Origin of the sequence: Pseudomonas sp. B21-012, from assembly GCF_024749305.1 — a bacterium.
GTDB lineage: Bacteria > Pseudomonadota > Gammaproteobacteria > Pseudomonadales > Pseudomonadaceae > Aquipseudomonas.
The window spans coordinates 5,756,020-5,811,174 of sequence record NZ_CP087197.1 but is presented as its reverse complement, the minus strand read 5'-3'; the positions used below and the strand labels follow the sequence as shown (position 1 = coordinate 5,811,174).

The 55,155-nt window shown below is 63.3% G+C and carries 54 protein-coding genes and 1 pseudogene (1 of these 55 only partly in view); 30 read left to right on the top strand and 25 right to left on the bottom strand.

The window, feature by feature from the left end:
• On the top strand, positions 1-92 hold the 3' portion of the coding sequence (gene rpmG, locus LOY37_RS26765; RefSeq protein ID WP_010225867.1) for a 50S ribosomal protein L33. Its footprint begins 64 nt before the window's first position; 92 of the gene's 156 nt are visible here — the last part of the coding sequence; the start codon falls outside the window, past its left edge; it ends in the stop codon at positions 90-92.
• A 68-nt stretch (positions 93-160) separates the two neighbouring features.
• On the opposite strand, the gene LOY37_RS26760 is transcribed toward rpmG, so the two are convergent.
• Both LOY37_RS26760 and LOY37_RS26755 read right to left on the bottom strand, forming a co-directional pair.
• The gene (locus LOY37_RS26760) at positions 161-364 is read right to left on the bottom strand and encodes an I78 family peptidase inhibitor (RefSeq protein ID WP_258716065.1); all 204 of its coding nucleotides are present in this window, start codon (positions 362-364) and stop codon (positions 161-163) included.
• Between the two features lie 83 nt (positions 365-447).
• Positions 448-807 carry a cupin domain-containing protein gene (locus tag LOY37_RS26755; RefSeq protein WP_045199603.1) on the bottom strand — a complete coding sequence of 120 codons (360 nt, stop codon included), beginning with the start codon at positions 805-807 and terminating at the stop codon, positions 448-450.
• Between the two features lie 199 nt (positions 808-1,006).
• On the opposite strand from LOY37_RS26755, the gene LOY37_RS26750 reads away from it, so the two are divergent.
• Positions 1,007-2,500: an aldehyde dehydrogenase gene (locus LOY37_RS26750; protein ID WP_045199605.1), complete on the top strand. Its 1,494-nt coding sequence runs from the start codon at positions 1,007-1,009 to the stop codon at positions 2,498-2,500.
• A gap of 86 nt (positions 2,501-2,586) precedes the next feature.
• Positions 2,587-3,726, top strand: coding sequence for an MFS transporter (locus LOY37_RS26745; protein ID WP_045199607.1), 1,140 nt, complete (start codon positions 2,587-2,589; stop codon positions 3,724-3,726).
• On the opposite strand, the gene LOY37_RS26740 is transcribed toward LOY37_RS26745, so the two are convergent.
• Both LOY37_RS26740 and LOY37_RS26735 read right to left on the bottom strand, forming a co-directional pair.
• Positions 3,723-5,279, bottom strand: coding sequence for a phospholipase D family protein (locus tag LOY37_RS26740; protein ID WP_258716064.1), 1,557 nt, complete (start codon positions 5,277-5,279; stop codon positions 3,723-3,725). The two genes, LOY37_RS26745 and LOY37_RS26740, sit on opposite strands and share 4 nt — an antisense overlap.
• 59 nt (positions 5,280-5,338) lie before the next feature.
• Positions 5,339-6,769, bottom strand: a complete 1,431-nt coding sequence (locus LOY37_RS26735; protein ID WP_093378042.1) for a PLP-dependent aminotransferase family protein — start codon at positions 6,767-6,769, stop codon at positions 5,339-5,341.
• A 178-nt stretch (positions 6,770-6,947) separates the two neighbouring features.
• Here LOY37_RS26735 and LOY37_RS26730 point away from each other — a divergent pair, with 178 nt between their 5' ends.
• Positions 6,948-7,178: a DUF1127 domain-containing protein gene (locus LOY37_RS26730; RefSeq protein WP_258716063.1), complete on the top strand. Its 231-nt coding sequence runs from the start codon at positions 6,948-6,950 to the stop codon at positions 7,176-7,178.
• On the opposite strand, the gene LOY37_RS26725 is transcribed toward LOY37_RS26730, so the two are convergent.
• Positions 7,175-8,479: an FAD-binding oxidoreductase gene (locus LOY37_RS26725; RefSeq protein ID WP_213602890.1), complete on the bottom strand. Its 1,305-nt coding sequence runs from the start codon at positions 8,477-8,479 to the stop codon at positions 7,175-7,177. The genes LOY37_RS26730 and LOY37_RS26725 overlap by 4 nt on opposite strands.
• 114 nt (positions 8,480-8,593) lie before the next feature.
• On the opposite strand from LOY37_RS26725, the gene LOY37_RS26720 reads away from it, so the two are divergent.
• Complete coding sequence (locus LOY37_RS26720) at positions 8,594-8,947, top strand: YkgJ family cysteine cluster protein (RefSeq protein ID WP_038998046.1); 354 nt, start codon at positions 8,594-8,596, stop codon at positions 8,945-8,947.
• Between the two features lie 3 nt (positions 8,948-8,950).
• Here the strand turns inward: LOY37_RS26720 and dadR are convergent, their stop codons facing one another.
• The gene (gene dadR / locus LOY37_RS26715) at positions 8,951-9,439 is read right to left on the bottom strand and encodes a transcriptional regulator DadR (RefSeq protein ID WP_008366790.1); all 489 of its coding nucleotides are present in this window, start codon (positions 9,437-9,439) and stop codon (positions 8,951-8,953) included.
• A gap of 156 nt (positions 9,440-9,595) precedes the next feature.
• Between dadR and dadA the strand changes: the two genes are divergently transcribed.
• The 6 genes from dadA to LOY37_RS26685 all read left to right on the top strand — a co-directional run bounded on the left by dadA (position 9,596) and on the right by LOY37_RS26685 (position 15,647).
• Positions 9,596-10,897: a D-amino acid dehydrogenase gene (gene dadA, locus LOY37_RS26710; RefSeq protein WP_045199621.1), complete on the top strand. Its 1,302-nt coding sequence runs from the start codon at positions 9,596-9,598 to the stop codon at positions 10,895-10,897.
• On the top strand, positions 10,869-11,222 hold the full coding sequence (locus tag LOY37_RS26705; RefSeq protein ID WP_010225843.1) for a RidA family protein: 354 nt from the start codon (positions 10,869-10,871) through the stop codon (positions 11,220-11,222). Before dadA ends, LOY37_RS26705 begins: the two co-directional genes overlap by 29 nt.
• Positions 11,223-11,318: 96 nt before the next feature.
• The gene (gene alr, locus LOY37_RS26700; protein WP_093378051.1) at positions 11,319-12,392 is read left to right on the top strand and encodes an alanine racemase; all 1,074 of its coding nucleotides are present in this window, start codon (positions 11,319-11,321) and stop codon (positions 12,390-12,392) included.
• Between the two features lie 108 nt (positions 12,393-12,500).
• Positions 12,501-13,049, top strand: a complete 549-nt coding sequence (locus LOY37_RS26695; RefSeq protein ID WP_010225839.1) for a cupin domain-containing protein — start codon at positions 12,501-12,503, stop codon at positions 13,047-13,049.
• A 139-nt stretch (positions 13,050-13,188) separates the two neighbouring features.
• A complete protein-coding gene (locus LOY37_RS26690; protein ID WP_176794204.1) occupies positions 13,189-13,611 on the top strand; it encodes a cytochrome c5 family protein in 423 nt (140 codons plus the stop codon).
• 122 nt (positions 13,612-13,733) lie between these two features.
• A complete protein-coding gene (locus LOY37_RS26685) occupies positions 13,734-15,647 on the top strand; it encodes an acetyl-CoA hydrolase/transferase C-terminal domain-containing protein (RefSeq protein WP_258716062.1) in 1,914 nt (637 codons plus the stop codon).
• Positions 15,648-15,714: 67 nt separating this feature from the next.
• Here the strand turns inward: LOY37_RS26685 and LOY37_RS26680 are convergent, their stop codons facing one another.
• Positions 15,715-16,287 (bottom strand): xanthine phosphoribosyltransferase, encoded by a 573-nt coding sequence (locus LOY37_RS26680; RefSeq protein WP_045199628.1) that lies wholly within the window; start codon positions 16,285-16,287, stop codon positions 15,715-15,717.
• A gap of 63 nt (positions 16,288-16,350) precedes the next feature.
• On the bottom strand, positions 16,351-18,360 hold the full coding sequence (gene rep, locus LOY37_RS26675; RefSeq protein ID WP_038998055.1) for a DNA helicase Rep: 2,010 nt from the start codon (positions 18,358-18,360) through the stop codon (positions 16,351-16,353).
• 265 nt (positions 18,361-18,625) lie between these two features.
• Between rep and LOY37_RS26670 the strand changes: the two genes are divergently transcribed.
• Entirely contained in the window at positions 18,626-20,296 is a 1,671-nt protein-coding gene (locus LOY37_RS26670; RefSeq protein WP_258716061.1) for a bifunctional diguanylate cyclase/phosphodiesterase, read from the top strand.
• Between the two features lie 28 nt (positions 20,297-20,324).
• Here LOY37_RS26670 and LOY37_RS26665 read toward each other — a convergent pair whose 3' ends face one another.
• Entirely contained in the window at positions 20,325-21,716 is a 1,392-nt protein-coding gene (locus tag LOY37_RS26665; RefSeq protein WP_093378066.1) for a NorM family multidrug efflux MATE transporter, read from the bottom strand.
• Positions 21,717-21,871: 155 nt separating this feature from the next.
• Here LOY37_RS26665 and LOY37_RS26660 point away from each other — a divergent pair, with 155 nt between their 5' ends.
• Together LOY37_RS26660 and LOY37_RS26655 are read left to right on the top strand one after the other, a co-directional pair.
• Positions 21,872-22,816: a LysR substrate-binding domain-containing protein gene (locus LOY37_RS26660; protein ID WP_045199635.1), complete on the top strand. Its 945-nt coding sequence runs from the start codon at positions 21,872-21,874 to the stop codon at positions 22,814-22,816.
• Between the two features lie 155 nt (positions 22,817-22,971).
• Positions 22,972-24,951 carry a methyl-accepting chemotaxis protein gene (locus LOY37_RS26655; protein WP_258716060.1) on the top strand — a complete coding sequence of 660 codons (1,980 nt, stop codon included), beginning with the start codon at positions 22,972-22,974 and terminating at the stop codon, positions 24,949-24,951.
• A gap of 96 nt (positions 24,952-25,047) precedes the next feature.
• Here LOY37_RS26655 and LOY37_RS26650 read toward each other — a convergent pair whose 3' ends face one another.
• Together LOY37_RS26650 and LOY37_RS26645 are read right to left on the bottom strand one after the other, a co-directional pair.
• Positions 25,048-26,445, bottom strand: a complete 1,398-nt coding sequence (locus LOY37_RS26650; RefSeq protein ID WP_258716059.1) for a VOC family protein — start codon at positions 26,443-26,445, stop codon at positions 25,048-25,050.
• Positions 26,446-26,540: 95 nt separating this feature from the next.
• A complete protein-coding gene (locus LOY37_RS26645; RefSeq protein ID WP_038998061.1) occupies positions 26,541-27,437 on the bottom strand; it encodes a LysR family transcriptional regulator in 897 nt (298 codons plus the stop codon).
• A 135-nt stretch (positions 27,438-27,572) separates the two neighbouring features.
• Between LOY37_RS26645 and LOY37_RS26640 the strand changes: the two genes are divergently transcribed.
• Both LOY37_RS26640 and LOY37_RS26635 read left to right on the top strand, forming a co-directional pair.
• On the top strand, positions 27,573-29,063 hold the full coding sequence (locus tag LOY37_RS26640) for an aldehyde dehydrogenase family protein (protein ID WP_258716058.1): 1,491 nt from the start codon (positions 27,573-27,575) through the stop codon (positions 29,061-29,063).
• Positions 29,064-29,175: 112 nt separating this feature from the next.
• Positions 29,176-30,462 (top strand): FAD-binding oxidoreductase, encoded by a 1,287-nt coding sequence (locus LOY37_RS26635; protein WP_045200959.1) that lies wholly within the window; start codon positions 29,176-29,178, stop codon positions 30,460-30,462.
• Positions 30,463-30,465: 3 nt separating this feature from the next.
• On the opposite strand, the gene LOY37_RS26630 is transcribed toward LOY37_RS26635, so the two are convergent.
• From LOY37_RS26630 to LOY37_RS26615, 4 genes are all read right to left on the bottom strand, one after another.
• Entirely contained in the window at positions 30,466-31,896 is a 1,431-nt protein-coding gene (locus tag LOY37_RS26630; protein ID WP_093378095.1) for a mechanosensitive ion channel family protein, read from the bottom strand.
• A gap of 55 nt (positions 31,897-31,951) precedes the next feature.
• Entirely contained in the window at positions 31,952-33,445 is a 1,494-nt protein-coding gene (locus LOY37_RS26625) for a YifB family Mg chelatase-like AAA ATPase (protein WP_258716057.1), read from the bottom strand.
• Positions 33,446-33,705: 260 nt separating this feature from the next.
• The gene (locus LOY37_RS26620) at positions 33,706-34,059 is read right to left on the bottom strand and encodes a gamma-glutamylcyclotransferase family protein (RefSeq protein WP_258716056.1); all 354 of its coding nucleotides are present in this window, start codon (positions 34,057-34,059) and stop codon (positions 33,706-33,708) included.
• A 7-nt stretch (positions 34,060-34,066) separates the two neighbouring features.
• On the bottom strand, positions 34,067-34,330 hold the full coding sequence (locus LOY37_RS26615; protein WP_258716055.1) for an accessory factor UbiK family protein: 264 nt from the start codon (positions 34,328-34,330) through the stop codon (positions 34,067-34,069).
• Between the two features lie 329 nt (positions 34,331-34,659).
• Between LOY37_RS26615 and glnK the strand changes: the two genes are divergently transcribed.
• The 3 genes from glnK to sutA all read left to right on the top strand — a co-directional run bounded on the left by glnK (position 34,660) and on the right by sutA (position 37,165).
• Complete coding sequence (gene glnK / locus LOY37_RS26610; protein ID WP_002555808.1) at positions 34,660-34,998, top strand: P-II family nitrogen regulator; 339 nt, start codon at positions 34,660-34,662, stop codon at positions 34,996-34,998.
• 41 nt (positions 34,999-35,039) lie between these two features.
• A complete protein-coding gene (locus LOY37_RS26605; RefSeq protein ID WP_045200968.1) occupies positions 35,040-36,374 on the top strand; it encodes an ammonium transporter in 1,335 nt (444 codons plus the stop codon).
• 464 nt (positions 36,375-36,838) lie between these two features.
• A complete protein-coding gene (gene sutA / locus LOY37_RS26600) occupies positions 36,839-37,165 on the top strand; it encodes a transcriptional regulator SutA (RefSeq protein ID WP_045200970.1) in 327 nt (108 codons plus the stop codon).
• Positions 37,166-37,221: 56 nt separating this feature from the next.
• Here sutA and LOY37_RS26595 read toward each other — a convergent pair whose 3' ends face one another.
• From LOY37_RS26595 to lptM, 6 genes are read right to left on the bottom strand one after another with little or no spacing between them, the layout of a single operon-like run.
• Positions 37,222-37,917 carry an HAD family hydrolase gene (locus LOY37_RS26595; protein ID WP_045200972.1) on the bottom strand — a complete coding sequence of 232 codons (696 nt, stop codon included), beginning with the start codon at positions 37,915-37,917 and terminating at the stop codon, positions 37,222-37,224.
• Positions 37,914-38,813 (bottom strand): tyrosine recombinase XerC, encoded by a 900-nt coding sequence (gene xerC, locus LOY37_RS26590; protein WP_258716054.1) that lies wholly within the window; start codon positions 38,811-38,813, stop codon positions 37,914-37,916. The genes LOY37_RS26595 and xerC overlap by 4 nt, the downstream gene beginning before the upstream one ends.
• The gene (locus LOY37_RS26585) at positions 38,813-39,550 is read right to left on the bottom strand and encodes a DUF484 family protein (protein WP_045200976.1); all 738 of its coding nucleotides are present in this window, start codon (positions 39,548-39,550) and stop codon (positions 38,813-38,815) included. The genes xerC and LOY37_RS26585 overlap by 1 nt, the downstream gene beginning before the upstream one ends.
• 13 nt (positions 39,551-39,563) lie before the next feature.
• Positions 39,564-40,394 carry a diaminopimelate epimerase gene (gene dapF, locus LOY37_RS26580; RefSeq protein ID WP_045200978.1) on the bottom strand — a complete coding sequence of 277 codons (831 nt, stop codon included), beginning with the start codon at positions 40,392-40,394 and terminating at the stop codon, positions 39,564-39,566.
• 4 nt (positions 40,395-40,398) lie between these two features.
• Positions 40,399-41,646, bottom strand: a complete 1,248-nt coding sequence (gene lysA / locus LOY37_RS26575; RefSeq protein WP_093378127.1) for a diaminopimelate decarboxylase — start codon at positions 41,644-41,646, stop codon at positions 40,399-40,401.
• A gap of 9 nt (positions 41,647-41,655) precedes the next feature.
• Positions 41,656-41,793 carry an LPS translocon maturation chaperone LptM gene (gene lptM, locus LOY37_RS26570; protein WP_045200983.1) on the bottom strand — a complete coding sequence of 46 codons (138 nt, stop codon included), beginning with the start codon at positions 41,791-41,793 and terminating at the stop codon, positions 41,656-41,658.
• 195 nt (positions 41,794-41,988) lie between these two features.
• Here lptM and cyaY point away from each other — a divergent pair, with 195 nt between their 5' ends.
• From cyaY to rnk, 3 genes are all read left to right on the top strand, one after another.
• Positions 41,989-42,321, top strand: a complete 333-nt coding sequence (gene cyaY, locus LOY37_RS26565) for an iron donor protein CyaY (RefSeq protein WP_045200985.1) — start codon at positions 41,989-41,991, stop codon at positions 42,319-42,321.
• Positions 42,321-42,542, top strand: coding sequence for a DUF1289 domain-containing protein (locus LOY37_RS26560; protein WP_045200987.1), 222 nt, complete (start codon positions 42,321-42,323; stop codon positions 42,540-42,542). Before cyaY ends, LOY37_RS26560 begins: the two co-directional genes overlap by 1 nt.
• 133 nt (positions 42,543-42,675) lie before the next feature.
• Entirely contained in the window at positions 42,676-43,095 is a 420-nt protein-coding gene (gene rnk / locus LOY37_RS26555) for a nucleoside diphosphate kinase regulator (protein WP_045200989.1), read from the top strand.
• Between the two features lie 3 nt (positions 43,096-43,098).
• Here rnk and LOY37_RS26550 read toward each other — a convergent pair whose 3' ends face one another.
• From LOY37_RS26550 to LOY37_RS26540, 3 genes are all read right to left on the bottom strand, one after another.
• On the bottom strand, positions 43,099-45,945 hold the full coding sequence (locus LOY37_RS26550) for a class I adenylate cyclase (protein ID WP_258716053.1): 2,847 nt from the start codon (positions 45,943-45,945) through the stop codon (positions 43,099-43,101).
• 178 nt (positions 45,946-46,123) lie between these two features.
• Positions 46,124-46,369 carry a TIGR02647 family protein gene (locus LOY37_RS26545; protein WP_258716052.1) on the bottom strand — a complete coding sequence of 82 codons (246 nt, stop codon included), beginning with the start codon at positions 46,367-46,369 and terminating at the stop codon, positions 46,124-46,126.
• Between the two features lie 84 nt (positions 46,370-46,453).
• Positions 46,454-46,738 (bottom strand): hypothetical protein, encoded by a 285-nt coding sequence (locus LOY37_RS26540; protein WP_093378138.1) that lies wholly within the window; start codon positions 46,736-46,738, stop codon positions 46,454-46,456.
• 146 nt (positions 46,739-46,884) lie between these two features.
• Here LOY37_RS26540 and LOY37_RS26535 point away from each other — a divergent pair, with 146 nt between their 5' ends.
• Both LOY37_RS26535 and LOY37_RS26530 read left to right on the top strand, forming a co-directional pair.
• Entirely contained in the window at positions 46,885-47,547 is a 663-nt protein-coding gene (locus LOY37_RS26535; RefSeq protein ID WP_045200996.1) for a glutathione S-transferase, read from the top strand.
• Positions 47,548-47,666: 119 nt separating this feature from the next.
• Positions 47,667-48,368, top strand: a complete 702-nt coding sequence (locus tag LOY37_RS26530) for a glutathione S-transferase family protein (RefSeq protein ID WP_258716051.1) — start codon at positions 47,667-47,669, stop codon at positions 48,366-48,368.
• On the opposite strand, the gene argH is transcribed toward LOY37_RS26530, so the two are convergent.
• Positions 48,365-49,759 (bottom strand): argininosuccinate lyase, encoded by a 1,395-nt coding sequence (gene argH, locus LOY37_RS26525; protein ID WP_093378152.1) that lies wholly within the window; start codon positions 49,757-49,759, stop codon positions 48,365-48,367. The genes LOY37_RS26530 and argH overlap by 4 nt on opposite strands.
• Positions 49,760-49,978: 219 nt before the next feature.
• On the opposite strand from argH, the pseudogene LOY37_RS26520 reads away from it, so the two are divergent.
• The 6 genes and pseudogenes from LOY37_RS26520 to LOY37_RS26495 all read left to right on the top strand — a co-directional run.
• Positions 49,979-50,086: pseudogene (locus LOY37_RS26520) on the top strand (sensor histidine kinase); the annotation flags it as partial.
• A complete protein-coding gene (locus tag LOY37_RS26515) occupies positions 50,083-50,829 on the top strand; it encodes a LytTR family DNA-binding domain-containing protein (protein WP_045201002.1) in 747 nt (248 codons plus the stop codon). The pseudogene LOY37_RS26520 and the gene LOY37_RS26515, both read left to right, overlap by 4 nt.
• Before the next feature lie 121 nt (positions 50,830-50,950).
• Positions 50,951-51,892: a hydroxymethylbilane synthase gene (gene hemC / locus LOY37_RS26510; RefSeq protein WP_258716050.1), complete on the top strand. Its 942-nt coding sequence runs from the start codon at positions 50,951-50,953 to the stop codon at positions 51,890-51,892.
• Positions 51,889-52,656 (top strand): uroporphyrinogen-III synthase, encoded by a 768-nt coding sequence (locus tag LOY37_RS26505; RefSeq protein WP_258716049.1) that lies wholly within the window; start codon positions 51,889-51,891, stop codon positions 52,654-52,656. Before hemC ends, LOY37_RS26505 begins: the two co-directional genes overlap by 4 nt.
• Positions 52,657-52,702: 46 nt before the next feature.
• The gene (locus tag LOY37_RS26500; RefSeq protein WP_045201008.1) at positions 52,703-53,794 is read left to right on the top strand and encodes a uroporphyrinogen-III C-methyltransferase; all 1,092 of its coding nucleotides are present in this window, start codon (positions 52,703-52,705) and stop codon (positions 53,792-53,794) included.
• Positions 53,791-55,029, top strand: coding sequence for a heme biosynthesis protein HemY (locus tag LOY37_RS26495; protein ID WP_045201010.1), 1,239 nt, complete (start codon positions 53,791-53,793; stop codon positions 55,027-55,029). The genes LOY37_RS26500 and LOY37_RS26495 overlap by 4 nt, the downstream gene beginning before the upstream one ends.
• Positions 55,030-55,155 lie beyond the last annotated feature (126 nt).

Here is a 55,155-nt window from a genome sequence, read left to right as displayed (position 1 = left end):
ACAAGCGCACCACTCCGGACAAAATCGAAATCAAAAAATTCGATCCGGTTGTTCGCAAGCACGTGATCTACAAGGAAGCCAAGATCAAGTAATTGATCCGGCTGACGAAAAAAGGGCCCGTATCTCAGGATACGGGCCCTTTTTTTATGCCGCTTTGGAATTAGCTGAAATGAAACGACTGGATGATGCCTTCGTCGTTAGCAATCACCTGGATACGGCTCGGGTCGTACTCGCGGGTGGAGAACTCACCCGCACCGACCACGCGAGCGCGGCCGGTCAGTTCGCTGATGTAGGCCTTGGTACTGGATACATAGCGGGTGCCGACAAGGTGATTGATGTGTTGCAGGACTTCTTCATTGGTCATGGCGTTGCTTCCTTTCATTGAGTAAATACCCGGTTGGGCAGCGCCATGCTCCGTCGGTCAGGTCCGGCCCGAGTGGTAGTTATTTACTTCTGCTCGAACATCACATAGATCTTGCGGCACGGCTCCAGCACTTCCCAGGTGCCCTTGAAGCCCGCCGGGATCACGAAGCGGTCGCCCGCGCGCAGGGTTTTTGCCCCGCCTGCCTCGTCGCGAAGCACCGAGACGCCTTGAACGATCTCGCAATACTCGTGTTCAGTGTAATTGACGGTCCATTGACCGACTTCGCCTTCCCAGACGCCGGCGGCGAATTGTCCGCAAGGGCTGGCATAGTGGTTATAGACGGCTTGATCCGGTTCACCCTTGAGTATCTTTTCCGCGGCAGGACGGTAGCGTTCAGCCTCGGTCAGCACTTGGGCGAAGTCGATGATCTGGTCAATGCGCATGATCGGGTCCCCTTTTTGTTGTTTAATAAAATGAACATCAGTAGGTGTTTGGTGTGATTATGTCAAATATATTGAAAATTAGGGCGCCGGTGGTTTAGGGTGGCAGGTGCCTGTGCGCCTGTGTCGCCCAGCCAGAATTTTCGACAGTGCCCCCAAGCCCTCGCGCGGCACTGCACCTTAACAAGAGGAGGAGTTTCGTATGACCACCCTGACTCGTGCGGACTGGGAGCAGCGTGCCCAGCAACTGAAGATCGAAGGCCGTGCTTTCATCAATGGTGAATACACCGCTGCCGTTTCCGGCGCCACGTTCGAGTGCCTCAGCCCGGTCGACGGACGCCTCCTGGCGCAGATCGCCAGTTGTGACGAGGCCGACGCCAACCGCGCCGTTGAAAACGCCCGTGCCACCTTCGCCTCCGGCGTCTGGTCGCGCCTGGCCCCGGCCAAGCGTAAGGCCACCATGATTCGTTTCGCCGCCCTGCTCAAGCAGAACGTCGAAGAGCTGGCCCTGCTGGAAACCCTGGACATGGGCAAGCCGATCAGCGACTCGCTGAACATCGACGTGCCAGGCGCCGCCCAGGCCCTGAGCTGGAACGGTGAAGCGATCGACAAGATTTACGACGAAGTTGCCGCTACCCCGCACGACCAGCTCGGCCTGGTGACCCGCGAGCCGGTGGGCGTGGTTGCCGCCATCGTGCCGTGGAACTTCCCGCTGCTGATGGCCAGCTGGAAACTCGGCCCGGCCCTGGCCACCGGTAACTCGGTGGTGCTCAAGCCTTCGGAAAAATCACCGCTGACTGCCATCCGTATCGCCCAACTGGCGATCGAGGCCGGCATCCCGGCGGGCGTACTCAACGTGCTGCCAGGCTATGGCCACACCGTTGGCAAGGCCCTGGCCCTGCACATGGACGTCGATACCCTGGTGTTCACCGGTTCGACCAAGATCGCCAAGCAGCTGATGATTTACGCGGGTGAGTCGAACATGAAGCGCGTCTGGCTGGAAGCCGGCGGCAAGAGCCCGAACATCGTCTTCGCTGACGCCCCCGACCTCAACGCCGCCGCCGAAGCTGCCGCCAGCGCCATCGCCTTCAACCAGGGCGAAGTCTGCACCGCAGGTTCGCGCCTGCTGGTCGAGCGCTCGATCAAGGACAAGTTCCTGCCGCTGGTGCTCGAAGCACTCAAGGCCTGGAAGCCGGGCAACCCGCTGGACCCAGCCACCACCGTCGGTGCCCTGGTCGATACCCAGCAGATGAACACCGTGCTGTCCTACATTGACGCTGGCCACAGCGATGGTGCCAAGCTGCTGGTGGGCGGCAAGCGCATTCTCGAAGAAACCGGCGGCACCTATGTCGAACCGACCATCTTCGACGGCGTGACCAACGCCATGAAGATCGCCCAGGAAGAGATCTTCGGCCCGGTGCTGTCGGTGATCACCTTCGACACCACCATCGAGGCGATCAACATCGCCAACGACACCCCGTACGGCCTGGCTGCCGGCGTGTGGACCGCCGATATCTCCAAGGCGCACCTGACCGCCAAGGCTCTGCGTGCCGGTAGCGTGTGGGTCAACCAGTACGATGGCGGCGACATGACCGCACCGTTCGGCGGCTTCAAGCAGTCGGGCAACGGCCGTGACAAGTCGCTGCACGCGCTGGACAAGTACACCGAGCTGAAGGCGACCTGGATCAAGCTGTAAATCCAGACGGACCTGTCGCGGGGCAAGCCCTCTTCCACAGTGTGGGAGCGGGCTTGCCCCGCGATTTTTTTGCGAGGAAGACGCCGATGCGTTGGGGAACCTATTTCGCCGTGCTGGCGGCCGTGCTCAGTGTCGGCCTGGCCCTGGGCGTCAGTATGCCGTTGGTGTCGTTACGCCTGGAGGGTTGGGGCTACGGCAGCTTTGCCATTGGTGTGATGGCGGCGATGCCGGCCATTGGCGTGCTGGTCGGTGCCAGCCTGTCCAGCCGTCTGGCCGCGCGTTTTGGTACGCCGGGGCTGATGCGCCTGTGCCTGTGGGCCGGGGCGTTGTCTATCGGCTTGCTGGCGTTGCTGCCGAGCTATCCGTTGTGGCTGGCCTTGCGCCTGTTGATCGGGATCATCCTGACTATCGTGTTCATCCTCGGCGAAAGCTGGATCAACCAGCTGGTGGTCGAGCAATGGCGCGGGCGTCTGGTGGCGCTGTATGGCAGCAGTTATGCCTTGAGCCAGTTGGCCGGGCCATTGTTGCTTGGCGTGGTGGGTTCGGAGGATGACCTGGGCTTCTGGATCGGTGCCGGTCTGCTGATTGCCGCGCCATTGGTGCTGCTCGGGCGCGACGGTGCACCGAGTGCCGAAGCCTGCAGCGTGACCTTCACCGACCTGTTCGGTTTCTGCCGGCGATTGCCGGTGATCGCCTGGGCTATTGCGCTGTTTGCTGCCTTCGAGGCGATGATCCTGACCTTGCTGCCGGTTTATTGCCTGCAGCAGGGGTTCACTACCGAAATCGCCCTGTTCATGGTCAGTACCGTAGTGGTCGGTGATGCGCTGCTGCAACTGCCGATCGGCGCACTGGCCGACCGCATGTCGCGGCGCACGCTGTTCAGTGGCTGTGCCTTGACGCTGCTGGCTTCGAGCCTGGCAATCCCGCTGGCGCTGCAAACGCCGCTGATCTGGCCTTTGTGGGTGTTGTTCGGCGCCAGTGCCGGCGGCCTGTTCACCTTGTCGCTGGTGCTGATTGGCGAACGCTACCGCGACGACGCACTGGTGCGCGCCAATGCTCATGTTGCGCAGCTGTGGGGCATCGGTTGCCTGATCGGACCGCTGGCGGCAGGGGCGGGCAGCCAATGGGTCAGCGGGCATGCACTGCCGCTGTTCATGGCCGTCGGGGCCTTTGGCCTGGTGCTGCTCGCGCGGCGGCCCAATGCTTTTGAGCCGGCGCCGGTCTAGAGCATCTTCTCCAGGCCCACAGCCTTGCTGATCCAGGCGTTGAAGCGCCGCCACAGACCGCCGGGCTCGGTGGTCAGGGTGTGCAGGCGGTGGTTGTCCTCGGTCACCCAGACCAGCTGGCCATCGACCAATTGTGGCTGGTAGCTGACCGCCGGGGCCATACCCTGGGCGGCTAGCTCGCGGGTGTATTCGGCCAGTTCCGGGCTGTCGACCAACACCCCGACCTCGGTGTTCCACAGCACCGAGCGTGGGTCGAAGTTGAACGAGCCAATGAAGGTCTTCTTGCGGTCGAAGACGATCGCCTTGCTGTGCAGGCTCGAGTCCGAGCTGCCATGAAAGCGCAAGCCGTGGCGCGAGCCCGGATCGCCTGGCTGGCGGCGTAGTTCATACAGGTGCACGCCGTGCTCGAGCAGTGCCTTGCGATAGGGTGCATAGCCGCCATGCACCGCCGGCACATCGGTGGCTTCCAGTGAATTGGTCAGTAATTTTACCGATACGCCTTTGTCGGCATGGCTGGTCAGGTAGAGCAGGCCGGACTCGCGGGGCACGAAATAGGCCGAGATCAGGATCAGCTCGTGCTGGACGTTGTTCAGGTCCGGTGCCAGCTGTTGGGTCATCAGCAGTTGCGGGTCGGGCTCGTCACGGGCCAGTACCTTGCTCGGCGCGTCCCAGAGCGCCTGGTTATGGGCCCAGATCAGCTCGTTGCGCCACACGTCGAGGCGCGGCCGGGCTTGATAGGCCATCAGCCGCTCATACAGAGCCTTGCGCTTGACCCGCGCATCGGCCAGTGACGCCTCAAGGCGCTGGCGGCTGTTGCGCAGGTCGTCGGCATCGGGTTGGGTGAACAGAAAATCGCCAATCGGCCTGCTCAGCGCGCTGTTCCAGTACTGGTCGAAACTGTGCCCCAGCTGTTCGGCCACCGGGCCGACGCCGAGCAGGTCGATGTCAGTAAAGTTGAGGTTGGGTTCGGCATCGAAATACTCATCGCCCAGGTTGCGCCCCCCGACAATGGCCATGCTGTTGTCCACCAGCCACAGCTTGTTGTGCATTCGCCGGTGCTGCAACGACAGGTTGAACAGCCGGCCCATGGCCCGGGTTACGCCAGTGCTGCGGCCCAGGTGCAAGGGGTTGAACACGCGGATGTGAATGTTCGGATGCGCGGCCAGGGTGCCGATCATTTCGTCGAGGCCATCGCTGGTGGTGTCGTCGAGCAGGATGCGCACGCGCACCCCGCGGTCGGCGGCCTGCAGCAGCTCGTGCACCAGTGCGCGGGTGCTGAGGCCGTCGTGGACGATGTAGTACTGCAGGTCGATGCTCGACTGGGCGTTGCGAATCAGCTCGGCGCGGGCGCGGAAGGCTTCGTTGCTGTTGGGCAGCAGGCGAAAGCCGGAACGCCCGTCATAGGCAGAGGCCTGGCGCTGCACTGAACGGCCAAAGGCCGAGTCACTGGCCGGCAGCGCCTGGCTGACTTCCCGTGGCTGGCTGACGCTGGCACAGCCGCCCAGGCCGAGCAGTAGCGACAGCAGTAGTGGCAGCACCCGCTGGCTTTTCAAAAAGATCGTCCTGTTACAACTGAGGCGTAAGAATATGGACCGCGAGCGGCGGCGCAAAGTTACCCGGCGCCGTGCTCCTGGGCCAGTAGACGAATGGCGGTTTCGCCAACCTTGCGCACTGCCGCTTCGATTTCGGCACTGGGGCGTGCGGCGAAGTTCATCCGCAGGCAGTTACGGTACTTGCCCGAGGCCGAGAAAATACTGCCGACGGCAATCTGCACGCCCTGCCCAAGTAAAGCCCGGTTCAGGCGCAGTGTGTCGAAACTTTCCGGCAATTCCACCCACAGCATGAAACCACCCTGGGGCCGGCTGGCGCGGGTGCCCGGTGGAAAGTAGCGGGTAACCCAGTCGCTCATCTGGTCGCGCCCGCGCTGGTACTGGCTGCGCATGCGCCGCAGGTGCGGCTGGTAGTGGCCGCCTTCGATGAAGTCGGCAATTGCCAGTTGCGGCTGGGTGGCGGTGCAGCCGGTGCTGATGTACTTCATGTGCAGCACCCGCTCCAGATACCGCCCCGGGGCCGCCCAGCCAATGCGCAGGCCTGGCGCCAGGGTCTTGGAGAACGAGCTGCAGAGCAGCACTCGACCGTCTTCGTCGAACGACTTGATGGTCCGCGGTCTGGGATAGGTGTAGGCAAGGTCGCCATACACATCGTCTTCCAGGATCGCTACGTCGAAGCGTTGCGCCAGGGTCAGCAAGGCCTTCTTGCGCGCCTCGGGCATGATGTAGCCGAGCGGGTTGTTGCAGTTCGGGGTGATCTGGATGAGCTTGATCGGCCACTGCTCCAGGGCCAGTTCCAGGGCTTCGAGGCTGATCCCGGTGAGCGGGTCGGTGGGGATCTCCAGGGCCTTCATGCCCAGGCCCTTGAGGGTTTGCATGGCGCCATGAAAGCTGGGCGAATCCACCGCGACGATATCGCCCGGCTGGCACACCGCGCGGATGCTGCTCGACAGCGCTTCGTGGCAACCGGTAGTCACCACCAGGTCGGCCGGGCTCACAGTGCAGCCGGAGTCGAGCATCAGCCGGGCGATCTGCTCGCGCAGGGCGCGGGTGCCAGAGATGGTGTCGTAATACAGGCCGGGCATGTCCTGGCGCCGGCTGAGCTGGGCCAGGCTGCGCAGCAGCGGCTTGAGAGTCGGGCTGTCGATATCGGGCATGCCGCGGCCCAGTTGCACCACGTTTTTATTCGGCTCGCTGCGGATCAGCTCGATGACCTGCTCCCATTGGGAAATATCCACCGGCCGTTGTGCCGGGCGGCTGACATCGGGGAGGGCGGGCAGGCTGCGGTTGTTGGGCACGAAGTAGCCGGATTTTGGCCGTGGTGCAGCCAGGCCGTTGTCTTCCAGCAGGCGATAGGCCTGCTGCACCGTGCTCAGGCTGACACCATGTTCGATGCTCAGGGCGCGTACCGAAGGCAAGCGGTCGCCGGGACGGTACAGGCCTTGTTCGATGCGGGCACCGAGCAGCTCGGCGAGGTTGATGTACAACGTCATGGCATACTCCGGAAAACGACTACAGCAACAGACCAATACAGATGAGGAAAAAATACAGCATTCAGTAGGAAATCTGCCAATTCTGTATGGAAATAATAGTCGGTCTTTGGATCTGTAATGGTTTTGCCTTGACGCGCATGCTTTCTCCACGGTTCACACACCCTGGAGGTAACAAGCAATGAGCGGCATGAGCGATGTGCGCCTGAAACTGTATGCCGAAGAACTGAGCCGCGAGCAGCGTACCCAGCTGTTCAGTGCGCCCACCGGTCTCAGTCGCTGGGGCCTGATGGCGCATCGTTGGCATACCCGCAGGGCGCTGCTGGCGCTGGACGCAGTGCAACTGCGCGACGTCGGCCTGACTCCTGAGCAGGCCCGCGAGGAAGGCCTGAAGCCGTTCTGGCGGTCTTAGACCAGCTCTTTCATCCGATGCCAGAGCATGCCCAGGGCCAGCAGCGGCGAGCGCAGGTGTTTGCCGCCCGGGAAGGTGATGTGCGGCACCCGCGCGAACAAGTCGAAACGCCCGCTGTGCTGGCCACTGATGGCTTCACCGAGCAGCCTGCCGGCCAGGTGCGTGGCATTCAGGCCATGGCCGGAATACGCTTGGGCGAAGTACACGTTGGGCTGGTTGGGTAGGCGGCCGATCTGCGGCAGGCGATTGGCACCGATGCCGATCATTCCACCCCATTGATAGTCGATGCGCACATCGGCGAGCTGCGGGAACACCTTGAGCATTTTCGGCCGCATGTAGGCGGCGATGTCTTGCGGATCGCGTCCGGAGTAATGACAGGCACCGCCAAACAGCAGCCGGCGATCGGCCGACAGACGGTAGTAATCGAGGGCCACGCGCTGGTCGCAGACGGCCATGTTTTGCGGCAGCAACTGGCTGGCCTGGGCTTCGCTCAGAGGCTCGGTGGCGATGATGTAGCTGCCGGCGGGCAGCACCTTGCCACCGAGTTCGGGGTTCAGGTCGTTAAGGTAGGCGTTGCAACCGAGCACCAGGGTGCTGGCCAATACCGAACCTTGCGCGGTGTGCACGCGCACCTGCTGGCCATAGTCGATGCGCGTCACCGCAGACTGCTCGAACAGGCGCACGCCCAGCTTGCCAGCCACCACGGCCTCGCCCAGGGCCAGGTTGAGCGGGTGCAAATGCCCGGAGCCCATGTCGATCAAGCCGCCAACGTAGCGGTCCGAGCCGACCACGCTGTGCATCTGCTCCGGCGCTACCAGGCGTAGCTCGTGGCGGTAACCGAGGTTGCGCAGTTCTTCGGCATCCTCGGCGAAACCTTGCAGGTCGCGCGGTTTGTTGGCCAGGTCGCAGTAACCCCAGGTCAGGTCGCACTCTATGCTGTGCCGCTCGATACGCTCGCGGACGATGTCTACCGCTTCCAGGCCCATCAGCTTGAGCTCGCGCACGCCGTCGCAACCAAGGATCGACGTGAACTGCTCAAGGCCGTGGCCGACGCCACGAATAAGCTGCCCGCCGTTACGCCCACTGGCGCCCCAGCCGATTTTGCGCGCTTCCAGCAGGATCACATTGAGGCCGCGCTCGGCCAGTTCGATCGCCGTGTTCAGCCCGGAAAAACCACCGCCGACAATACAGACGTCGCAACTCAGTTCGCCCTGCAGCTGTGGATAATCCGCTTGTGGGGCGCTGCTGGCAGCGTAGTAGGAAGCGGTGTGCGAGGCGGGCTGCTGAACGCCGGCGTTCATGGCGATGTCCTGGTTCTGAGTGTTTGGAAAATTTTACGCAGGATAAGCTGCGCTTTCAGGGGTGGGCAACCGTAGGGCAAAATAGAGCGCCAGACTTCTTTGCCGCAGGCCGCCATGAGTTGCAACAGCCACAAGATCCGCTTCCTGCGCGAGCAGATCCCGTCGTTTGAATGTGTGCCGGGCTGTCACGACTGTTGCGGGCCGGTCACCACTTCGTCAGAAGAAATGGCCCGCCTGCCGCGCAAGAGTGCCGCCGAGCAGGAAGCCGCGCTGGCGGAACTGAACTGCGTGCACCTGGGCCCCAACGGTTGCACCGTGTACGAAGAGCGGCCGCTGATCTGCCGCCTGTTCGGTACCACGCCGAAGCTGCCATGCCCCAATGGCCGCGGCCCGGCCGAGATGATCGATCCGCAGGCCGAGAAGCTGGTCCACCAGTACATCGCCAGCACCCGCCAGGTGCTGGTCTGAACCTCAGTCCGGAATCGGCAGGTTGAGGCTTTCCTTCACCTCTTCCATGACGATGTAGCTCTTCGACTCGCGCACATGCGGCAGCTTGAGCAGGATGTCGCCAAGCAGCTTGCGGTACGAGGCCATCTCGGAAATCCGCGCCTTGACCAGATAATCGAAGTCGCCCGAGACCAGATGGCACTCGAGCACGTGCGGCAACTTCAGCACGGCACGTCGGAACTCTTCGAAAGTGTCGCCCGACTTGTAGTCGAGGCTGATCTCGACGAACACCAGCAGGCTGCCCTTCAAATGCTGCGGATTGAGCCGGGCGTTGTAGCCCATGATGATCCCTTCGCGCTCCAGGCGCCGGACCCGCTCGGTGCAGGGGGTGGTCGACAGGCCGACCTTTTCGCCCAGTTCAGTAAACGAGATGCGTCCATCGGCCTGCAGGATGCGCAGGATATTGCGGTCGATCTTGTCCAGTTCACGCTTGCTTTGGTGCTGGGTTCTCATAGTGGATGCCCCTCCGTAAAAGCCAACCTTGCCGAGAATTCTCGCCAAATATAGGCTTTTATATAGTGAAAAGCACTGGTCATACCTTCCTATACTGCGCGCATCTACGCCATTAACAACAAATGTCAGCGGTACGCTGCGTCGAGGGTAATCAACATGCGAGTTCTGGTACTTGGTAGCGGTGTGATCGGAACCGCCAGTGCCTACTATCTGGCACGGCAAGGGTTCGAAGTCGTCGTGGTCGACCGTCAACCGGCAGTCGCCATGGAAACCAGCTTTGCCAACGCCGGCCAGGTCTCGCCTGGTTACGCATCGCCCTGGGCTGCCCCGGGCGTGCCGCTCAAGGCCATCAAGTGGCTGCTGGAGCGCCACGCGCCCCTGGCCATCAAGGCCACCGCCGACATCGACCAGTACCTGTGGATGGCGCAAATGCTGCGCAACTGCACCGCCAACCGTTACGCGGTGAACAAGGAGCGCATGGTGCGCCTGTCCGAGTACAGCCGTGACTGCCTCGACGAGCTGCGCGCCGAAACCGGCATTGCCTACGAAGGCCGTACCCTGGGTACTACCCAGCTGTTCCGCACCCAGGCGCAACTGGACAACGCCGCCAAGGACATCGCCGTCCTCGAGCAGTCCGGCGTGCCGTACGAAGTCCTCGACCGCGAAGGCATTGCCCGCGTCGAGCCGGCCCTGGCCAACGTGACCGATATCCTTGCCGGCGCCCTGCGCCTGCCCAACGACCAGACTGGCGACTGCCAGCTGTTCACTACCCGCCTGGCGGAAATGGCGATCAAGCTTGGTGTCGAGTTCCGCTTTGGCCAGGACATTCAGCGCCTGGACTACGCCGGTGATCGCATCAACGGTGTATGGATCGACGGCAAGCTGGAAACCGCCGACCGCTACGTGCTGGCCCTGGGCAGCTACTCGCCGCAGTTGCTCAAGCCGTTGGGCATCAAGGCCCCGGTCTACCCGCTCAAAGGCTACTCGCTGACCGTGCCGATCACCGATCCGGCCATGGCCCCGACCTCGACCATTCTCGACGAAACCTACAAGGTCGCGATCACCCGTTTCGACAACCGCATCCGCGTCGGCGGCATGGCTGAAATCGCCGGTTTCGACCTGTCGCTGAACCCGCGTCGGCGCGAAACCCTGGAGATGATCGTCAACGACCTTTATCCTCGTGGCGGCGACCTGAGCCAGGCCAGTTTCTGGACCGGCCTGCGCCCGACCACTCCGGATGGTACGCCGATCGTCGGTGCTACCCCGTTCCGTAACCTGTTCCTCAACACCGGTCACGGTACCCTGGGTTGGACCATGGCCTGCGGTTCCGGTCGCCTGCTGGCCGACCTGATTGCGCGCAAGAAGCCGCAAATCAGCGCTGAAGGCCTCGATATCTCTCGCTACGGAAAACACCAGGAGCCTGCCAAGCATGTCAGTCCAGCGCCAGCTCACCAATGAGCGCATGAGCCAGATCGTTACCCACAACGGCACCGTGTACCTCGCGGGCCAGGTCGGTGACGACATGAACGCCGGGATCGAGCAGCAAACCCGCGAGACCCTGGCCAACATCGAGCGCCTGCTGGACCTGGCCGGCACCGACAAGAGCCGCCTGCTTTCGGTGACCATCTATCTCAAGGACATCGACGCGCATTTTCAGGGCATGAACGCGGTGTGGGACAAGTGGCTGCCAAAAGGCGTCGCCCCGGCCCGTGCCACCGTTGAAGCCAAGCTGTGCGAGCCGGAAATCCTTATCGAGCTGTCGGTGGTCGCCGCACTGCCGTAATACCCGATCCCTCACCCGGTGCCGCCGGCGGCCGACCAGTTGCCTTCGAGCACCGGGCTTTTTACTTCTAACCAGACTGCCCAGAAGGCTGCCGTCATGCGTCCCGCCCGTGCCCTGATCGATCTTCAAGCCCTGCGTCACAACTATCAACTTGCCCGCGAACTGACCGGAGCCAAAGCCCTGGCTGTGATCAAGGCCGATGCCTATGGTCACGGTGCCGTGCGTTGCGCCCTGGCCCTGGAGCAGCACGCCGATGGTTTTGCCGTGGCCTGCATCGAAGAGGCGCTGGAGCTGCGCGCAGCCGGGATCAAGCCGCCGGTGCTGTTGCTCGAAGGCTTCTTTGAAGCCAGCGAACTGCAACTGATCGCCGAGCATGACCTGTGGTGCGTGGTGCATTCGCTGTGGCAACTGGAGGCGATCGAACAGGCGCACCTGAGCAAGCCGATTACAGTCTGGCTCAAGCTCGACTCGGGCATGCACCGAGTTGGCCTGCATGCCAAGGACTACCAGGCCGCGTACCAGCGCCTGCTGGCCAGCGGCAAGGTTGCACGTATCGTGCTGATGAGCCACTTCGCCCGTGCCGATGAGCTCGACAGCGAGGCCAGCAACGAACAACTGGCGGTATTCCAGGCCGCACGCCAGGGCTTGAGCGCCGAGGTCAGCCTGCGCAACTCGCCGGCCGTGCTCGGTTGGCCGAACATGCCCAGCGACTGGGTGCGCCCGGGCCTGATGCTGTACGGCGCTACGCCGTTCGAAGTGCCCCAGGCTCAAGCTGCGCGCCTGCAGCCGGTGATGACCGTGCAATCACGGGTGATCAGCGTGCGTGAGCTGCCAGCCGGCGAGCCGGTAGGCTACGGTGCCAAGTTTGTCAGCCCGCGGCCGACCCGGGTTGGTGTGGTGGCCATGGGTTACGCCGATGGCTACCCGCGCCAGGCGCCAAACGGTACGCCGGTGCTGGTGGCCGGCAAACGTACCCAGCTGATTGGCCGGGTATCGATGGACATGCTCTGCATTGACCTCACCGACGTGCCTGAAGCGGGCCTCGGCAGCCCGGTGGAACTGTGGGGCAAAAACGTGCTGGCCAGCGAAGTGGCCATGCACGCTGGCAACATCCCTTACCAGATTTTCTGCAACCTCAAGCGCGTACCGCTGGACTACAGCGGCGATTAAGGCGCCAAAGCGGACAGGCTGCGGGTCGAAGTGTTGTAAATACTGAACGCTGTTGCGATGATAACGTTCAATTTCGACCCCACTCGTTCGTTTAGGAGGGCTCCAGCTTTGGACGTCGGTGAACGACTGCAAGCCATACGCAAGCTCAAGGGCCTGTCACAGCGTGAACTCGCCAAACGTGCGGGCGTCACCAACAGCACCATCTCGATGATCGAGAAGAACAGCGTCAGCCCTTCCATCAGCTCGTTGCGCAAGGTGTTGAGCGGTATTCCGATGTCCATGGTCGAGTTCTTTTCCGAAGAGCTGCAACCGGAAAACCCCACCCAGATCGTCTACAAGGCTCACGAGCTGATCGACATTTCGGACGGCGCGGTGACCATGAAACTGGTCGGCAAGGCGCACCCGAGCCGGGCCATTGCCTTTCTCAACGAGGTTTACCCACCGGGTGCCGACACCGGCGAAGAAATGCTCACCCACGACGGCGAAGAGACCGGCATCCTTCTTGAAGGTCGTCTCGAACTGGTAGTAGGCCTGGAAACTTTCATCCTCGAAGCGGGCGACAGCTACTATTTTGAAAGTACCAAGCCGCACCGTTTCCGCAATCCTTACGATGAGCCGGCCCGGCTGATCAGCGCGGCGACTCCGGCCAACTTCTAGCGGGTATTGCGCGGCGGATTGTCGCGGCTAAGACCCTTTGGACACTAGGGTTGTTTCGGTGAGGCAGGGTTCCCGTTATACTTGCGCCGCCTGCGAAACCGTGGCCGCGGGCGTGACTAGCCACCATGAGGGTGTACGCGTGAATCTAATCAAGAAAATGCTGGCCGTACCAGCTGCCGTATTGGCCCTTTGGGCAGTCAGCGCTCAAGCTGCGACCAACGACGACATCGCCAAGCGACTGGAACCGGTCGGCCAGGTGTGTGTTCAGGGGCAGGAATGCAAGGGAATGGAAGTCGCAGCCTCTGCTGCTGGCGGCGGTGCCAAGACCCCGGATGAAATCATCGCCAAGCACTGCAATGCTTGCCATGGCAGTGGCCTGCTCGGCGCGCCGAAAATCGGCGATACCGCCGCCTGGAAAGAGCGCTCCGACCACCAGGGTGGTCTGGACGGCATCCTCGCCAAGGCCATTACCGGCATCAACGCCATGCCGCCGAAAGGCACCTGCGCCGACTGCTCGGATGACGACCTGATGGGCGCCATCAAGAAGATGTCCGGCCTGTAAGCCCAGCGCTTGCCCAACAAAGCCCGCCGCGTGCGGGCTTTGTGCTTTTTAGCGCTGGCCAGCGCAGCAATCTGGCGGCATGCTCGGTCCAACCTGTTCAAGGAATGCCACAGGAGGCCGCGATGGCGTACAGCTGTTCGATCGATGATGCCGTAGACCAGGTGCTGGCGCGCCTGCCTGCGCATATCCACATGGGCCTGCCGCTGGGGCTGGGCAAGCCCAACCGCTTCGTCAACGCCCTGTATGCGCGAATCCGCCAGTTGCCCGAGCGGCAACTGACCATTTACACCGCTTTGAGCCTGGGCCGCCCGGACCTGGGCGACGGCTTGCAGCGGCGCTTTCTTGAGCCCTTCATCGAGCGGGTGTTCGCCGACTACCTTGAGCTGGACTACCTGCACGACCTGCGCCGCGACCAGTTGCCGGCCAACATCCGTGTCGAGCAGTTCTTCATGCAACCCGGCAGCCTGTTGCACAGCACCATGGCCCAGCAGGACTACGTCAGCAGCAACTACAGCCATGCCGCCCGCGATATCAACGCCAAGGGCTTGAACCTGGTGGCGCAGCTGGTAGCCGAAGATCCGGCACATCCCGGCCAGTTGAGCCTGAGCTGCAACCCGGACATAACCCTCGACCTGCTGCCAATGATTGCCCGCCGCCGGGCAGCCGGCGAAACCATCCTCATGCTCGGCCAGGTGCATGCCGAACTGCCGTACATGCCGGGCGCGTCCGAGCTGCCCCGCAATGACTTCGACCTGCTGATCGACCGCCCGGAAAACACCCGGTTGTTCTCCACGCCGAACATGCCGGTGACCACCCAGGACCATTTCATCGGCCTGCATGCCAGCACCCTGGTGCGCGATGGCGGCACCCTGCAGATCGGCATTGGTGCCATGGGCGATGCGCTGACTGCAGGGGTGCTGGCGCGACAGGCTGACAGCGAGGCGTACCAGGCATTGCTGGCAGATATCAACCTGACGCCCTGGCATAGCCTGATCGAACGCGAAGGCGGCCTCCAGCCCTTTGCCCGCGGCCTGTACGGCTGCAGCGAAATGTTCGTCAACGGCCTGCTGGCACTGGTCGAAGCCGGAATTATCCGCCGCCCGGTGTACCCGGACGAGTCGCGCCAGCAGGCGGCCAACAACGGCGAGCTGGATGACCAGGGTGTGCTGGTGCATGGCGGCTTCTTTCTTGGCCCTCAGGCGTTTTACCAGCGCCTGCGGGAAATGCCGCCAAGCCAGCGCAAACGCTTTGCCATGAGCGCCATCAGCTACATCAACGAGCTGTATGGCCAGGAGTCGCTCAAGCGCCTGCAGCGCCGGGATGCGCGCTTTATCAATACGGTGTTCACCATGACCTTGATGGGCGCCGGGGTCGCCGACCAGCTAGAAGACGGCCGGGTGCTCAGCGGGGTTGGCGGGCAGTACAACTTCGTCGCCCAGGGCCATGCCCTGGAAGGCGCGCGCTCGATCCTGCTGCTGCGCAGCTGGCGTGAGTCAGGCGGGGAGGTCAGTTCCAACCTGGTCTGGGAATACGGTCATTGCACCATTCCCCGCCACCTGCGCGATATCGTCGTCACCGAATACGGAATCGCCGACCTGCGCGGGCAGACCGATGCCGAGGTGATTGCCCGTTTGCTGGCGATCACGGACTCACGCTTTCAGCCCGAACTGATCGAGCGGGCGCAGAAGGCCGGCAAGTTGCCGAAGGATTTTTGCCTGGATCAGCGCTTCAGCGACAACACCCCCCAGCGTTTGCAGGCGCTGCGTGACCGCCACGCACGGTTGTTCCCCGAGTATCCGCTGGGCAGTGATTTCACCGCCGAGGAGCGCGATTTGCTGCGGGCGCTGAACTGGCTCAAGAGCAAGTTCAAGTTGAGTGAGGTGCTGGAACTGGGCAAGGCGGCGCTGGATGCACCGGCGCCCGAGGCGTTTCCTGCGCAGTTGGCGCGGATGAACCTGGCGCAGCCGCAGGGGCTGAAGGAAGATCTGTATCAGCGCTTGTTGCTGGCGGGGTTGCAGGCGACAGCTTTTAACTGATCGCGGGGCAAGCCCGCTCCTACAGGCTGGTAGGAGCGGGCTTGCCCCGCGAAAAAGTCGGCGTTGATTACTCGATGAAAGTAACCACGCCATCTTTCAGCGACTTGACCCGGGCCAGCGATTCAACGCGGTAGCCCTGGCTGTCCAGTTCGGCGCGGCCGCCCTGGAACGATTTCTCGATGACGATACCCAGGCCGGCAACGGTGGCACCGGCTTGCTTGATGATCGAGATCAGCGCCTGGGAGGCTTTGCCGTTGGCCAGGAAGTCGTCGATCACCAGCACGCGGTCGCTGCTGTTGAGGTGGCGCGGGGAGATCGCCACGGTGTTCTCAGTCTGCTTGGTGAAGGAATACACCGAAGCCACCAGCAGGTTTTCGGTCAGGGTCAGCGACTGGTGCTTGCGCGCGAAAATCACCGGGACGCCCAGTTTCAGGCCGGTCATCACCGCCGGGGCAATGCCCGAGGCTTCGATGGTGACGATCTTGGTGATGCCCGAATCGGCAAACCGGCGGGCGAACTCGTCGCCAATCAGTTGCATCAGCGCAGGGTCGATCTGATGGTTGAGAAACGCATCGACTTTGAGAACCTGATCGGAAAGCACGATGCCTTCTTCGCGAATCTTCTGGTGCAGTGCTTCCACTGTGGTATTTCCTCGATGTAGCAAGAGTGGCCACGGCAATACGCCGCAGCAAAGGTTGATTATCTAACGTTTGAGCATGGCACGGATATCGGCCAGTGCGTTGTTGCCGCGAGCGGCCTTCACTTCGGTTGGCGCGTCGTCCAGGCCCTCCCAGGCCAGGTCGTCGTCGGGCAACTCGTCCAGGAAGCGGCTCGGTGAACAATCGATGATCTCGCCGTACTGCTTGCGCTTGGCAGCAAAGGTGAAGGCCAGGGTCTGACGTGCGCGGGTAATCCCGACGTAGGCCAGGCGCCGTTCTTCTTCGATGGTGTCGGCTTCGATGCTGGAACGGTGCGGGAGGATTTCCTCCTCCATGCCCATGATGAACACGTAGGGGAACTCCAGGCCCTTGGAGGCGTGCAGGGTCATCATCTGCACACCTTCGGCGCCGTCTTCCTCTTCCTGCTGGCGCTCGAGCATGTCGCGCAAAACCAGCTTGCCGATGGCCTCTTCGATGGTCATGCCGCCGTCTTCGTCTTTCTCGAGGGTGTTCTTCAGCGCCTCGATCAGGAACCAGACGTTGCTCATGCGAAAATCCGCAGCCTTGTCGCTGGAGCTGTTGGTGCGAATCCAGTTTTCGTAGTCGATGTCCATGATCATGCTGCGCAGGGCTGCGATCGGGTCTTCCAGGGCAACCTGTTCGCGGACCTTGTCCATCCAGCGCTTGAAGCGCTGCAGGCGGTCGGTATAACGGCTGTCCAGGTGCTCGCCAAGGCCCAGCTCCTCGCTGGCGGCATACATCGAAACCTTGCGCTCGGTGGCGTAGTTACCGAGTTTTTCCAGGGTGGTCGAGCCGATTTCCCGGCGCGGTACGTTGATCACCCGCAGGTAGGCGTTGTCATCGTCCGGATTTACCAGCAGGCGGAAGTAGGCCATCAGGTCTTTAACTTCCTGGCGTCCGAAGAAGCTGTTGCCGCCGGACAGGCGATACGGCACCTGGTGGTGCTGCAGCTTCAGCTCGATCAGCTTGGCCTGGTAGTTGCCCCGGTAAAGAATGGCGAAGTCGCTGTAGGGCCGGTCGGTGCGCAGGTGCAGGCTGAGGATTTCCATGGCTACCCGTTCGGCCTCGGCTTCCTCGTTCTTGCAGCGGATCACGCGGATCTCGTCGCCGTGGCCCATCTCGCTCCACAGCTGCTTTTCGAAGGCATGCGGGTTGTTCGAGATGAGCACGTTGGCGCAGCGCAAAATGCGGCTGGTGGAGCGGTAGTTCTGCTCGAGCATCACCACTTTCAGCGACGGGTAGTCGTCCTTGAGCAGCATCAGGTTCTCGGGCCGCGCGCCGCGCCAGGCGTAGATCGACTGGTCGTCGTCGCCAACCACGGTGAACTGGTTGCGCGTGCCGATCAGCATCTTCACCAGCAGGTACTGGCTGGCGTTGGTGTCCTGGTATTCGTCGACCAGCAGGTAACGCACCTTGTTCTGCCACTTTTCGAGGACATCGGGGTTGTCCTGGAACAGCTTGACCGGCAGCAGGATCAGGTCGTCGAAGTCCACCGCGTTGAACGCCCGCAGGGTGCGCTGGTAGTGCGCATAGACCACCGCGGCGGTCTGCTCCTTGGGGTTGCGGGCGTTTTCCAGGGCTTCGGGCGGCAGGATCAGGTCGTTCTTCCAGGCGCCGATCATGTTCTTGATCTCGTCGACACCGTCGTCGCCCGAGTATTCCTTCTGCATGATGTCGGTCATCAGGGCTTTGACATCGGTCTCGTCGAAAATCGAGAAGCCCGGTTTGAAGCCCAGCCGTTCATGCTCCTTGCGGATGATGTTCAGGCCCAGGTTGTGGAAGGTCGACACGGTCAGGCCGCGGCCTTCGCCCTTGCGCAGCAGGGTGCCGACCCGCTCTTTCATCTCCCGCGCGGCCTTGTTGGTGAAGGTCATGGCCACGATGTACTGGGCACGGATGCCGCAGTTCTGGATCAAGTGCGCGATCTTGCGGGTGATCACGCTGGTTTTGCCGGAGCCTGCACCGGCGAGCACCAAAAGAGGGCCGCCGACGTAGTTCACGGCTTCTTGTTGCCGGGGGTTGAGTCGGGACATGACGAAAACCGGGGACGCTAGAAAAATAGCCGGGCATTTTAGCAGGGGTAGAAAGTTTCTGCCGCGACCGTCTGACAGTGTGACGTACCACGCGATCTAAATTTGCCGCATTTGATACTTTCCCGCAGGATGCGTGGCGAAACCTGCGGGATGTCGGCAATGGAATGGCATGACTTTAAGTGAAAATCATTTTCATTAATGGTTTAGGATACGCATTCTCGCTGCCCATCGTCATTTGACTGTGTCTACGTCCTAAGGAGCCAGCTTGTCTACGCCCGTCGAACCCTTGCGTTTGCTCCTGCTGGCCGATGAGCCGGAATGGGCCATTGTGTTGCGCGAGTGTCTGCTGCCGATGGCGGGCCAGGCGGTATTGCTGACCGCTCCGAACTGGGAGGCGGTCGACAGCCTGTTTGCCAATGACCGCAATGCGCTGGTGCTGGCGACCCCGCAACTGCAGCCGGCGCCCGGGCGCTGCGTGCTGCCGATGGTGCTGCTGCTCGAGCACGAACCGCAGGTGCCGCCGCCGGGTGTCAGCGACTGGCTGATTCGCGACCAGCTGACCAGCAATATCCTGCGCCGCAGCCTGCGCCATGTCCGCGAGCGCGGCGTCCTCGAAGCGACCCTGCAACGCCTGGCCGAACAGGACCCGCTGACCGGCATCGCCAACCGCCAGGGTTTCCAGACCCTGCTGGCTGCGCGCCTGGCCGACAACGAAGGGCGCGGCGTCGCCCTCGGGCACCTGGACCTGGACAACTTTCGCCATGCCAACGACGCCCTCGGCCACCAGGCCGGCGACCGGTTGATCCTGCAGGTGGTGGGCCGGCTGAAGAGCCAGCTTGAAGCCGGCGACCAGGTTGCACGTCTGGGCAGCGACGAATTCGCCCTGTTGATCGATACCCGCCGTGAGCCGCAGCGCGCCGAATGGATGGCCGAACGCATCACCGAAGCCCTGGCCGAACCTTACTGGATCGACGGCGAAAGCCTGTTGCTCGGCTGCAGCCTGGGGGTTGCCCACGCCCGCGCCCAGGGTGGCGCCGACCCGCTGATGTGGCATGCGCACATCGCCATGCAGCAGGCCAAGAGCACCCAGGGTTGTACCTTTCACGTCTTCAACGAACGCATCAACCGCAACGCCCGCAGCCTTGCCGACCTGGAAAGCGAGCTGCGCCGGGCGCTGCGCCGCGACGAGCTGGAGCTGCATTACCAGCCGCGACTGAACCTGGCCGACGGGCGCATTGTCGGCCTCGAAGCCCTGGTGCGCTGGCGCCATGCCGAACGCGGGCTGCTGCCGCCCAGCGAGTTCGTACCGCTGGCCGAGCAGAGCGGGCTGATCGTGCCTTTGGGCTACTGGGTCATTTCCCGGGCCCTGCGCGACATGCAGGCGCTGCGCGAGCAGGGCCTGGCGCCGTTGCACATGGCGGTGAACCTGTCGTTTCGCCAGTTCCAGGACAGCCAGCTGTTGGCGACCCTGAGCCGGCTGATCATCGAACACGGCGTCGATGCCCGCTGGCTGGAATTCGAACTGACCGAAACCGCCGTGATGCGCCGCAACGACCTGGTCAAACAGACCATGGACGCCCTTGGGCGCCTGGGCGTGCGCTTCTCGCTGGACGATTTCGGCACCGGCTTTTCGTCGTTCGTGCACCTCAACAGCCTGCCGATCACCTTGCTCAAGGTCGATCGCAGCTTTGTCGGCGGCATGGAGCAGCGTGAAGAGAACCGCAAGCTGGTGCACGCGATGATCAACCTGGCGCACAACCTCAACCTCGAGGTGGTGGCCGAGGGCGTGGAAACCCCGGAGCAAATGGACCTGCTGCGCAGTTTCGATTGCGATCAGGTGCAGGGGTTTCTGATCAGCCGGCCATTGCCGATTGATGAGTTGATGGCGTATTTGCTGCGCGGGCCGGCGCAGCAAGCAGCATCGCGGGTGATGTAGGAGCGGGCTTGACCCGCGATGGGGCCCTTCAAACCACTGAAGCAGTCACCTTGTTCACCCCAGCGGCACTGCCCAGCAAGCGCTTCATCCGCCATTCGAATGCCAGGGTCAGGCTCACCGCCGCACACGCCAGGCCCAGCGCCAGCCCCCACCACACGCCTACCGCGCCCAGGCCGAGGTTGAAGGCCAGCAGCCAGGCCGCCGGCGCACCGATCACCCAGTAACAGAACAGCCCGACCAGGAAGGTGGTCTTGGCATCCTTGAGGCCTCGGATCGAGCCCATGGCAATGGTCTGCACGCCGTCGAACAGCTCGAACCAGGCGGCGACCATCAACAGGCTTACCGCCAGCTGGATGATGTCGGCAAAGGCCGGGTCACCGTGGTCGAGGAACAGCCCCACCAGCGGGTCTGGCAGCAGCCAGAAGAGGATGGCGAACATCAGCATCATCGCCGCGCCAAAACCGATACCCACGCGGCCGGCATGCCGTGCCCCCAACAGGTTGTCGGCGCCGTAATAGAGCCCTACACGCATGGTCACGGCGTACGACAGGCCGGCCGGAATCATGAATGCGGTAGAGACGATCTGCAGGGCGATCTGGTGCGCGGCAAGCTCGGTGCTGCCGAGCACGCCCATGCACAGCGCGGCGAAGGCGAACAGGCCGACCTCGACGGTGTAGGTGCCGCCAATCGGCAGGCCCAGGCGCCACAGCTCACGCAGGGCTGGCCACGACGGGCGGCTCAGGCCCTGGCGAATCGGGTAGGGTGCATAGGCCGGGTGCCAGCGGATATACAGCGCCATGGCCACGGCCATGCAGTTGGCAACGATTGCGGTCACCAGGCCGATGCCCACCAGGCCCAGCTTCGGCAGGCCGAACATGCCTTCGATCAGCGCATAGTTGAGCAGGAAGTTGGCCACCGTGCCGATCAGGCTGATAACCATCACCGGCGTCGAGCGGCCAATGGCGCTGGTAAAACCGCGCAGGGCCATGAAACTCAGGTAGCCGGGCAGGGCGAAGGGCAGCAGCAGCAGGAACTGCGCGGCCGCCTCGACGTTGTTCGGGCTCTGGCCGAGCAATAGCAGTACCGGCTCCAGGTTCCACAGCGCCAAAGCCGCCACCAGGGCCATGACCCAGGCCAGCCACAACCCGGCCTGGGTCAGGCGGGTGGCGCCGGCGATGTCGCCAGCACCCTTGCGAATCGCCACCAGGGTGCCGACGGCGGCGATCACGCCCAGGCAAAAGATCGACACGAACGAATAGCTCGCCGCGCCCAAGCCGCCCCCGGCCAGGGCCTGCGGGCTGATGCGGGCCATCATCAGTGTGTCGGTGAGCACCATCAGCATGTGCGCCAACTGCGAGGCAATCAGCGGCCCGGCCAGGCGCAGCAAAGCCTTGAGTTCTTGGGTAGGCGCAGCCTGCATGGAGTCGTCCTTTTCTTACGCGATAGATTCAAAGCGTGAAAGTCTGAGGCTTGGTGCGGTTATCCACAAAAGGATAATAGCGATGGTTGGCATGATTAAAACTCATGGGAGTATGATCCAGTCGATTGCCTGTGGATAACCCGGAGCCCGCCGCCATGTCTCGCCGTTTACCGCCTCTGTATGCACTGCGGGCCTTCGAAGCGGCGGCCCGGCATAGCTCGTTCACCCGCGCCGCAGATGAGTTATCGATAACCCAGAGTGCCGTCAGCCGGCACATCCGCACCCTTGAAGAGCACTTTGCCTGCCGTTTGTTCGTGCGCAATGGCCGCAGCTTGCAACTCAGCGAAGCGGCGCGTTTGCTGTTGCCAGGGGTGCGCGAAGGCTTTGCCGCGCTGGAGCGGGCCTGCAACACCCTGCGCAGTGAAGACGACATCCTGCGCATGAAAGCCCCTTCGACCCTGACCATGCGCTGGCTGCTGGCGCGCCTCAGTCGCTTTCGCCACCTGCAGCCGGGCAACGAAGTGCAACTGACCAGCGCCTGGATGGATGTCGATCATGTCGATTTCAACCATGAGCCTTTCGACTGCGCGGTGTTGCTCAGCGACGGTCACTTTCCGCCGGACTGGGAGGTCAAGCGGCTGTTTTCCGAGCTGCTGATCCCGGTAGGCGCGCCCGAGCTGCTCAAGGAAGGGCCTTGGGACGAGCGGCGCCTGGCCGGTGTCGAGCTGCTGCATCCAACCCCCGACAAGCGCGACTGGCGCAGCTGGCTGGCGCGCATGGACCTCACCGACAAGGTGTCGCTCAAGGGCGGCCAGGTATTCGATACCCTGGAGCTGGGCATGATCGCCGCCGCTCGCGGTTATGGCGTGTCCATGGGCGACCTGCTGATGGTTGCCGAAGACGTCGCCCAGGGCCGCCTGAGCCTGCCGTGGCCGACGGCGGTTGCCAGCGGCCTGGATTACTACCTGGTCTGGCCGCGAACCCGCCCCGGTGGCGAGCGGCTGCGGCGTCTGAGCGACTTCCTGCAGGGCGAGGCGGATTCGATGGACTTGCCCAAGGTTCAAATTCTGGGGACATCAGCGGCAATCGGAGCGAGTTGACCGTTTGCGCAGGATAACCCTGTTGCACGCTCAAGTATTGCGTCAGGCCGCCGAAGCAGATGCATCAGAGCCACGCCTAGATGGTTCGATTCCCGTATCGATGCGGACGGTCAGCGTGATCAGGACGATCCCGGCCCCTCTTGCCAGGAGCTTCCATGTCTCAACCCCGTGCCCGGATTGCCTCGCAACTCGGTATCGCCCTTGCCATCGTGCTGGCTGTGGTGATTACCGGTAGCACCCTGTTTGCCCTGCGTTCGCTGGACAACGCCAACCTGAATACCCGCCAGGAACACCTGGCCAGTGAAGCGCGCCTGCTCGCCGATCAGCTCGACACTTTCCACAGTACCCTGCGCGAAAGCACCCAGCGCCTCAGCGGGCTGTTCGAGAAGCGCTTTGCTGCCGGTTTGCAGCTGCATCCAGGGGAGTCGGTGACGGTTGCCGGGGTTTCCACGCCCGCGCTGTACCTGGGCGAGCAACTGCTCAACAACGACTTTCGCCAGGTGGATGATTTTCGCCAGATGACCGCAGGCGTTGCCACCTTGTTCGTGCGCAGCGGCGACGACTTCATTCGCATCAGCACCTCGCTGACCAAGCAGGACGGCAGTCGCGCCATTGGCACCCTGCTGGATCGCCAGCATCCGGCCTACGCGCGCTTGCTAGCGGGTCAGGCCTACGTTGGCCGGGCCAACCTGTTCGAGCGCGACTACATGACCCAGTACACCCCGGTGCGTGACGGCAGCGGGCGGGTGATCGCGGTGCTGTTTGTCGGTTTCGACTACACCGACGCGCAGAAGGCTCAGTTCGCCAACCTCGGACGTTTTCGTATCGGCCAGACCGGTTCACTGGCCTTGCTCGACGACAAGCAGCACTGGTTGGTGCCGCCAGCAGGTGTGCATGCGGACAGTCAGGCGGCGCAGGCGCTTGCCGGGTTCACTGCGGGCGAAGGGCGTTTCTGGCATGACGGCGTCGAAGAGCTGTTCAGCGTGACCGTGGCGTTTGCCGGCGGGCCGTGGACGGTGGTGGCAAGCATGCCGAAGGCGGAAATCCGCGCAGTGACCTGGAGCGTCGGCACGCGCCTGGCCATCGGCAGTTTGCTGGCGATGTTGCTGGCGGTCGCCGCCACCCTGTGGCTGTTGCGCCGCCGTCTGCGCCCCTTGGCTGACCTCTTGCAGCAGGCGCAGGCCCTTGGCGCCGGTGACCTGCAGGCGCGCTTGCGGGTATCGAGCGATGACGAAATCGGCCAGTTGGCGCACAGTTTCAACCAGATGGGCGAAGCCCTGGCGAGCATGGTCGAGCACATTCGCGCAGCAGCGGAGCAAGTCAGCAGCCGCGCCCAGGCCTTGTCGGGCATGTCCTCCGGGGCCTGTGAGGGCATGGAGCAGCAGTCTGGCGAAATCACCAGCATGGCCGGCGCTGTCGAGCAGTTCAGCGCCACCTCGATGAACATCGCCGAGAACATGGGCAGCACCGAACGCATGGCCCAGGACAACGTCCAGCAAACCCGCATTGGCCGTGCCTCGATGGACCAGGCGTCATCGTCCCTGGAGCAGATCGCCAGCGCCCTGGCCGGCACCGCCACGGTGATTGACACCCTGGGCCTGCGCTCCGAAGAAATTGGCGGCATCGTCGGCGTGATCACCTCGATTGCCGAACAGACCAACCTGCTGGCCTTGAACGCTGCCATCGAAGCGGCGCGGGCCGGTGAGCAGGGCCGGGGCTTTGCCGTGGTCGCCGACGAGGTGCGCAACCTGGCCTCGCGCACCCGTCAGGCCACCGATGAAATCTCGGCGATGATCGGCAGCATCCAGCAGGAAACCGGCAATGCCATCAGCACCATGGAGCAGGGCAACCGCCTGATGCAAGAAGGCCTGGAACGCAATGCCAAGGTTGCCGCAGCGCTGGCGCAGATCGATGAGCGCAGCCGCTCGGCGGGGGAGCAGTTTGCCGCCATTACCACCGCTACCCAGGAGCAGAGCAGCACGGCGAACGTGCTCAGCCGCAACCTGCAGAGCATTGCCCTGGCCAACAGCGAGCAGCATGAGGTGGCGACTAACCTGGCGGCTACCGCGCGTGAGCTTGAGGGGTTGGCGGGGCAGTTGCGGCAGGAAGTGGACAGGTTTCGGGTTGGGCGGTGACGCCATCGCGGGTCAAGTCGAGGCGTCGCACCGCCGCTCCCACAGACTTTGTAGGAGCGGCGGTGCGACGCCTCGACTTGACCCGCGATGAGGCCCTCAAAGCCCAGGCATATCCAGCGCCTGCGCACAGGCCATCAGCGAGCGCCGCTCACTTTCGGCATACAACGCCAACTCATCCTGCACCGGCTTGCCCAGCGCCTGTTCGAAGGCGTCGCGGTTGGCGTTGCTGCCGTACTCGCTCTGCGCATCATCACCCAGATTCGACTGGAAGATTCCCGCCGCACTGACCGGCAGAAAGTCCTCGTACACCAGGGCCTCGAAGTGGATATGCCCGGCATCGATCAACGCCTGCAGTGACGTCGGCCGCTGAGCATCGCCGCGCGCCGCCAGGCCACGCTCGGTGGCAAAGTAGCGGAAGTACGCCAGCCCCTGCTCGCGCATCTGCGCCAGGTCATCGGGGAAGGCCTTGAAGCTGTCGCTGAGCAGGCTCATGTAGCGCTCGGCATTGGCCTCGGCCGGCACACCACCTAGCGCCGCCCGGGCGCGATCGAGCAGTTGGTCGTAAAGCTCGCGGCCCTTCGGCGTCAGCGCCGCACCCCGTTGTTCGATCTCGCCAAAGCGCGCGGTATGGCTGCCGCTGCCTTCCCCGTGCTGGTCAGTGAACGCGACCTTTTCCTGCAGCGCCTTGAAGCTGGTCTGACGCAGCAGTATCGGACAGCGGCGCGGTGGCGGCCCTTCGATCACGGCTTTGGGCGGAATGCCCTTGGCCGGCATGCCCAGCTGAATGGCATCGATGTCCAGGGTGCGCGGGGTCAGGTGATTGATGTGCGGGCCCTTGAAGGCCACCACATCGGCAATCAGGCGGTGCTGGTCGTGCAGTTGCTGGTACTGCTCGGCGGTCACCGTGGCGTCCCGGTGCCAGCGGAAGGTATGCAGGGCTTCGTCGACAAACGCCTGGGCATCGTCGGCATTCAGGCCGCCAGCACGCTCGAATTGTTCGATCAGTTGCAGCGCGCGCGGAGTGAAGATCTGCCGCCGGGCAAGAATCTCGCGCGCCAGTTCACGCAGCGCCGGGTTGTCGATCAGTTCCAGGCGCAGCAAGGAGGTGAAGACCCGGAACGGGCTGATGTGCAGCGCTTGCTCGTGCACGGCGCGAAAGGCGGTGGAATGCACCGGCACACCGGCGCAGCTCAAGTCGTAATAGCCCACCGGCTGCATGCCCATTACCGCGAACAGGCGGCCGATGGTCGCCAGCTCTTCGGCGGTGCCGACGCGAATGGCGCCGTGGCGCTCCTGGTCGAGGCGCTCGATTTCGCCGGTCCAGCGCAGGGCCTGGGCAACTTCGGGTTGCTTAGCCATCACCTGCTGATTAATTTCGCTCACCAGCGACAGCAGCGTGCCGTACAGCGGCACTTCTTGCTTGTACATGAGCGACATGGCGGCCGAGAACTGCGCGCGAATGCTGTCCGGGCTGACGAAATCTTGAGCGGGCATCGAAAGCTTCCTGGTAAGTGGGCACCCTTACATGAAAGCGAGGAATGCAGTACCTGCACAAGCGAAAAAAAGTCGATGCGTCATTCCAAAAATTATCAATCTTGCCCGGCCAGCTCAGCGCGAATCCAGTCGACCAAGGCGCGCACCTTCGGCACCTCGGCGGCATGCTCGGAAAACGCCAGGAAATGCGCGCCATTGCTGCGCATGCTGTGCTGCCAGGGCACGACCAGTTTGCCTTCGGCCAGCTCCTGGGCCACCAGGTAGCGTGGTACCAGGGCCACGCCGCAGCCGGACTGGGCAGCACTGAGGCTCATATAGAAGGTGTCGAAGCGCGGCCCGTGATAGCTATGGGCCGAGTGCAGGCCTTGCTCCAGGAACCACTCATGCCAGGCCTCCGGGCGCGAGGTGCTTTGCAGCAGCACCAGTTCGGCCAGTTCGCTGGCGTCCTTGAGTGTGCGCCCCTGCAACAGCTCTGGCGCACACACCGGCAGCACTTCTTCACCGAACAGCTCGATGCAGGTCGCGCCAGGCCAGGTGCCCTGGCCAAAGAAGAACACCACGTCGGCGGTCGCCTGCAACAGGGCGAAGGGTTCCATTTCGTTGCGGATGTCGAGGTGGATGTTCGGGTGCTGCTTGCCGAAGCCCTTGAGGTGCGGAATCAGCCAGCGCACGCCAAAGCTCGGTTGAGTGGCTACCTTGAGGACTTCGGTCTGCTCGCCGTAGGACATGATGTAACGGCTGGACATATCGACCTGGGTGAGAATCTTGTTGACCTCGGCCAGGTACAGCGCGCCTGCTGGTGTCAGCTGCAGGCGCCGACGGATGCGCAGAAACAAATGATGGCGGAGCATCTCTTCAAGCTGGGCCACCTGCTTGCTCACTGCGCTCTGGGTCAGGTGCAGCTCCTCGGCGGCGCGGGTGAAGCTCAGGTGCCGGGCGGCAGCCTCGAAACACTGCAGGGCGGCCATCGATGGCACCAGACGTTTGGACATAGCGGTCTCTAAGCCAGTAGATCATTACCTGGCGGAATGATATGCAGAATAAAGGTCGTTTGTTGCGCCAGAGTGATCGGATTAATACTGATCCCTATCACTATTTCAACCACTCATCGCATGCAGGAGAAGAAAATGGTTGATGGACTGCTTGACCGCCTCGGTGTCCCGGCCACTGCCTACACCCACGGTAACCATCCCGTTCACACCCCTATCGATGGCAGCGCGATTGCCGCGGTGCACCTGGAAAGCAAAGCCCAGGTAACCGCCAAGATCGATCAGGCCGAAAAAGCCTTCCAGGCCTGGCGCAACGTCCCGGCCCCACGCCGCGGTGAGTTGATCCGCCTGTTCGGCGAAGTATTGCGCAAGCACAAGGCCGAGCTCGGCGAGCTGGTGTCGATCGAAGCCGGCAAGATCACCCAGGAAGGCCTGGGCGAAGTGCAGGAAATGATCGACATCTGCGACTTCGCCGTCGGCCTGTCGCGTCAGCTCTATGGCCTGACTATCGCCTCCGAGCGCCCGGGCCACCATATGCGTGAAACCTGGCACCCGTTGGGCGTGGTTGGAGTGATCAGCGCCTTCAACTTCCCCGTCGCGGTCTGGGCCTGGAACACCACCCTGGCATTGGTGTGCGGCAACGCCGTGGTCTGGAAGCCGTCGGAGAAAACCCCGCTGACCGCGCTGGCCTGCCAGGCGCTGTTCGAAAAAGCCCTGAAAGCCTTTGGTGATGCGCCTGAAGGCCTGAGCCAGTTGATCATCGGTGATCGTGAGGCCGGCGAAGCGCTGGTCGACGATCCGCGCGTGCCGCTGGTCAGCGCCACCGGCAGCACCCGCATGGGCCGTGAAGTCGGCCCGCGGGTGGCTGCACGTTTCGGCCGCAGCATCCTCGAACTGGGTGGCAACAACGCGATGATTCTTGCACCGAGTGCCGACCTGGATCTGGCCGTGCGCGGCATCCTCTTCAGCGCCGTCGGTACTGCTGGCCAGCGCTGCACCACCTTGCGCCGGCTGATCGTCCATCGCTCGATCAAGGACGAAGTGGTTGCCCGGGTCAAAGCCGCCTACGCCAAGGTTCGTATCGGCGACCCGCGCAAGGACAACCTGGTCGGCCCGCTGATCGACAAGGCTTCGTTCGAAGGCATGCAGGACGCTTTGGCGCGCGCCCGCGATGAAGGCGGCCAGGTGTTTGGCGGTGAGCGGCAGCTGCAGGACCAGTACCCGAATGCCTACTACGTGGCCCCGGCGATCGTCGAGATGCCTGGCCAGAGCGCCGTGGTTCGTCATGAAACCTTTGCACCGATCCTCTACGTGCTGGCCTACGACGAGTTCGAAGAAGCCCTGCGCCTGAACAACGAAGTGCCGCAAGGTTTGTCGTCGTGCATCTTCACCACCGACCTGCGCGAAGCCGAGCGCTTCCAGAGCGCCGCGGGCAGTGACTGCGGGATTGCCAACGTCAACATTGGCACCAGCGGTGCGGAGATTGGCGGGGCGTTTGGCGGTGAGAAGGAAACCGGCGGTGGCCGTGAGTCGGGCTCGGATTCGTGGAAGGCCTACATGCGCCGGCAGACCAATACCGTGAACTATTCCCGCGAGCTGCCGTTGGCGCAGGGGATTGTCTTCGACTGACGGGCCCTATCGCGGGGCAAGCCCGCTCCCACAGGGGGAGGTGATCTCTGTGGGAGCGGGCTTGCCCCGCGATCAGAACACCACCGCACAAGAATAAAACAGGAAGCCGGCCATGCCAGAACTGCGTCAACAATGCCTCTGGGAGCACGTCACCCAGCCCGCCGCGCCATCCCGTGTGCTGAGCGCCGAACTCAAGGCCGATGTGTGCATCATCGGCGGCGGCATCACTGGCCTGTCGGCAGCCATCCACCTGCTTGAGCAGGGCAAGTCAGTCATCCTGCTCGAAGCCTGGAAAATCGGCCACGGAGGTTCCGGGCGCAACGTTGGCCTGGTCAACGCCGGCACCTGGATTCGCCCGGACGACGTCGAAGCGACCCTGGGCCAGAAGCAAGGCAGCCGCCTGAACAAGGTGCTGGGCGAAGCGCCGGGCGAGGTGTTCGCCACCATCGAACGCCTGGGTATCGACTGCCAGGCGCACAACAGCGGCACCCTGCACATGGCCCACAACGCCACCGGCGTTGCCGACCTCGAAGCCCGTCACCAGCAATGGAGCAGTCGCGGTGCCGATGTCGAACTGCTGACCGGGGCAAAGTGCGAAGAATATTGCGGTACTGACAAGATTTCCGCCGCGCTGCTTGATCGCCGCGCCGGCACCATCAACCCCATGGGGTATACCCAGGGCCTGGCCGCTGCGGTCGAGCGCCTGGGCGGGCAGATCTTCCAGCAGTCCGCCGTGCAAGGCCTGGAGCGTGAAGGCAGCAATTGGCGAGTGAAAACCGCCCAGGGTTCGGTCAGTGCCGACAAGGTGGTGATCTCCACCGGCGCCTACACCGAGGGCGACTGGACCAACCTGCAACGCCAGTTCTTCCGCGGTTACTACTACCAGGTCGCTTCGGTACCGCTGCAAGGCGCCGCTGCCGACAACGTGCTCAAGCATGGCCAGGGTTCATGGGATACGCGCACGGTGCTCAGCAGCATCCGTCGCGATGATCAGGGGCGGCTGTTGCTCGGCAGCCTTGGGCGGGTCGACAACAAGCCGGCCTGGTTCATCCGCAGCTGGGCCGATCGCATCCAGAACCATTACTTCCCGCAACTGGGCAAAGTCGAGTGGGAAATGCATTGGACCGGTTGCATCGACTTCACCCCGGACCACCTGATGCGCCTGTTCGAGCCAGCGCCGGGCATCGTCGCCGTTACCGGCTACAACGGCCGTGGCAACACCACCGGCACAGTGATCGGCAAAGCCTTCGCCCAGTACCTGTTGTGCGATAACCCGGATGCCTTGCCGATTCCGTTCTCGGCAATGAAACCGGTGTCGGCGCCGGCGCTGCGGACCGGCTTCTACGAAACCGGGTTCTCGCTGTATCACGCCGGGCAGTGCTTGCGCGTGGTGCTCTGACCGCTACTTGTGCAGCCAGCTGAGAAAGCCGCCTTTCTTGATGGCTGCAGGTTTTTGCTCGAGCAGTGACTGGCGGGTTTGCTGGCGGATGCGTTGCAACTTGATCAGTGCGGTCTTGACCTCGGTGCGTTGTTCCAGGCAGCTGCGTACTTCGTCCTTGTCGATACGGTAGAGGATGCAACTGGTCAGGGTGCGGAACTCGGCTGTGGAATCTTCCGCTTCCAGCAGGCCTTCCACTCCCAACACCTCGCCCGGGCCCATGCGCCCGGCCTCGAGCTGCTTGTCACCATCACTAACACCCACCGACACTACCCCGGTGCCAATCACCAGCAGGTAATCCGAGCTGTCGCCGACGCCGAGGATCACCTGGTCGGCCAGGTATTCCACAGCGGTCATGCGCTGGCTGAGGTTGTCTTTCTCTTCGTTGCTGAGCGAGCGGAAGATGCGCACGTCTTCGAGCAGGGCGCGCTGACGGTTCCACACCTGGCCTTGCTGGGAGTCGCTGTTCCACACTACGCCGGCGGCTTCCAGGTGCCGGTGGGCGAGGTCGAACATATGGTTACGCACCTCGGTCTTCTGGCTCATGGCACTGACAAAACCGCTGGCCTCGTACTCCACCGATTCCAGGCTCGAACTCTTGATCGTGGCTTTCGGTGCCGGGCTGGTCAGCAAGGTACGTGTGCCTTGCAGGGTTTTTTCCAGGGCATCGAGCACCCGTCGCGGGCGTACCTTGGCCGGCACCACGACGCTGATGGAGACGCCATGCACATCGCTGGGCTGGCTGAAATTAAGCAGCTTGGCCTTGGCCGCCACCGAGTTGGGAATCACCGCCATGCTGCCGTTGCCAGTCAGCAAGCGGGTGGCGCGCCAGTCGATCTCGATGACCTTGCCTTCGGTGCCGTCGATGCTGATCGAGTCGCCGATCTGATAGGGGCGGGTGGTGTTCAGCACAATGCCGGAGAACACGTCGCTGAGCGTGCTCTGCAGCGCCAGGCCGATGACGATCGCCATCACCCCCGAGGTTGCCAGCAGGCCTTTGACCGGCAACTGCAACACATAGGCCGCCGCAGCCACAATGGCCACCAGGAAAATCACCGCCCCCAGCACATCCTGCAGCAAGCGCCCGGTGTGGCCGCTACGGGCCACCAGCACCAAGCCAATCACCACCGTCGCGGTACGCGCCGCAAACAGCCACCAGGCAATCCCCAGCACCGTAGCGAGCAGATTGCGCGGCACATCCTCGACCCAGGGCGCAGGTTGTAGCGGGCTGACCCCGGCGCTGATCAGCACCCAGGTGAACAGCGAAAACACCAGCAAACGCGCAGCGATGCGCCAGGGCCGGCGATTGACGGGTATCAGTTGCCAGAGCGTGAGGTCGAGCACGATCAGGGTAATGCCGAGCAACAGCGGGTAACTCTGGGCGAATGCGAACATACCGGTCTCGGTGCGGTGGGCTGTTGCCAAGTTAAGAGCAGAATGCGGGCAATTACTACTGGTTGCTCGGGCGATAGTGCAGCGCTTCAGCCAGGTGCCCGCGTCCGATGTTTTCATCCTGTTCCAGGTCGGCCAGGGTGCGCGCCACCTTGAGCAGGCGATGGGCGGCGCGCAAGGACAGGGTCAGGCGTTCGCAGGCGCTTTCCAGCCAGCTCTGGTCGGCTGTGGATAACCCGCAGTAATGGCGCAGGCCGGGCAGGTCGAGGAAGGCGTTGGCACAGCCCTGGCGCTGTTGCTGGATGTCGCGGGCGGCGGCGACTTGCGCGGCAATGGTGGCGCTGCTTTCGCCGTGGCTGCAGTTGCTGGACAGTGCCGTGGCTTCGCGGGCGACGGTCAGGTGCAGGTCGATACGGTCGAGCAGGGGCCCGGAGAGTTTGTTGCGGTAGCGCTGGATCTGTTCGCTGCTGCAGCGACAGCGGCCGGTGGGGTCGCCAAGATATCCACAGGGGCAGGGGTTCATGGCGGCGACCAGCTGGAAGCGCGCTGGAAAGCGGATTTTGTCCTTGGCCCGGGCGATGACGATTTCGCCGGATTCCAGCGGTTCGCGCAGCACTTCCAGTACCCGCCGCTCGAACTCCGGCAGTTCATCGAGAAACAGCACGCCGTGATGGGCCAGGGTTATCTCTCCTGGTTGCGGTCGGCTGCCACCGCCGACCAGCGCAGCACCGGAGGCCGAGTGATGCGGATGGCGAAACGGCCGCTGCGGCCAACTGCTCAGCGGCACATGGCTGGCCACCGACTGTATCGCCGCCACCTCCAGCGCTTCGCGTTCATCCAGCGGTGGCAACAGGCCGGGCAGGCGGCTGGCGAGCAGGGTCTTGCCGGTGCCCGGTGGGCCGCTGAATAGCAGGTTGTGCGCACCGGCGGCGGCAACCAGCAGTGCGCGCTTGGCGGCTTGCTGGCCCTGTACTTCGTTGAGGTCGGGGTAGGGACGGATCTGTAGCAACAGGCCGTTGGCAGCGTAGGGATTGAGCGGGCTCTGGCCGTTGAAGTGGGCGACCAGTTCCAGCAGGTGACTGACTGCAAACACTACCAGGCCCGATGCTAAACAGGCTTCTTCGGCATTCTCTTGCGGCACCACCAAGGCCCGGCCGGCTTCTCGTGCCGCCAAGGCAGCGGGCAGTACGCCTTGCACCGAGCGGATTGCCCCGGACAGCGCCAGTTCACCCAGGCATTCCACCTCGCCAAGCGCTGCAATCGGGAACTGGCCGTTGGCGGCAAGGATCCCCAGGGCGATGGCCAGGTCAAAGCGTCCGCCATCCTTGGGTAAATCCGCGGGAGCAAGGTTAAGGGTGATGCGCCGGGCGGGGAATTCCAGGCCGGAATTGAGGATCGCGCTGCGCACCCGATCCTTGCTTTCTTTCACGGTCGCTTCCGGCAGGCCAACCAGGGTCAGTGCCGGCAGACCATTGGCCAGATGCGCTTCAACACTGACCGCCGGGGCCGAAACACCGACCTGGGCACGGCTGTGGACAAGGGCGAGGGACATGAACGCTCCATGATCTAGACAAAGCCGCGTCCTGCGGCTCTGCAAGCGTAGTGGGGTGGAGCGGATCGGGGCGGGGAAGAGTGAGTCTGGTTTTTACAGGACCACTAGTGCGAGCGCTGCGCACTAGATCGCCGGCAAGCCAGCTCCGACAGGTTCAGCACTGTTCTCAGGCTTGTAGGAGCGGGCTTGACCCGCGATGAGGCCAGTACAGCCAGCCACGCCGAGCGTTATGTGCGACGCCTTGACCACTACCGCGTCGCTCAGGCGCGCACGTAAACCCAGGCCGTCAGACCAGAGGCCAGGGTCACCGCAACCCGCTTGTAGTCGGCCACTTCATAGGCATCCGCCGCGGCAAGTTCGGCTTCGCTGATCTGCAAGACCATGCCGGGTACGCTGTCGTCGGCATTGCTGCTGGGGGTGACGATCGGGTGGTGGGTCTTGCCGCTGGTGGCCAGGACTTGCGGGTCGGTGATTTCCACCCAGGCCTGGCTGTAACCGAGCATCTGGTCCTCCTGGCCGACCAGTTCACGGCCGAAGTTGGCCAGCTGCACAGCTATGTCCTGCAGGGTGCCATAGGAGAACAACAGCACCGGGTGCTCAGTAGAAGGCGTCATCGCAAGCTCACTCGGCAGCAGGCGGGTTCTGGCGTGCTTCCATCTCCGCGACCTTGGCTTCGAGCGCCTCAAGACGGGCGCGGGTGCGGGCCAGGACGACCATCTGGCTGTCGAATTCTTCCCGGCTGACCAGCTCGAGTTTGCTGAAGCCGCTTTGCAGCAGGGCTTTGAACTGGCTTTCGATTTCGCTGCGAGGCTGCGAGGTGTCGCCGCTGAACAGGCGCGAGGCCTGGTCGCTCAGGGCATCAAGAAAGGCTTTGGGCGCGAGCATGTTCGGCTGTCCACAGTATGCAATGGGGCGCCAGTGTAACACGCAGCCTCAGCGCCCCAATGCTGCACGCTTTTCGCGCATGGCGGCGAAACGCCGCGCACCGTTGTTGTGCAGCAAACCCGTGCTGGCGACTGGCCAAGTCGGGTTGTGCAACCTAAGTCCCTGTAATTCTGGGCTTTAACCATTCTGGCAAGGTTTCTGCTATGTCCTTCATGACCCATGCACTGATGCAGTCACCATGACGACGCGTTACAAAGCCAGGCACTGCGCTTAGACTTGAGTCGGGTTTGTTTTCCTGGGGCAAGTCCACCAATTCGGGAGAGAGTTTCATGAAGCTAGTCACTGCCATCATCAAGCCGTTCAAGTTGGACGACGTGCGCGAGTCGCTGTCCGAAATCGGCGTGCAGGGCATTACTGTCACTGAAGTCAAAGGTTTCGGCCGGCAGAAAGGTCACACCGAGCTGTATCGCGGCGCTGAGTATGTGGTCGATTTTCTGCCCAAGGTGAAGATCGACGTCGCCATCGACGACAAGGATCTGGACCGGGTCATCGAGGCGATCACCAAGGCGGCCAACACCGGCAAGATCGGTGACGGCAAGATTTTCGTGGTCAATCTGGAGCAGGCGATTCGCATCCGTACCGGCGAAACCGATACCGACGCGATCTAAAAAAAGCCTCACCAAACCCCAACGCCCCAGGAGATAACAATATGACTCTGCGTCAGTTCGCAGGGCTAGGAGCCCTTTTGTCCCTCGTAATGCCTGGCCTGGCCCTGGCAGAGGAGGCGGCAGCCCCCGTGCTCAACTCCGGCGACACCGCCTGGATGTTGACCGCTACAGCCCTGGTGCTGTTCATGACCATCCCTGGTCTGGCCCTGTTCTACGGCGGCATGGTGCGTTCCAAGAACGTGCTGTCGGTGATGATGCAGTGCTTTGCGATCACCGGCCTGATCAGCGTCCTGTGGGTGGTTTACGGCTACAGCCTGGCCTTCGATACCACCGGTATGGAGCAAGGTGTCGTCAACTTCAATTCCTTCGTTGGCGGTCTGTCCAAGGCGTTCCTCGCCGGCGTGACCCCGGCGAGCCTGACCTCTTCGGCGGCGCTGTTCCCTGAAGCGGTGTTCATCACCTTCCAGATGACCTTCGCGATCATCACCCCGGCGCTGATCGTCGGCGCCTTTGCCGAGCGGATGAAGTTCTCGGCGATGCTGATCTTCATGGCCATCTGGTTCACCCTGGTCTATGCGCCCATCGCCCATATGGTCTGGAGCGGTAACGGCGGCCTGATGTGGGACTGGGGCGTGCTCGATTTCGCGGGCGGCACCGTGGTGCACATCAACGCCGGTATTGCCGGCCTGGTGGCCTGCCTGGTATTGGGCAAGCGCAAGGGCTTCCCGACCACGCCAATGGCGCCGCACAACCTCGGCTATACGCTGATGGGCGCGGCCATGCTGTGGATCGGCTGGTTCGGCTTTAACGCAGGCTCCGCCGCTGCCGCCAACGGCACCGCCGGCATGGCCATGCTGGTGACCCAGATCGCTACCGCCGCAGCGGCCCTGGGCTGGATGTTCGCCGAGTGGCTGACCCACGGTAAGCCAAGCGCACTGGGCATCGCCTCGGGCGTGGTCGCAGGTCTTGTGGCCATCACCCCGGCTGCCGGCACTGTCGGGCCGATGGGCGCCCTGGTAATCGGCCTGGTGGCGGGCGTGATCTGCTACTTCTGCGCCACCAGCCTCAAGCGCAAGCTGGGCTACGACGACTCCCTGGATGCCTTCGGCGTGCACGGCATCGGCGGTATCGTCGGCGCGATCCTCACCGGCGTGTTCGCAGCCCCGGCACTGGGCGGCTTCGGCACCGTCGAAGACATCGGCGCGCAAGTCTGGATTCAGGCCAAGGGCGTCGGCTTTACCGTGATCTACACCGCGATCGTCACCTACGTGATTCTCAAGGTGCTGGATCTGGTCATGGGCCTGCGGGTCAACGAAGAAGAAGAGTCGGTCGGTCTCGACCTGGCGCAACACAACGAGCGCGGCTACAACCTGTAACGTCCTCGAAAAAATCTTGCCCGGCTTGCCGGGCATTTTTTTGTCCGGATTTTGTCACTTCTCTCAGGCGCAAACGGTTTCTTGCCGCGCTTTGATGGCTGCGTGCGACGTGGGTAGAAAACTTACAGCGCTCAGTGAAATTTAGGCACTTTGCTTTTTCTCTGAGCACGCTAGAATGCGCGCCGAAGGGTGCTGACGAGCTGTCCGCAAACTTCCGTACCCTTTGCTAGGCTTGCCAATAAGCGAGTCGATCATGCCAGGGTATGTCGGCGCATTACCGCCGCCCGCTCTTTATTTGTACAGACCTCGCCCGTGACGTGGGGTTTGCCCGGTTCTCGCCATTCGTTGTGGCGCAACCACGGCCCGCAGCCTGCCTGCGGCGCTTGAATTTTTTCTGGCAGCTGTCGATTTTCGACGTTGCTGGTCTATAACTAATCTGCTTTTCGCAAGTCATGAGGTAGAACATGAGCGACGACGATCTGGAAACTGACGACCTCGAAGTAGGCGATGAAGACGAAGGCGATGAAGGCCTCGAAGCGGCAGCCGATGATGTGGCTGACGACAGCGGCGACGACAGCCCGGCTCCCGTAGCCAAAGGCAAGTCGAAGTCGGCGGCAGTCTCGGTAGAAGACATGCCGAGCATGGAAGCCAAGCAGAAGGAGCGTGATGCCCTGGCCAAGGCCATGGAAGAGTTTCTCTCCCGTGGTGGCAAGGTGCAGGAAGTGGAGGCCAACGTGGTCGCCGATCCGCCCAAGAAGCCGGACAACAAGTACGGTAGCCGCCCTATCTGAGTGGCCCCGTCAGCAAGAAAGCCCGCCGTCGCTGCGGGCTTTTTTGTGTCTGCGCTTCAGCGCCAGCTGTTGAGCAGTTCAGGCAACTGCGACAGGCGCTGGATCTCCGCGTCAGGGCGGTTCTCGGCTTCCCAGGCCTTGCCCTGGGGGTTGAACCAGATCGCCCGCAGGCCGGCGCGCTGGGCCCCGGCAATGTCATCGCCGGGGTGATCGCCAATGTGCACCGCCGCAGTCGCCTCGACTTCGCCCTGGCGCAGGGCTTCGAGGAAGGGTTGCGGGTCGGGTTTGCCGATGCCTAGGTCTTCGGCGCACAGGGCAAATTTGAAGTAATCGGCCAGGCCCAGGCGGCGCACATCGGCGTTGCCATTGGTGACCACGCCCAGGGTGTAGTGGTGACGGAGGATCTCCAGCACCGGCTGCACCTCAGGGAAGATATCGATCTGGTGGCGGGCGTGGAGGAACACTTCAAAGCCTTCGTTGGCCAGCTCACGGGCCTTGTTCTCGCTGTAGCCGACCTCTTCCAGGGCATGGAACAGCACGCGCCGGCGCAGGGCGCTGATGCGGTGCTTGAGCCCGGGTTCTGCCTGCACCAGGCGCTCGCGAATGGCGTACAGGTGCTCGACCGGAACCGCGCCCAGGGTTGGCGCATTGGCCGCTAGCCAGTCGCGCAGGGTGGTCTCGGCGCTGACGATCACTGGTGCGGTGTCCCACAGGGTGTCGTCGAGGTCGAAGGTGATCAGCTTGATGCTCATGAGTCACTGCCCTTACTGCGTTTGGCCCGGGGGTGGGCGCTGTCATACACGGCGGCCAGGTGCTGGAAGTCCAGGTGAGTGTAGATCTGCGTGGTGGCGATGTCGGCGTGGCCGAGCATCTCTTGTACGGCGCGCAGGTCCTGGGACGATTCCAGCAGGTGGCTGGCGAAGGAGTGTCGCAACATGTGCGGATGCAGGTTCTGGCCCAGTTCGCGGGCGCCAGCGGCCTGCACCCGCAGCTGAATGGCGCGTGGGCCCAGGCGCCGGCCCTGCTGGCTGACGAACACCGCGCCGTCCTGCGGGCCGCTGCCGGCGCGCAGCACCAGCCATTGCTCCAGCGCCTCGCGGGCTTTGCGCCCGACCGGCAGTACGCGGGTCTTGCTGCCCTTGCCATGGACTTGCACCAGGCCGCCGGGCAGGTCGAGCTGCTCCAGGTTGAGGCTGGTCAACTCCGACAGGCGCAGGCCGGAGGAGTAGAACAGCTCGAGCATGGCCTGGTCGCGGCGGGCGAGAAATTCATCCTCGATCGCACCTTCCAGCAGTTGCAGGGCGCGATCGGTGTCGAGGGTCTTGGGCAGGCGCCGTTCGCCCTTGGGCGCTGACAGGCCGTTGGCCGGATCGTGGCTGCAGTGGCCTTCACGGTTGAGGTAACGGTAGAAACCGCGCACCGCTGAGAGCAGGCGGGCAAGGCTACGCGAGGACTGGCCCTGGTGATGCTGGCGGGCGATCAGTTGGCGCAGGTGCTGGATCTGCAGGGCGTTCCAGCTGTCGATGCCGCTCTTGGTGCAGAACGCCAGGACGCTTTCGAGGTCGCGTCGGTAGGCCAGCTGGGTGTGTTCGGACACCTGGCGCTCGTTGCGCAAGTGCGCGCAGAAGGCCTCCAGCTGCCGTTCCACTAGCGCACCGGACGCAGGGTCTGGGTATGGCGCGGGACGACCCGGCCGAGTACTTCGGCGATGTAGCTGAGGAACAGGGTACCGACCGTGCTCTTGTAATGCTGCGGGTCGCGACTACCGATCGCCAGTACGCCGTGCAGGCCCTGGTGGTTGAGGGTGGCGACGGCGCTGGAGCCGACTTCCTTGCGCTGCTCTTCGCCGAACAGGAAGTCCAGCTCATGATCGCGCAAGTTGCCGCTGACCGTCTTGCCGGCGCACAACAGGCCACCAATGGCTTGCTGGGCGTCGCCGCTGTTGACCCAGCGGCCGACCGGCGCGGCGGTTTCACCGAACAGAATCAGGCTGACGAAGGGCACCTTGAACTCCTGGCGCAGGCTGTCTTCGACAGCCATCACCACGCTTTCGAGGCTGTCAGCATCGAGCAGGTCGAGGATCAGCCGGCGGGTCTTGTCGAACAGCCGGTCGTTGTCGCGGGCCACGTCCATCAGTTGCGACAGGCGGTGACGCATCTCGATATTGCGGTCGCGCAGCAGCTTGAGCTGGCGCTCGACCAGCGACACGCTATCGCCACGCTGATGGGGAATGTGCAGCTCGCTGAGCAGTTCGTCGTGCTCGGCGAAGAACGTCGGGTTGTCGCGCAGGTAGGCAACCACGGCCTCAGCCCCGAGGGTGGGCGTCGAGCCCTCGGCGCTAAGGTCGGTGGGCTGTTCGGCGGGAGCCTGGGGCTGATCGGTCATGGCTGGTACTCACTCATAGACGAACCTGTCCTTCAAACACGCGTACGGCGGGGCCGGTCATCAACACCGGTTTGCCCGGGCCTGCCCATTCGATGGACAGGCGCCCACCCGGCAGGTCGATCAACAGCGGTGAATCCATCCAGCCCTGGCTGATCGCCGCCACGGCAGCGGCGCAGGCACCGGTACCGCAGGCCTGGGTTTCGCCCGCGCCGCGTTCCCACACCCGCAGTTGCGCGCGGTGACGGTCGATGACCTGGATGAAACCGACATTGACCCGCTGCGGGAAGCGCGGGTGATGTTCGATCTGCGCGCCCAGCTCGTGCACCGGCGCGGCGTTGATGTCGTCGACGCGCAGCACGGCATGGGGGTTGCCCATCGACACGGCCGCCAGTTCGACAGTGCGCCCGGCAACCTCGAGCGGGTAGCTCAGGGCCTGGGCCGGCGCGTCGAACGGGATCTCGGCCGGCACCAGCCGCGGCGGGCCCATGTCGACGCTGATCTGCCCGTCGTTGCGCACGTCCAGCTCGATGATGCCGCCTTTGGTTTCAACGCGGATGCGTTTTTTCGCAGTCAGGCGCTTGTCCAGCACGAAGCGCGCAAAGCAGCGCGCACCGTTGCCGCACTGTTCGACCTCGGAGCCGTCGGCGTTGAAGATCCGGTAGCGGAAATCCACTTCCGGATTGCTCGGCGCCTCGACGATCAGCAACTGGTCGAAACCGATGCCGGTGTGGCGGTCGCCCCATTGCTTGGCGTGCTTGGGTAAAATGTGCGCATGCTGGCTGACCAGGTCGAGGACCATGAAGTCGTTGCCCAGCCCATGCATCTTGGTAAAACGCAGCAGCATGGGTTTACTCCGGCAGCAGGCTTTCGCCGGCGAACAACTCGGCCACGGTTTCGCGACGACGCACTTCGAAGGCCTGGTCACCATCGACCAGCACTTCGGCACAACGACCACGGGTGTTGTAGTTCGAGCTCATGACAAAACCATAGGCGCCCGCCGAGTGCACCGCCAGCAGGTCGCCTTCGGCCAGGTTCAGCTCGCGCTCCTTGGCGAGGAAGTCGCCGGTTTCGCAGATCGGCCCGACGATGTCGTAAACACGGCCTTCGCCGGCACGCGGCTGCACCGCCGTGACGTTCATCCAGGCCTGGTACAGGGCTGGGCGGATCAGGTCGTTCATCGCCGCATCGACGATGGCGAAATCCTTGTGCTCGGTGTGCTTGAGGTACTCGACCTGGGTCAGCAGCACGCCAGCGTTGGCGACGATATAGCGGCCCGGCTCGAACACCAGGGCCAGGTCGCGGTCGCCGACGCGCTCGCGGATGGCCTTGATGTAGTCGCCGGCCAGCGGCGGCTCTTCGTCGCGATAACGCACACCGACGCCGCCACCCAGGTCCAGGTGACGCAGGAGGATGCCGCAGTCGCCGAGGCGGTCGATCAACGCCAGCAGGCGGTCGAGGGCATCGAGGAAGGGTTCCAGGGTGGTCAGCTGCGAGCCGATATGGCAGTCGACGCCGACCACTTCCAGGTTCGGCAGTTGCGCGGCGCGGATGTACACCTCTTCGGCATCGGCGATGGCGATACCGAACTTGTTTTCTTTCAGGCCCGTGGAGATGTACGGGTGGGTACCGGCATCGACGTCCGGGTTGACCCGCAGCGAAACCGGCGCGCGTACGCCCATTTCGGCGGCCACTACCTGCAGGCGCTCGAGCTCGTCGGTGGATTCGACGTTGAAGCAGTGCACGCCGACTTCCAGGGCGCGGCGCATGTCTTCGCGGGTTTTGCCGACGCCGGAGAACACCACGCGATCGGCCCGCCCGCCCGCGGCCAGTACACGCTCCAGCTCACCGCCGGAAACGATGTCGAAACCTGCGCCCAGGCGGGCCAGCAGGTTCAGCACAGCGAGGTTGGAGTTGGCCTTGACGGCGAAGCACACCAGGTGCGAAACACCCTCCAGAGCATCGGCGTAGCTACGGTACTGGGCCTCGATGTGGGCGCGCGAGTAGACGTAGGTCGGCGTGCCGAAACGTTCGGCGATGGCCGACAGGGCCACGCCTTCCGCGAACAGCTGACCGTCGCGGTAGTTGAAAGCGTCCATGGGTTACCCTTACTGGTGCTTGTGCGATTGCGACTTTTTACCGTCTTTGCTGTCGTCTGGCAGGTACAGCGGGCCCTTCTGGCCGCAGGCGGAAACGAGGCAGGCAACCGCGACGAGCGCCGCGAGGGTGGAGATCAGGCGCTTCATGGCGTAATCCTTTGTAATAAGCAGTATTGCGCCCGAGTATACCGAGCGCCCGGCCCCTTGCCTATGCGGGCAACCCGCCGTCGGGCGGGGTGGTGGCTGCGCTGCCTGGCGCAGGTCGGTATCCTTTGCATTCGGCGCGCCGCGCTCGTATCTTGCCCGGCTTGCGTGTGTGCAGACATTTTTGAGGTTCTTGCAATGAGTTTGACCGAAGCGCGTTTTCACGACCTGGTCGACGCGACCCAACAGGCGCTGGAAGACCTGTTCGACGAGACTGACCTGGATCTGGACATGGAGAACTCGGCAGGGGTCCTGACCATCAAGTTCGACAACGGCAGCCAGCTGATCTTCAGCCGCCAGGAACCGCTGCGCCAGCTGTGGCTGGCCGACAAGTCCGGTGGTTTCCACTTCGACTACGACGAGCAGAACGGCAAGTGGACCTGTGAAAAGACCGAGGAGCTGCTGGGTGAGATGCTGGAGCGCATCGTCTGGGAGCGGGCGGGTGAAAAGCTCGATTTCGACGACATCTGATGAGCAGCGCAGCCAAGCCGGCCAAGCCGCTCTACAGTAACGTCAGCCCGGCAGTACCGTCGCCGTGCATCAGCACCTGCCGGCTGGATGAACACAAGGTCTGCATCGGTTGCTATCGCCATGTCGAGGACATTCGCCAGTGGCGCGCGGCCGATGACGAGCAGCGCCGGCAGATCTGCCGCGAGGCGCTGGCGCGTCGACAGCTGGCCGGGTTGGCATAGACCCTGCGGGTATTGTGTATTTACTTGGCTGTGGTAGTGTCGAACCTGTTTCGGCTGTGCCGAATTCCTGCAAACCCCGCCCTTGGGCGGGGTTTTGCTTTATATCGCCCAAAAAAAGGAGTCTGACCGGATCATGAGCACCCACCCTTCCATTATCGTCACCCGCTTGGACGTGCAGCGTCTCGAGCGTCTGATCGACAGCCTCGATGAGAAGACGCAGGACTCGCCGGGTGTGCTCGCCTTGCAGGACGAGCTCGACCGCGCCGACCAGGTCGGTCACGAGGAAGTTCCGGCCGGTGTCGTGACCATGAACTCCCGGGTTCATTGCCGCGAAGAAGCCAGCGGCAAGGACTACCACCTGACCCTGGTCTACCCGAAAGACGCCAACGCCGACGAAGGCAAGATCTCTATCCTCGCGCCGATCGGCAGCGCGCTGCTGGGCTTGTCGGTAGGCGAGCAGATCGACTGGCCGGCCCCGGGCGGCAAGACCCTCAAGCTCAAACTGCTTGAAGTCGAATACCAGCCAGAAGCGGCAGGTGACTTCGACCTCTGAGCCTCAAGCCTGCGCCAGGGCCTCGTTGAGCGCCCGCTCCAGTTCGCCCTTGTAGCGCAGGTAGAGAATGCTCGAGCCCAGGCCATCGGCCAGCAGGCCTGACAAGTCCAGGTCGGTGATGTAGCAGCGGTAGCGCTCAGCCTCGCGGCGCTGCTCGATGATCTCGCGGGCGACCACCGCATACAGCTGGTCGCCATGCTCGAGCTGGGAAAACTCCCGCTGATTGCAGTAAAGCGTGACTTGCACGTCGTCGCTGGCGCCGGCCTGCAGAATCGCCTGCACTTCGTAGTAGGGCCGGTCGATGGCCTTGACCTCGACCTGGCGCGCTTCTACCTGGCGAACCTTGCCAGTGCCTGATGGCAACAATTGGTAATAAAGAATATCCAGTGAACCCTGGGCCTGCAGGCTGTCCAGTGGCAGGCGCGCATCGCGGCGAAACACGATCGATTGCAAGAAGCGCTGAAGCGGCAACAACAGGCTGTTTTCATCGTGAAACGGCAAGCGCTGCTGCCACAGGGCATTGTGCTCATCGAGTACGTAGACATCCGCCCAGGTGTCCTGCAGCCGATAGAACAGCTGGATGCACTGCGGCTGGCCCAGCGGCAGCAGTTGCGCCAGGTCGAGCTCCTGCAGGGCATTGGCGTCCAGGTGCAGGGGGCTGTAGTCGCTGCGTTCTTCACCGAGGTAGCGCAGCACCGCGTCCGGATCGTCGAGGGTCACCAGGTTTACCGCGCCGCGTTGCAGTTCCAGTACATGGGTGTGCTGCTCGACTTGCAACAGGTAGCGCTGGTTGAGGTTCTGCGCCAGCAGCGCCTGAGTGCTGGCGAACACTTCCTCGACCCGCAGGGCGATGGCTTGGGCGCGGTTGTGGCAGAAGCAGCGGACCCGCAGCCTGGGCGTGTGGCCGGCGCCCAGGCTGTTGAGGTAATCACGCAGGCAACGCAGCAGGGCATGTTCGCCGTCGTAGCGGTGCACCTGCACTTCGTTCCAGCTGTTGAGGGTGACCTGGTCGAGGGTCAGCACCAGGTTTTCGCGCACCCCGGCGTAGCTCAGCGAGTCAGTGCGCTCGGTGGTCATCAGGATGTTCAGGTCGCGGTGGTGCTGTAGCGGGTCGATGCCGACATTGACCAGCAGCAGGATCTCGTCCACCACGCTCGGTTGCAGCAGGCGCTGTTCGCTGACCACCGTCAGGGGCAGGGCGACGCTCTGTTGCAGGCTGCCGAGCAGGTTGAACAGCTCATACTCGCTCAGGTCGCTGCTGCCCGGGTGCAGGGCCAGGCGCGTGCTGCTGTCGATCACACCGTTGCGGTGCGCCCAGGTCAGCAGTTCGAGCAGTTCGCGGCAGCGCTTGATCGGCGCGAAGTGCTCCCACTCGTGCACGCCGAGGTTGCCGTTGTACAGGCCCCAGTGGGTCTGCCCGGGCTCTTTGCGGTTGGGTGACTGCACCAGGGTCAGGGTGTCTTCGGCGAGGTCCGGGGCGATCCCTGGGTTGATGAACTCAACCTTGCCGGCGCGCCGTTCAAAGGCGGCGTACAGGCGCCGGCCGAGCACGCTGAGATCGCGCTGGTCGATGCGGCTGGTGGCGTTCTGGCTGCGGGCAAACTGGCAGAGGAAGCGGTAGCTGTAGTTCAGCTCGGCTACCAGCTCCCGGCGCTCGACCGCCACCTGGCGGACTTTCCATTGGCTGCGGCTGTCGAGCAGCGCCAGCTGGCGTTGATCCCAGCTCCATTCCTGGCTCAGGCGCTGCAGCAGGTCCCGCTGCCAGCTGGCACTGCGCTGGCGGGCCAGGCCGCTGAGCTTCTTGTTGACCTTCAGGTACAGGCTGCGCCGCACCAGCTCCAGCCGCTCGCGTTCGCCGCGGCCTTGCAGGTACTGCTCGATACGCCGGTAGACCATCATGTAGGGGTCGAGCTCGTCGAGGTCGAGGCGATTGCTGAACACCGCCTGCTTGAACTGCAGGCTCAGGCACTGCACCTGCGGGTGTTCACTGGCGTAGACCTCGGTAAGCAGCAGCTTGAGCACCGACTTGTAGGGCGATTCAATGCCCTTGAACAGTTGCCAGAGCCCGGCGCCGACGAATTCGCCCGGAGGGATGTGCGCCAGGTGGCCGAGGTCGAGGTGGTCTTCGGCACGCACGAAGCGCTTGGACAGCAGGGTCTGGATGTATTGCCGGTAGCGTGGCTCTTCATAGACCGGCACCAGCCACCACAAGGGTGTGCGCCCGGCCAGCCAGATGGCGGTGCGGTAGAACTCGTCGAGCAGCAGGTAATGCTGGGTGGTGCCGCAGTCATCGGAGCTCAGCTGGCCGTCGCGTTCGCCCTGGACGAAGCCTTGCGGCTCGATCAAGAACAGGTGGGCTTCGGCGCCCTGGCTGGCGGCCCAGATTTCCAGCAGCAGGCATTTCTTGCGCAACTCCGCCAGGTCGCTTTCGCTCAGGTCGGCGGCGTGACAGACCCAGACGTCCATGTCGCTCTGCTCGGCCTGGGCTAGGGTGCCCAGGCTGCCCATCAGGAACAGCCCGTGAATCGGCTGGGGCGGGTTGCCGCGCCGGGCCTTGTACGAAAATGAGCGGGTCAGGCGCTGGGCTTCGGCCAGCAGTTGCGCATCAGGCTCGAAGTTGGCGACCCCCGCGGGCGTCGTGCCTGAGACATAACCGGGCAACAGTGGGTGATTGACGTGAAAAAACAGCGGCAGCAGGGTCAAGACCTGCTGCTGGCGGCTCGACAGCCCGTCCATGGTCCGCCCCAGGCGCCCCTGGTTGAGCTTCAGGAAGCGTTGGCGCAGCTGGCTGAGCACCTTGCGGTCAATGCCCTGGTCGAGGTCGGGGCGAATTTCGTGGGGGTGGTTCATGGCGAGCTGAAACCGGCCGTCTAGGGAGCAATGGCGAGTTTAAGTGGTATTTGGAATTTGACGCCATTTTATTAGCGCTTAACGCATCGCGGGGCAAGTCGGGTCGCCGCACCGCCGCACCCACCAGGCCGGCAGGAGCGGCGGTGCGGCGTTCCGACTTGCCCCGCGATTGCAGTTATCAGGCAGGTTCGACGACATTCAGGATGTTCAGCAGCACCTGAACATTCACGGCGGCATCGTGACCAAGGCTGGTCAGGTAACCGCCATCGGGCTGGTCGGTGAGCTTTTTCTCGTACAGGCGCTGTGCAGCAGCGATCACCTCCTTGGAGGCAGTGTTATGGACCTTGATGCCTTCCTGGCTGCTATCCAGGTTGAACAAGGCAAGGACTTCCAGCTCGGCAATCAGTTCGGGGGTAAACGACATAAAGACTCCGACTTCCAGACAAGGAGGGCAGCACCGTCGCCGGTGCCTGGTTTTGCAGTGTAGTCAGGGAAATCCTGCTTTGCTTCAGTCCTTTTCCGGCGGCAGCTCGGGCAGAGCGCGCAAGGCGGTTTCGTACCATTCGGTGTTGAACGCGCGGTCGTCTTCAAGCATCGCATCAATCTCGTAGGCCAGCACGTGGGCCATAAGGTTGAGGATGTCTTCACGCTCGTAACCCACCAGGGTCAGCTTGTTGAACGTGGCCTTGGCCGCTGGCGGGTTGTCGCTTTCGATCTGGTTCTCGATCGCTTCGATCAGGGTCGACTCGGCGAACGCTTCTTCGTCGTTGTCGATATCGGTAGGTTCGCTCATGGGCGCTTTCCTCTTTTGGGGTGCCCAGTTTGCCACGGGCCCGGCAGCAATGCCTTGTTATCGACAATCTTCATGATGCTGGTCAGTACCCGGCACTTGGGTCTATAACAACCCGGCCAACCCCTTTTCGGCCTGGAGGCTGTTTCATGCTCAAGCTTCATGGATTCGCGGTCAGCAACTACTACAACATGGTCAAACTGGCGCTGCTGGAAAAGGGCGTACCGTTTGAGGAAGTGCTGTTTTTCGGTGGCCAGAGCCCCGAAGCGCTGAAAATCAGCCCGCGCGGCAAAGTACCGGCGCTGCAGAGCGAAGACGGTTTTCTCAGTGAAACCAGCCTGATCCTCGACTACATCGAGCAGACCCAGCCAGGCAAGGCATTGCTGCCGGAGGGGGTATTTGCCCAGGCCAAGGTTCACGAGCTGGCCAAGGAAATCGAGCTGTACATCGAGCTGCCCGCACGTGCCTGCTACCCCGAAGCGTTTTTCGGCGCCCAGGTCGATGAAGCCATCAAGGCCAAGGCCAAGACCGAACTGCTGGCCGGTATCGCTACCCTCAAGCGCAACGGCAAGTTCAGCCCTTATGTGGCCGGCGACAGCCTGACCATCGCCGACTTGCTGTTCTGCTTCAGCGTCGACCTGGCCTATGCCGTGGGCAAGAAGGTTTTTGCCATCGATGTGCTGGAAGACTTCCCACAGGCCAAGGCGCTGCTGGAGCAGTTCAAGAACAACCCGAACGTACAGAAGATCGTCGCCGACAAGGAAGCGCAGATGCCGGCTTTCCTCGAGATGGTGCGCTCGGGCAAGCGCTGATTGGAGCACTATTGAGGCAAAAGCAGAAAGCTCCTACGTGTCTATCGGAAGCATACGGCAGCTTTCTGGCTTGATTCGTTCCAAAAATGCAGAGACTTCACGCGGCTAGGAGGCCGGAAATGTTCCGACTGCACGGATTCTCTGCAAGCAACTACTACAACATGGTCAAGCTCGCCCTGCTGGAAAAACGCCTGCCGTTCGAGGAGGTGCCCCTGCATGGTTGCCAGAACCCGCAAGTGCTGGCGATCAGCCCGCGCGGCAAGGTACCGGTGCTGGAGGTGGCGCAAGGTTTTATCAGCGAAACCGACGCCATCCTCGATTACCTCGAAGAGGCCTGCCCTGAGGTAGCGCTGTTGCCGGCCGATCCTTTCCAGCGCGCCCAGGTGCGCGCGCTGGCCAAGGAAATCGAGCTGTACATCGAGCTGCCCGCCCGCTACTGCTATGTCGAAGTGTTCTTTGCCGGCAGGGCGACCCCGGAGGCCTTGAAGGCCAAGGCCCGGCGTGATCTGGACAAGGGCTTTGCCGCCCTGGCCCAGCGCGGTCGATTCGCCCCGTATGTGGCAGGCGAGTGCCTTACCCTGGCGGACCTGTACTTTCTCTATAGCGTCGACCTGGCCTGCCAGGTTGGCCAGCGTCTGTTCGGCATTGATTACCTGCAGCCATTGCCGGGCGCCCGGGCACTGTTCGAGCGACTGGGGGAAAATCCGAATGTGCACAAGGTTGCAGTTGACAGGAAAGCCGAAACGCCGGCTTTCCTTCAGCGCTTGCGTGCGGCTACCCAGGCAGAACTAGCTGGGCAGCAAGACGCAGGAAGGGCTTAGCGCGCGGCGAGCAGCGCCTTGCCGCGGGCTACGGCGGCGCGTACTTGCGCAGGCGCAGTCCCGCCGATGTGGTCACGGGCGTTGACCGAGCCTTCGAGGGTCAGTACGGCGAACACGTCCTGCTCGATCTGGTCGCTGAACTGGCGCAGTTCCTCCAGGCTCATCTCGGCCAGGTCCTTGCCGGTATCGACGCCGTACTTCACCGCGTGGCCAACGATTTCGTGGCAATCACGGAACGGCAGGCCGCGGCGCACCAGGTAGTCGGCCAGGTCGGTGGCGGTGCTGAAGCCGCGCAGGGCCGCTTCGCGCATGATGGCGTGGCGAGGCTTGATCGCCGGGATCATGTCGGCAAAGGCACGCAGCGAGTCGCGCAGGGTGTCGGCGGCGTCGAACAGCGGCTCTTTGTCTTCCTGGTTGTCCTTGTTGTAGGCCAGCGGTTGGCCTTTCATCAGGGTCAGCAGGCCGGTGAGGGCGCCGAACACACGGCCGGTCTTGCCGCGCACCAGCTCCGGGACGTCCGGGTTCTTCTTTTGCGGCATGATCGAGCTGCCGGTGCAGAAGCGATCGGGCAGGTCGATGAACTGGAACTGCGCGCTGGTCCACAGCACCAGCTCTTCGGAGAAGCGCGACAGGTGCATCATCGCCACGCTGGCGGCGGCGCAGAACTCGATGGCGAAGTCGCGATCGGAAACGCCGTCCAGCGAGTTGCCGCCCACAGCTTCGAAGCCCAGCAGCTGGCAGGTCAGTTCGCGATCGATCGGGTAGGTGGTGCCGGCCAGCGCGGCGCTGCCCAGGGGCATGCGGTTGGTGCGCTTGCGACAATCAACCAGGCGCTCATAGTCGCGGCTGAGCATTTCGAACCAGGCCAGCAGGTGGTGGCCGAAAGTCACCGGCTGCGCGGTTTGCAGGTGGGTAAAGCCGGGCATGATGGTCTCGGCTTCGCGCTCGGCCTGCTCCAGCAGGCCCTGCTGCAGGCGGGTGATCTCGGCCAGGATCAGGTCGATTTCGTCACGCAGCCACAGGCGGATGTCGGTGGCGACCTGGTCGTTGCGGCTACGGCCGGTGTGCAGCTTCTTGCCGGTGATGCCGATGCGGTCGGTCAGGCGCGCTTCGATGTTCATGTGCACGTCTTCAAGGTCGACGCGCCAGTCGAAGTTGCCGGCCTCGATTTCACCCTGGATGGTTTTCAGGCCATCGATGATGGTGTCGCGCTCGGCGTCGGTGAGGACGCCGACCTTCGCCAGCATGGTGGCGTGGGCGATCGAACCCATGATGTCGTGGCGGTACAGGCGCTGGTCGAAATTGACGGAGGCGGTGAAACGGGCGACGAAGGCGTCGACGGGCTCACTGAAGCGGCCGCCCCAGGACTGATTGGTCTTGTCGGTGCTCATGGATTCACTCTTGAAGGCGTGAACGGAAAAAGTGGCGTCGATCATAGCAGGATTGGCGGGGCTGCCGGAGTGCGGCGGTCGGGGCAAATGCGGGTTTATGTCGCAGCACAGACCCGCGACAGCGCGCTTGCAACAGGATATTTATCGATTGAACGGCAGTGTTGCGGCAACCGTCTACAGTTGGACAGAGGCGCGGCATGTTTCCTGCCGGGCCAGTGAATCTTTAGCCATCGTGCGAGTCTGAGCGTGGATCGCCGTGACGGTCGTCACCTCACCTGTCTACGCTATCCTTGTGCGAGACTCACGCAGGAATCCAGCGCTATATGAATGTCCTGATCGTTGATGACGAACCCCAAGCCCGGGAACGCCTGAGCCGACTGCTCGGCGAACTGGAGGGCTATACCGTGCTGGAGCCCAGCGCCACCAATGGCGAAGAGGCCCTGGCCCTGATCGACAGCCTCAAGCCTGAGGTGGTCCTGCTCGACATTCGCATGCCGGGCCTGGATGGCCTGCAGGTCGCTGCCCGGCTGTGCGAACGCGAAGCACCGCCTGCGGTGGTGTTTTGCACCGGTGACGATGAGTTCACCGTCGAGTCGTTCAAGGACAGCACCCTGGGCTTCGTGCTCAAGCCGGTGCAGCCCGACAGCCTGCGCGACGCCTTGAAAAAGGCCGAACGGCCCAACCGCGTGCAACTGGCGGCCCTGACCCGCCCGGCCGCCGAGAGCGGCAGCGGCCCGCGCAGCCATATCAGCGCGCGCACCCGCAAGGGTATCGAGCTGATTCCGCTCGACCAGGTGATCTACTTCATTGCCGACCACAAATACGTGACCTTGCGCCACGAGGCCGGCGAAGTGCTGCTGGACGAGCCGCTCAAGGCTCTGGAAGACGAGTTTGGTGAACGCTTTGTGCGCATTCACCGCAATGCGCTGGTCGCCCGCAACCGCATCGAACGTCTGCAACGCACGCCGCTTGGGCATTTTCAGCTATTCCTCAAGGGCCTGAACGGTGATGCCCTGATCGTCAGCCGCCGGCATGTGGCTGGTGTACGCAAAATGATGCAACAGCTTTAAGGGCGGGGACCAGGGAGCGGTCGACGGCCAGGGATGGTCGGCTCCTACCATGATTTAGATCTGCTAGCGGTCTGGACTGAGCTGTTATCATCGGGCGAATCTATCTCGTACGGATCGTTCCATGTCCACTCGCGAAATCCGCATTGCCACCCGCAAAAGTGCCTTGGCCCTGTGGCAGGCCGAATATGTCAAAGCCCGTCTGGAACAGGCCCACGCCGGCCTGGTCGTGACCCTGGTGCCGATGGTCAGCCGTGGCGACAAGCTGCTCGACTCGCCGCTGTCGAAAATCGGCGGCAAGGGCCTGTTCGTCAAAGAGCTGGAAACCGCGCTGCTGGAAAACCAGGCCGACATCGCCGTGCACTCGATGAAAGACGTGCCGATGGACTTCCCCGAAGGCCTGGGCCTGTTCTGCATCTGCGAGCGCGAAGACCCGCGCGATGCCTTTGTTTCCAACACCTTCGACAGCCTTGAGGCGTTGCCGGCCGGCAGTATCGTCGGTACCTCAAGCCTGCGCCGCCAGGCGCAGTTGCTGACCCGCCGCCCGGACCTCGAGATCCGCTTCTTGCGCGGCAACGTCAACACCCGTCTGGCCAAGCTCGATGCCGGCGAGTACGACGCCATCATCCTCGCCGCCGCCGGCCTGATCCGCCTGGGCTTCGAAGACCGTATCACCTCCAGCATCAGCGTCGACGACAGCCTGCCCGCAGGCGGCCAGGGCGCAGTGGGCATCGAGTGCCGCAGTGCCGACAGCGAAATCCATGCGCTGTTGGCGCCGCTGCATCACGCCGGCACCGCCGACCGGGTGACTGCCGAGCGAGCCCTGAACAAACACCTCAATGGTGGCTGCCAGGTGCCGATTGCCTGCTACGCGGTGCTCGAAGGCGAGCAGCTGTGGCTGCGCGGCCTGGTTGGCGAACCGGCTGGCGGCAAGCTGCTCACGGCTCAGGCCCGTGCGCCGCGCGAGGAGGCCGAAGCGCTCGGTATCAAGGTCGCTGAAGACCTGCTGGCTCAAGGTGCTGAAGACATCCTCAAGGCGGTCTACGGCGAGGCCGGGCACCCGTGAGCGCCTGGCGCCTGCTGCTGACCCGGCCGGCCGAAGAGTGCAGCGCGCTGGCCCGCACGCTTGCCGAGCAGGGCGTGTTCAGCAGCAGCCTGCCGTTGCTGGAAACCGAGCCGCTGGCGCTGACGCCGGCGCAGCTTGGCCAGGTGCAGGCGCTCGACCAGTACAGCGCGATCATCGTCGTCAGCAAGCCGGCGGCGCGCCTGGCGCTTGAGCAACTGAGCGCGCACTGGCCGCAGCCGCCCGCGCAAGCCTGGTTCACCGTTGGCGCTGCCACCGCACAGATCCTCGACGACCACGGTCTGAATGTCAGCTACCCGGCACAAGGTGATGACAGCGAAGCGCTGCTGCAACTGCCGGCGTTGACCGCCGCGATCAAGCGCCCGCAATCCCGGGTGCTGATCATCCGTGGCGAAGGCGGGCGCGAGCTGCTCGCCGAGCGTCTGGCGGCACTCGGCGCGCGGGTCGATTACCTTGAGTTGTATCGCCGCTACCTGCCGCATTACCCTGAGGCCACCCTGGTCCGGTGTATCGCCGGGGAACGCCTGAACGGCCTGGTGGTCAGCAGTGGGCAGGGTTTTCAACACTTGCGCCAACTGGCCGGTGAACACTGGCCGCAGTTGGCGCAATTGCCGTTGTTCGTGCCCAGTCCACGGGTGGCGGAACTTGCCCGCGCCAGTGGCGCACAGAATGTAGTGGATTGCCGTGGTGCCAGCGCCGCAGCTTTGCTGGCAACATTGCAGGAAACTCCTGCACCAGCCCCCTAAGGCGCTAAGCTGATTGGCGACGTGCCACAAAGCAAAGGATGGATACGTGAGCGAAACTGTCTTGCCCAACGATGAACTGAAGGCCCCAGAGGCTCCTGCGCAAACCCCCGTGGAACCTGCCAAACGCTCCGGCAACGGCCTGGCAGTCCTGGCCTTGCTGCTGGGCGCGGCAGGTGTCGCCGTTGGCGGATGGGGCGTATGGCAGGTTCGCCAGCTCCAGGGTAGCGAGCAGGGCCAGGTGCAGAGCCTGCAGGCCCTGAGCGAGCAAGCCCTGGCCCTGCAACAACGTGAACAGCAGATGTCTGCGCAGCTGGCCGGCTTGCCGCCCGCATCCGAGCTTGAAGATCGCCGGCGCCTGGTGGCGCAGTTGCAAGGCGATCAGCAACGCTTGAGCCAGCGTCTGGAAACCATCCTCGGCGCCAGCCGCAAGGACTGGCGCCTGGCCGAGGCCGAGCACCTGCTGCGCCTGGCCAGCTTGCGCCTGTCTGCCTTGCAGGACATCGCCAGTGCCCGCGAGCTGGTCAAGGGCGCCGATGAAATCCTTCGTGAGCAGAGCGACCCCGGCTCGTTTGCCGCCCGTGAGCAACTGGCCAAGAGCCTGGCGACCCTCAACAGCGTCCAGCAGCCCGACCGCACCGGCCTCTTCCTCAAGCTGGCGGCCCAACGCGAGCAGGTGTTGCAGCTCAGTGCGCAATCGCCGGAATTCACCAGCAATGCCGATGCGCTGGGTGCCTTGACCGCCGACGGCGATGGCGCCAGCCGCTGGTCGCAGTGGTGGGCAGAGCTGTCGAAGTACTTCCAGATCGATTTCGATGCTGACGACAATATTCGTCCGTTACTATCCGGGCAGTCACTCAACCAGCTGCGCCTGGCTCTGAGCCTGACCATCGAACAAGCCCAGTGGGCGGCGCTCAACGGCGAGGCCAAGGTTTATACTCAGGCCCTGGACGACGCCCGCAGCGTACTGCTGGCCAACTTCAACCCGGACAACCCGCAGAGCCAGGCAATGCTTGCCGCCCTCAACGAACTGGCCGAGCAGCCGGTCACCGTGCTGGTGCCGGACCTGGCCGACAGCATCAGTGCCGTGCAGGCCTACCTTGAGCGCCGGCATCAGCCAGTCGAGGGGGCCAAGCCATGAAGCGCGTCTACCTGCTGGCGGTGGTGGCCATTGCCGTGGCAGCCGCGCTCGGCATCGCGATCGCCAAGCACAGCGGTTATGTGCTGATTTCCTACGGCAGCTTTCGCTATCAATCGGGCCTGTGGGCAGCGCTCGCAGCCTTGGCCGGGATCATCCTGGCGCTGCTTCTGGTGCGCTACCTGGTGGGCCTGGTGCTGACCTCCGGCGGGGTGGTCAACCCCTGGTCGCGGCGTAACCGCAGCCGTCGTACCCAGCTGGCGATCGAGCAGGGCCAACTGGATCTCGCCGAGGGTCGCTGGGCCAGTGCCCAGCGCCACCTGCACCGCGCTGCCGAAGCCGAGCGTCAACCGCTGCTGTACTACCTCGGCGCTGCGCGTGCCGCCAACGAGCTGGGCCGCAGCGAAGACAGCGACAACCTCCTGGAGCGGGCGCTGGAGCGCCAGCCCGAAGCGGAACTGGCCATTGCCCTGAGTCATGCCCAGTTGCAGATGGACCGCGGCGACAGCGACGCTGCCCTGGTAACCCTGCAGGCCATGCAGGAGCGTCATCCGCATAACGTTCAGGTGCTGCGCCTGTTGCAACGCCTGTATCGCGAGCGTGGCGACTGGTCGGCACTGATCCGCCTGCTGCCCGACCTGCGCAAGGATAAAGTGCTGCCGGCAGCGGAGCTGGCCGAGCTTGAGCGTCGCGCCTGGGGCGAGAACCTCAACCTGGCGGCCAGCCGCGAAGGCGATGAGCAAACCGCCCGGCAATCCCTTGAGCGCGCCTGGCAGCAGCTCACTGCTGCGCAGCGCCAGGAGCCTCAGCTGGTGCTGGCCTATGCCGAGCAACTGCGCCAGCTGGGCGCCGAAAGCGAAGCCGAGCAAGCCCTGCGCGCCGCCCTCAAGCGCCAGTACGAAAGTCACCTGGCGCGCTTGTACGGGCTGGTGCGCGGCAGCGACCTGGCGCGCCAGCTGCAAACTGCCGAAGGCTGGCTCAAGGACCATCCCGACGACCCCAGCCTGCTGCTGACCCTGGGCCGTTTGAGCCTGCAGAACCGCCTGTGGGGCAAGGCACGGGATTACCTGGAAAGCAGCCTGCGCGTGCAGCGCAATCCTGAAGCCTGTGCAGAACTTGCGCGCTTGCTCGCTGGCCTGGGCGATACCGAGCGCAGCAACCAGCTGTTCCAGGAAGGCCTGGGCATGCTTGATCAGCGTCTGCTGGCATTGCCGCTGCCAGAGGCCGTGCGAGCTTGAGCTACCCATGGGCGCGCGAAAAAACGCGTGCCCATGGGCTCGAGCAAATCTCCTGCTTTAGCCGGTAATTTTTCCTTCAGATGCCCAGCTATCTTTCTTGCTTAGTTCGGGATACTTCCCTTGTCG

What these genes read in the sequence shown, in the direction of transcription:
- LOY37_RS26585 (WP_045200976.1), bottom strand. Translation starts at nt 39,550, where the DNA reads ATGACCGATCAGCCCCAGGCTCCCGCCGAACAGCCCACCGACCTTAGC.
- LOY37_RS26560 (WP_045200987.1), top strand. Translation starts at nt 42,321, where the DNA reads ATGAGCAGCGCAGCCAAGCCGGCCAAGCCGCTCTACAGTAACGTCAGC.
- LOY37_RS26515 (WP_045201002.1), top strand. Translation starts at nt 50,083, where the DNA reads ATGAATGTCCTGATCGTTGATGACGAACCCCAAGCCCGGGAACGCCTG.
- LOY37_RS26640 (WP_258716058.1), top strand. Translation starts at nt 27,573, where the DNA reads ATGGTTGATGGACTGCTTGACCGCCTCGGTGTCCCGGCCACTGCCTAC.
- LOY37_RS26650 (WP_258716059.1), bottom strand. Translation starts at nt 26,445, where the DNA reads ATGCCCGCTCAAGATTTCGTCAGCCCGGACAGCATTCGCGCGCAGTTC.
- LOY37_RS26755 (WP_045199603.1), bottom strand. Translation starts at nt 807, where the DNA reads ATGCGCATTGACCAGATCATCGACTTCGCCCAAGTGCTGACCGAGGCT.
- LOY37_RS26660 (WP_045199635.1), top strand. Translation starts at nt 21,872, where the DNA reads ATGTCTCGCCGTTTACCGCCTCTGTATGCACTGCGGGCCTTCGAAGCG.
- glnK (WP_002555808.1), top strand. Translation starts at nt 34,660, where the DNA reads ATGAAGCTAGTCACTGCCATCATCAAGCCGTTCAAGTTGGACGACGTG.
- LOY37_RS26685 (WP_258716062.1), top strand. Translation starts at nt 13,734, where the DNA reads ATGGCGTACAGCTGTTCGATCGATGATGCCGTAGACCAGGTGCTGGCG.
- hemC (WP_258716050.1), top strand. Translation starts at nt 50,951, where the DNA reads ATGTCCACTCGCGAAATCCGCATTGCCACCCGCAAAAGTGCCTTGGCC.
- LOY37_RS26605 (WP_045200968.1), top strand. Translation starts at nt 35,040, where the DNA reads ATGACTCTGCGTCAGTTCGCAGGGCTAGGAGCCCTTTTGTCCCTCGTA.
- alr (WP_093378051.1), top strand. Translation starts at nt 11,319, where the DNA reads ATGCGTCCCGCCCGTGCCCTGATCGATCTTCAAGCCCTGCGTCACAAC.
- LOY37_RS26745 (WP_045199607.1), top strand. Translation starts at nt 2,587, where the DNA reads ATGCGTTGGGGAACCTATTTCGCCGTGCTGGCGGCCGTGCTCAGTGTC.
- LOY37_RS26750 (WP_045199605.1), top strand. Translation starts at nt 1,007, where the DNA reads ATGACCACCCTGACTCGTGCGGACTGGGAGCAGCGTGCCCAGCAACTG.
- LOY37_RS26720 (WP_038998046.1), top strand. Translation starts at nt 8,594, where the DNA reads ATGAGTTGCAACAGCCACAAGATCCGCTTCCTGCGCGAGCAGATCCCG.
- LOY37_RS26620 (WP_258716056.1), bottom strand. Translation starts at nt 34,059, where the DNA reads ATGACGCCTTCTACTGAGCACCCGGTGCTGTTGTTCTCCTATGGCACC.
- LOY37_RS26705 (WP_010225843.1), top strand. Translation starts at nt 10,869, where the DNA reads ATGTCAGTCCAGCGCCAGCTCACCAATGAGCGCATGAGCCAGATCGTT.
- LOY37_RS26595 (WP_045200972.1), bottom strand. Translation starts at nt 37,917, where the DNA reads ATGAGCATCAAGCTGATCACCTTCGACCTCGACGACACCCTGTGGGAC.
- LOY37_RS26495 (WP_045201010.1), top strand. Translation starts at nt 53,791, where the DNA reads ATGAAGCGCGTCTACCTGCTGGCGGTGGTGGCCATTGCCGTGGCAGCC.
- LOY37_RS26540 (WP_093378138.1), bottom strand. Translation starts at nt 46,738, where the DNA reads ATGAGCGAACCTACCGATATCGACAACGACGAAGAAGCGTTCGCCGAG.
- LOY37_RS26635 (WP_045200959.1), top strand. Translation starts at nt 29,176, where the DNA reads ATGCCAGAACTGCGTCAACAATGCCTCTGGGAGCACGTCACCCAGCCC.
- LOY37_RS26665 (WP_093378066.1), bottom strand. Translation starts at nt 21,716, where the DNA reads ATGCAGGCTGCGCCTACCCAAGAACTCAAGGCTTTGCTGCGCCTGGCC.
- sutA (WP_045200970.1), top strand. Translation starts at nt 36,839, where the DNA reads ATGAGCGACGACGATCTGGAAACTGACGACCTCGAAGTAGGCGATGAA.
- dadA (WP_045199621.1), top strand. Translation starts at nt 9,596, where the DNA reads ATGCGAGTTCTGGTACTTGGTAGCGGTGTGATCGGAACCGCCAGTGCC.
- rep (WP_038998055.1), bottom strand. Translation starts at nt 18,360, where the DNA reads ATGTCCCGACTCAACCCCCGGCAACAAGAAGCCGTGAACTACGTCGGC.
- LOY37_RS26550 (WP_258716053.1), bottom strand. Translation starts at nt 45,945, where the DNA reads ATGAACCACCCCCACGAAATTCGCCCCGACCTCGACCAGGGCATTGAC.
- dapF (WP_045200978.1), bottom strand. Translation starts at nt 40,394, where the DNA reads ATGCTGCTGCGTTTTACCAAGATGCATGGGCTGGGCAACGACTTCATG.
- LOY37_RS26625 (WP_258716057.1), bottom strand. Translation starts at nt 33,445, where the DNA reads ATGTCCCTCGCCCTTGTCCACAGCCGTGCCCAGGTCGGTGTTTCGGCC.
- LOY37_RS26630 (WP_093378095.1), bottom strand. Translation starts at nt 31,896, where the DNA reads ATGTTCGCATTCGCCCAGAGTTACCCGCTGTTGCTCGGCATTACCCTG.
- LOY37_RS26530 (WP_258716051.1), top strand. Translation starts at nt 47,667, where the DNA reads ATGTTCCGACTGCACGGATTCTCTGCAAGCAACTACTACAACATGGTC.
- lysA (WP_093378127.1), bottom strand. Translation starts at nt 41,646, where the DNA reads ATGGACGCTTTCAACTACCGCGACGGTCAGCTGTTCGCGGAAGGCGTG.
- LOY37_RS26545 (WP_258716052.1), bottom strand. Translation starts at nt 46,369, where the DNA reads ATGTCGTTTACCCCCGAACTGATTGCCGAGCTGGAAGTCCTTGCCTTG.
- lptM (WP_045200983.1), bottom strand. Translation starts at nt 41,793, where the DNA reads ATGAAGCGCCTGATCTCCACCCTCGCGGCGCTCGTCGCGGTTGCCTGC.
- rnk (WP_045200989.1), top strand. Translation starts at nt 42,676, where the DNA reads ATGAGCACCCACCCTTCCATTATCGTCACCCGCTTGGACGTGCAGCGT.
- dadR (WP_008366790.1), bottom strand. Translation starts at nt 9,439, where the DNA reads ATGAGAACCCAGCACCAAAGCAAGCGTGAACTGGACAAGATCGACCGC.
- LOY37_RS26535 (WP_045200996.1), top strand. Translation starts at nt 46,885, where the DNA reads ATGCTCAAGCTTCATGGATTCGCGGTCAGCAACTACTACAACATGGTC.
- LOY37_RS26760 (WP_258716065.1), bottom strand. Translation starts at nt 364, where the DNA reads ATGACCAATGAAGAAGTCCTGCAACACATCAATCACCTTGTCGGCACC.
- cyaY (WP_045200985.1), top strand. Translation starts at nt 41,989, where the DNA reads ATGAGTTTGACCGAAGCGCGTTTTCACGACCTGGTCGACGCGACCCAA.
- argH (WP_093378152.1), bottom strand. Translation starts at nt 49,759, where the DNA reads ATGAGCACCGACAAGACCAATCAGTCCTGGGGCGGCCGCTTCAGTGAG.
- LOY37_RS26730 (WP_258716063.1), top strand. Translation starts at nt 6,948, where the DNA reads ATGAGCGGCATGAGCGATGTGCGCCTGAAACTGTATGCCGAAGAACTG.
- LOY37_RS26725 (WP_213602890.1), bottom strand. Translation starts at nt 8,479, where the DNA reads ATGAACGCCGGCGTTCAGCAGCCCGCCTCGCACACCGCTTCCTACTAC.
- LOY37_RS26655 (WP_258716060.1), top strand. Translation starts at nt 22,972, where the DNA reads ATGTCTCAACCCCGTGCCCGGATTGCCTCGCAACTCGGTATCGCCCTT.
- LOY37_RS26645 (WP_038998061.1), bottom strand. Translation starts at nt 27,437, where the DNA reads ATGTCCAAACGTCTGGTGCCATCGATGGCCGCCCTGCAGTGTTTCGAG.
- LOY37_RS26735 (WP_093378042.1), bottom strand. Translation starts at nt 6,769, where the DNA reads ATGACGTTGTACATCAACCTCGCCGAGCTGCTCGGTGCCCGCATCGAA.
- LOY37_RS26615 (WP_258716055.1), bottom strand. Translation starts at nt 34,330, where the DNA reads ATGCTCGCGCCCAAAGCCTTTCTTGATGCCCTGAGCGACCAGGCCTCG.